This window comes from Halorubrum gandharaense (assembly GCF_054654575.1).
The window spans coordinates 559,094-611,622 of record NZ_BAAIET010000002.1; the positions used below are offsets into that span (position 1 = coordinate 559,094).

General features: G+C 65.0%; 68 protein-coding genes and 2 tRNA genes (2 of these 70 running past the window's edge). 38 read left to right on the forward strand and 32 right to left on the reverse strand.

Annotated elements, in window-relative coordinates; translation table 11 throughout:
* Positions 1-1,532 carry the 5' portion of an Hvo_1808 family surface protein gene (locus tag ACYQ07_RS11750; protein WP_459881823.1) on the reverse strand. The gene continues 109 nt to the left of window position 1, outside the view, so only the first 1,532 of its 1,641 coding nucleotides appear in the window; its start codon is at positions 1,530-1,532; its stop codon lies beyond the left edge, outside the window.
* Positions 1,533-1,681: 149 nt separating this feature from the next.
* Between ACYQ07_RS11750 and ACYQ07_RS11755 the strand changes: the two genes are divergently transcribed.
* Positions 1,682-2,254, forward strand: a complete 573-nt coding sequence (locus ACYQ07_RS11755; RefSeq protein ID WP_459881826.1) for a cysteine hydrolase family protein — start codon at positions 1,682-1,684, stop codon at positions 2,252-2,254.
* A 27-nt stretch (positions 2,255-2,281) separates the two neighbouring features.
* On the opposite strand, the gene ACYQ07_RS11760 is transcribed toward ACYQ07_RS11755, so the two are convergent.
* The 13 genes from ACYQ07_RS11760 to ACYQ07_RS11820 all read right to left on the reverse strand — a co-directional run bounded on the left by ACYQ07_RS11760 (position 2,282) and on the right by ACYQ07_RS11820 (position 14,271).
* The gene (locus tag ACYQ07_RS11760; RefSeq protein ID WP_459881829.1) at positions 2,282-2,554 is read right to left on the reverse strand and encodes a hypothetical protein; all 273 of its coding nucleotides are present in this window, start codon (positions 2,552-2,554) and stop codon (positions 2,282-2,284) included.
* A gap of 499 nt (positions 2,555-3,053) precedes the next feature.
* Complete coding sequence (locus ACYQ07_RS11765) at positions 3,054-4,496, reverse strand: serine hydrolase domain-containing protein (protein ID WP_459881832.1); 1,443 nt, start codon at positions 4,494-4,496, stop codon at positions 3,054-3,056.
* 141 nt (positions 4,497-4,637) lie between these two features.
* Positions 4,638-5,495, reverse strand: coding sequence for a phosphatase PAP2 family protein (locus ACYQ07_RS11770; RefSeq protein ID WP_459881834.1), 858 nt, complete (start codon positions 5,493-5,495; stop codon positions 4,638-4,640).
* Positions 5,492-7,291 carry an ABC transporter substrate-binding protein gene (locus tag ACYQ07_RS11775; RefSeq protein WP_459881836.1) on the reverse strand — a complete coding sequence of 600 codons (1,800 nt, stop codon included), beginning with the start codon at positions 7,289-7,291 and terminating at the stop codon, positions 5,492-5,494. Before ACYQ07_RS11775 ends, ACYQ07_RS11770 begins: the two co-directional genes overlap by 4 nt.
* Positions 7,292-7,409: 118 nt before the next feature.
* Positions 7,410-8,594 carry a hypothetical protein gene (locus ACYQ07_RS11780; protein WP_459881838.1) on the reverse strand — a complete coding sequence of 395 codons (1,185 nt, stop codon included), beginning with the start codon at positions 8,592-8,594 and terminating at the stop codon, positions 7,410-7,412.
* 81 nt (positions 8,595-8,675) lie between these two features.
* Positions 8,676-8,969: a DUF5808 domain-containing protein gene (locus ACYQ07_RS11785; protein ID WP_459881839.1), complete on the reverse strand. Its 294-nt coding sequence runs from the start codon at positions 8,967-8,969 to the stop codon at positions 8,676-8,678.
* Positions 8,970-9,062: 93 nt separating this feature from the next.
* Complete coding sequence (locus tag ACYQ07_RS11790; protein ID WP_459881841.1) at positions 9,063-10,712, reverse strand: bifunctional N(6)-L-threonylcarbamoyladenine synthase/serine/threonine protein kinase; 1,650 nt, start codon at positions 10,710-10,712, stop codon at positions 9,063-9,065.
* A gap of 18 nt (positions 10,713-10,730) precedes the next feature.
* Positions 10,731-11,045: a 30S ribosomal protein S24e gene (locus ACYQ07_RS11795; protein WP_459881843.1), complete on the reverse strand. Its 315-nt coding sequence runs from the start codon at positions 11,043-11,045 to the stop codon at positions 10,731-10,733.
* Positions 11,046-11,188: 143 nt separating this feature from the next.
* Entirely contained in the window at positions 11,189-11,770 is a 582-nt protein-coding gene (locus ACYQ07_RS11800; RefSeq protein ID WP_459881844.1) for a GTP-dependent dephospho-CoA kinase family protein, read from the reverse strand.
* A gap of 32 nt (positions 11,771-11,802) precedes the next feature.
* The gene (gene spt4, locus ACYQ07_RS11805; protein WP_459881846.1) at positions 11,803-12,000 is read right to left on the reverse strand and encodes a transcription elongation factor subunit Spt4; all 198 of its coding nucleotides are present in this window, start codon (positions 11,998-12,000) and stop codon (positions 11,803-11,805) included.
* Positions 12,000-12,581, reverse strand: a complete 582-nt coding sequence (locus ACYQ07_RS11810) for a DNA-directed RNA polymerase (RefSeq protein WP_459881848.1) — start codon at positions 12,579-12,581, stop codon at positions 12,000-12,002. Before ACYQ07_RS11810 ends, spt4 begins: the two co-directional genes overlap by 1 nt.
* A gap of 33 nt (positions 12,582-12,614) precedes the next feature.
* A complete protein-coding gene (locus tag ACYQ07_RS11815; RefSeq protein WP_459881850.1) occupies positions 12,615-13,046 on the reverse strand; it encodes a type II toxin-antitoxin system VapC family toxin in 432 nt (143 codons plus the stop codon).
* A 1-nt stretch (position 13,047) separates the two neighbouring features.
* Entirely contained in the window at positions 13,048-14,271 is a 1,224-nt protein-coding gene (locus ACYQ07_RS11820; RefSeq protein ID WP_459881852.1) for a translation initiation factor IF-2 subunit gamma, read from the reverse strand.
* Between the two features lie 193 nt (positions 14,272-14,464).
* Here ACYQ07_RS11820 and ACYQ07_RS11825 point away from each other — a divergent pair, with 193 nt between their 5' ends.
* The 5 genes from ACYQ07_RS11825 to ACYQ07_RS11845 all read left to right on the forward strand — a co-directional run bounded on the left by ACYQ07_RS11825 (position 14,465) and on the right by ACYQ07_RS11845 (position 17,529).
* Positions 14,465-15,001 (forward strand): DUF5810 domain-containing protein, encoded by a 537-nt coding sequence (locus ACYQ07_RS11825; protein ID WP_459881854.1) that lies wholly within the window; start codon positions 14,465-14,467, stop codon positions 14,999-15,001.
* Between the two features lie 36 nt (positions 15,002-15,037).
* On the forward strand, positions 15,038-15,475 hold the full coding sequence (locus ACYQ07_RS11830; RefSeq protein ID WP_459881856.1) for a DUF5809 family protein: 438 nt from the start codon (positions 15,038-15,040) through the stop codon (positions 15,473-15,475).
* Between the two features lie 105 nt (positions 15,476-15,580).
* Positions 15,581-16,288: a DUF4013 domain-containing protein gene (locus ACYQ07_RS11835; protein ID WP_459881858.1), complete on the forward strand. Its 708-nt coding sequence runs from the start codon at positions 15,581-15,583 to the stop codon at positions 16,286-16,288.
* 75 nt (positions 16,289-16,363) lie between these two features.
* Positions 16,364-16,981 carry a GTP-binding protein EngB gene (gene engB, locus ACYQ07_RS11840; protein ID WP_459881860.1) on the forward strand — a complete coding sequence of 206 codons (618 nt, stop codon included), beginning with the start codon at positions 16,364-16,366 and terminating at the stop codon, positions 16,979-16,981.
* A gap of 92 nt (positions 16,982-17,073) precedes the next feature.
* A complete protein-coding gene (locus ACYQ07_RS11845; protein WP_459881862.1) occupies positions 17,074-17,529 on the forward strand; it encodes a 30S ribosomal protein S19e in 456 nt (151 codons plus the stop codon).
* Between the two features lie 152 nt (positions 17,530-17,681).
* On the opposite strand, the gene ppc is transcribed toward ACYQ07_RS11845, so the two are convergent.
* On the reverse strand, positions 17,682-20,390 hold the full coding sequence (ppc, locus tag ACYQ07_RS11850) for a phosphoenolpyruvate carboxylase (protein WP_459881864.1): 2,709 nt from the start codon (positions 20,388-20,390) through the stop codon (positions 17,682-17,684).
* Between the two features lie 184 nt (positions 20,391-20,574).
* Here ppc and ACYQ07_RS11855 point away from each other — a divergent pair, with 184 nt between their 5' ends.
* Together ACYQ07_RS11855 and ACYQ07_RS11860 are read left to right on the forward strand one after the other, a co-directional pair.
* On the forward strand, positions 20,575-21,405 hold the full coding sequence (locus tag ACYQ07_RS11855) for a Rieske (2Fe-2S) protein (protein WP_459881866.1): 831 nt from the start codon (positions 20,575-20,577) through the stop codon (positions 21,403-21,405).
* 97 nt (positions 21,406-21,502) lie between these two features.
* Entirely contained in the window at positions 21,503-21,868 is a 366-nt protein-coding gene (locus ACYQ07_RS11860; protein WP_459881868.1) for a DUF8113 family protein, read from the forward strand.
* Between the two features lie 102 nt (positions 21,869-21,970).
* Here ACYQ07_RS11860 and ACYQ07_RS11865 read toward each other — a convergent pair whose 3' ends face one another.
* From ACYQ07_RS11865 to cofH, 6 genes are all read right to left on the reverse strand, one after another.
* On the reverse strand, positions 21,971-22,381 hold the full coding sequence (locus ACYQ07_RS11865; RefSeq protein ID WP_459881870.1) for a DUF8060 family membrane protein: 411 nt from the start codon (positions 22,379-22,381) through the stop codon (positions 21,971-21,973).
* Positions 22,378-23,418, reverse strand: coding sequence for a DUF7490 domain-containing protein (locus tag ACYQ07_RS11870; protein ID WP_459881872.1), 1,041 nt, complete (start codon positions 23,416-23,418; stop codon positions 22,378-22,380). The genes ACYQ07_RS11865 and ACYQ07_RS11870 overlap by 4 nt, the downstream gene beginning before the upstream one ends.
* Positions 23,419-23,639: 221 nt before the next feature.
* Positions 23,640-24,014, reverse strand: coding sequence for a DUF2250 domain-containing protein (locus ACYQ07_RS11875; protein WP_459881873.1), 375 nt, complete (start codon positions 24,012-24,014; stop codon positions 23,640-23,642).
* A 137-nt stretch (positions 24,015-24,151) separates the two neighbouring features.
* Positions 24,152-25,345 carry a cation:proton antiporter gene (locus tag ACYQ07_RS11880; protein ID WP_459881875.1) on the reverse strand — a complete coding sequence of 398 codons (1,194 nt, stop codon included), beginning with the start codon at positions 25,343-25,345 and terminating at the stop codon, positions 24,152-24,154.
* A 140-nt stretch (positions 25,346-25,485) separates the two neighbouring features.
* Positions 25,486-26,058 (reverse strand): hypothetical protein, encoded by a 573-nt coding sequence (locus tag ACYQ07_RS11885; RefSeq protein ID WP_459881877.1) that lies wholly within the window; start codon positions 26,056-26,058, stop codon positions 25,486-25,488.
* A 593-nt stretch (positions 26,059-26,651) separates the two neighbouring features.
* Positions 26,652-28,046 carry a 7,8-didemethyl-8-hydroxy-5-deazariboflavin synthase subunit CofH gene (cofH, locus tag ACYQ07_RS11890; RefSeq protein WP_459881879.1) on the reverse strand — a complete coding sequence of 465 codons (1,395 nt, stop codon included), beginning with the start codon at positions 28,044-28,046 and terminating at the stop codon, positions 26,652-26,654.
* A 125-nt stretch (positions 28,047-28,171) separates the two neighbouring features.
* Between cofH and ACYQ07_RS11895 the strand changes: the two genes are divergently transcribed.
* Complete coding sequence (locus tag ACYQ07_RS11895) at positions 28,172-28,513, forward strand: hypothetical protein (RefSeq protein ID WP_459881880.1); 342 nt, start codon at positions 28,172-28,174, stop codon at positions 28,511-28,513.
* A 26-nt stretch (positions 28,514-28,539) separates the two neighbouring features.
* On the opposite strand, the gene ACYQ07_RS11900 is transcribed toward ACYQ07_RS11895, so the two are convergent.
* The 4 genes from ACYQ07_RS11900 to ACYQ07_RS11915 all read right to left on the reverse strand — a co-directional run bounded on the left by ACYQ07_RS11900 (position 28,540) and on the right by ACYQ07_RS11915 (position 30,081).
* Positions 28,540-28,992 carry a MaoC/PaaZ C-terminal domain-containing protein gene (locus tag ACYQ07_RS11900; protein ID WP_459881882.1) on the reverse strand — a complete coding sequence of 151 codons (453 nt, stop codon included), beginning with the start codon at positions 28,990-28,992 and terminating at the stop codon, positions 28,540-28,542.
* The gene (locus ACYQ07_RS11905) at positions 28,989-29,417 is read right to left on the reverse strand and encodes a hypothetical protein (RefSeq protein WP_459881883.1); all 429 of its coding nucleotides are present in this window, start codon (positions 29,415-29,417) and stop codon (positions 28,989-28,991) included. Before ACYQ07_RS11905 ends, ACYQ07_RS11900 begins: the two co-directional genes overlap by 4 nt.
* Before the next feature lie 381 nt (positions 29,418-29,798).
* Positions 29,799-29,869, reverse strand: a tRNA-Gly gene (locus tag ACYQ07_RS11910).
* A gap of 141 nt (positions 29,870-30,010) precedes the next feature.
* Positions 30,011-30,081: transfer RNA gene (locus tag ACYQ07_RS11915), tRNA-Gly, on the reverse strand.
* Positions 30,082-30,441: 360 nt separating this feature from the next.
* Here ACYQ07_RS11915 and ACYQ07_RS11920 point away from each other — a divergent pair.
* The 27 genes from ACYQ07_RS11920 (at position 30,442) to ACYQ07_RS12050 (ending at position 46,256) form a co-directional block, all read left to right on the forward strand.
* The gene (locus ACYQ07_RS11920) at positions 30,442-31,308 is read left to right on the forward strand and encodes a putative RNA uridine N3 methyltransferase (protein WP_459881885.1); all 867 of its coding nucleotides are present in this window, start codon (positions 30,442-30,444) and stop codon (positions 31,306-31,308) included.
* A 4-nt stretch (positions 31,309-31,312) separates the two neighbouring features.
* Positions 31,313-32,329, forward strand: a complete 1,017-nt coding sequence (locus tag ACYQ07_RS11925) for a 50S ribosomal protein L3 (RefSeq protein ID WP_459881887.1) — start codon at positions 31,313-31,315, stop codon at positions 32,327-32,329.
* Between the two features lie 3 nt (positions 32,330-32,332).
* Entirely contained in the window at positions 32,333-33,079 is a 747-nt protein-coding gene (rpl4p, locus tag ACYQ07_RS11930) for a 50S ribosomal protein L4 (protein ID WP_459881889.1), read from the forward strand.
* Entirely contained in the window at positions 33,076-33,330 is a 255-nt protein-coding gene (locus tag ACYQ07_RS11935) for a 50S ribosomal protein L23 (protein WP_459881891.1), read from the forward strand. Before rpl4p ends, ACYQ07_RS11935 begins: the two co-directional genes overlap by 4 nt.
* A 1-nt stretch (position 33,331) precedes the next feature.
* Positions 33,332-34,054: a 50S ribosomal protein L2 gene (locus tag ACYQ07_RS11940; protein ID WP_459881893.1), complete on the forward strand. Its 723-nt coding sequence runs from the start codon at positions 33,332-33,334 to the stop codon at positions 34,052-34,054.
* The gene (locus ACYQ07_RS11945) at positions 34,051-34,476 is read left to right on the forward strand and encodes a 30S ribosomal protein S19 (RefSeq protein ID WP_459881894.1); all 426 of its coding nucleotides are present in this window, start codon (positions 34,051-34,053) and stop codon (positions 34,474-34,476) included. Before ACYQ07_RS11940 ends, ACYQ07_RS11945 begins: the two co-directional genes overlap by 4 nt.
* 3 nt (positions 34,477-34,479) lie before the next feature.
* Entirely contained in the window at positions 34,480-34,944 is a 465-nt protein-coding gene (locus ACYQ07_RS11950; RefSeq protein ID WP_459881896.1) for a 50S ribosomal protein L22, read from the forward strand.
* Positions 34,944-35,879, forward strand: a complete 936-nt coding sequence (locus ACYQ07_RS11955; RefSeq protein ID WP_459881898.1) for a 30S ribosomal protein S3 — start codon at positions 34,944-34,946, stop codon at positions 35,877-35,879. The genes ACYQ07_RS11950 and ACYQ07_RS11955 overlap by 1 nt, the downstream gene beginning before the upstream one ends.
* 3 nt (positions 35,880-35,882) lie before the next feature.
* Complete coding sequence (rpmC, locus tag ACYQ07_RS11960) at positions 35,883-36,095, forward strand: 50S ribosomal protein L29 (protein ID WP_209483256.1); 213 nt, start codon at positions 35,883-35,885, stop codon at positions 36,093-36,095.
* An 8-nt stretch (positions 36,096-36,103) separates the two neighbouring features.
* Positions 36,104-36,550, forward strand: a complete 447-nt coding sequence (locus ACYQ07_RS11965) for a ribonuclease P protein component 1 (protein ID WP_459881899.1) — start codon at positions 36,104-36,106, stop codon at positions 36,548-36,550.
* Positions 36,541-36,885, forward strand: coding sequence for a 30S ribosomal protein S17 (locus ACYQ07_RS11970; RefSeq protein ID WP_459881901.1), 345 nt, complete (start codon positions 36,541-36,543; stop codon positions 36,883-36,885). Before ACYQ07_RS11965 ends, ACYQ07_RS11970 begins: the two co-directional genes overlap by 10 nt.
* On the forward strand, positions 36,885-37,283 hold the full coding sequence (locus ACYQ07_RS11975) for a 50S ribosomal protein L14 (protein ID WP_459881902.1): 399 nt from the start codon (positions 36,885-36,887) through the stop codon (positions 37,281-37,283). Before ACYQ07_RS11970 ends, ACYQ07_RS11975 begins: the two co-directional genes overlap by 1 nt.
* 2 nt (positions 37,284-37,285) lie before the next feature.
* Entirely contained in the window at positions 37,286-37,642 is a 357-nt protein-coding gene (gene rplX, locus ACYQ07_RS11980; protein WP_459881904.1) for a 50S ribosomal protein L24, read from the forward strand.
* Positions 37,639-38,379, forward strand: a complete 741-nt coding sequence (locus ACYQ07_RS11985; protein WP_459881906.1) for a 30S ribosomal protein S4e — start codon at positions 37,639-37,641, stop codon at positions 38,377-38,379. The genes rplX and ACYQ07_RS11985 overlap by 4 nt, the downstream gene beginning before the upstream one ends.
* Entirely contained in the window at positions 38,372-38,890 is a 519-nt protein-coding gene (locus tag ACYQ07_RS11990; RefSeq protein WP_459883055.1) for a 50S ribosomal protein L5, read from the forward strand. Before ACYQ07_RS11985 ends, ACYQ07_RS11990 begins: the two co-directional genes overlap by 8 nt.
* Complete coding sequence (locus ACYQ07_RS11995) at positions 38,887-39,060, forward strand: 30S ribosomal protein S14 (protein WP_159483412.1); 174 nt, start codon at positions 38,887-38,889, stop codon at positions 39,058-39,060. The genes ACYQ07_RS11990 and ACYQ07_RS11995 overlap by 4 nt, the downstream gene beginning before the upstream one ends.
* 2 nt (positions 39,061-39,062) lie before the next feature.
* Positions 39,063-39,455: a 30S ribosomal protein S8 gene (locus ACYQ07_RS12000; RefSeq protein WP_459881908.1), complete on the forward strand. Its 393-nt coding sequence runs from the start codon at positions 39,063-39,065 to the stop codon at positions 39,453-39,455.
* A 2-nt stretch (positions 39,456-39,457) separates the two neighbouring features.
* A complete protein-coding gene (locus ACYQ07_RS12005; RefSeq protein ID WP_459881910.1) occupies positions 39,458-39,991 on the forward strand; it encodes a 50S ribosomal protein L6 in 534 nt (177 codons plus the stop codon).
* 3 nt (positions 39,992-39,994) lie between these two features.
* On the forward strand, positions 39,995-40,705 hold the full coding sequence (locus tag ACYQ07_RS12010) for a 50S ribosomal protein L32e (protein WP_459881912.1): 711 nt from the start codon (positions 39,995-39,997) through the stop codon (positions 40,703-40,705).
* On the forward strand, positions 40,698-41,159 hold the full coding sequence (locus tag ACYQ07_RS12015; protein ID WP_459881914.1) for a 50S ribosomal protein L19e: 462 nt from the start codon (positions 40,698-40,700) through the stop codon (positions 41,157-41,159). The genes ACYQ07_RS12010 and ACYQ07_RS12015 overlap by 8 nt, the downstream gene beginning before the upstream one ends.
* Entirely contained in the window at positions 41,159-41,716 is a 558-nt protein-coding gene (locus ACYQ07_RS12020) for a 50S ribosomal protein L18 (RefSeq protein WP_459881916.1), read from the forward strand. The genes ACYQ07_RS12015 and ACYQ07_RS12020 overlap by 1 nt, the downstream gene beginning before the upstream one ends.
* The gene (locus ACYQ07_RS12025; RefSeq protein WP_459881918.1) at positions 41,709-42,359 is read left to right on the forward strand and encodes a 30S ribosomal protein S5; all 651 of its coding nucleotides are present in this window, start codon (positions 41,709-41,711) and stop codon (positions 42,357-42,359) included. The genes ACYQ07_RS12020 and ACYQ07_RS12025 overlap by 8 nt, the downstream gene beginning before the upstream one ends.
* Positions 42,356-42,820 carry a 50S ribosomal protein L30 gene (locus ACYQ07_RS12030; protein ID WP_459881920.1) on the forward strand — a complete coding sequence of 155 codons (465 nt, stop codon included), beginning with the start codon at positions 42,356-42,358 and terminating at the stop codon, positions 42,818-42,820. Before ACYQ07_RS12025 ends, ACYQ07_RS12030 begins: the two co-directional genes overlap by 4 nt.
* A complete protein-coding gene (locus ACYQ07_RS12035; RefSeq protein WP_459881922.1) occupies positions 42,817-43,320 on the forward strand; it encodes an uL15m family ribosomal protein in 504 nt (167 codons plus the stop codon). The genes ACYQ07_RS12030 and ACYQ07_RS12035 overlap by 4 nt, the downstream gene beginning before the upstream one ends.
* Before the next feature lie 2 nt (positions 43,321-43,322).
* Positions 43,323-44,798, forward strand: coding sequence for a preprotein translocase subunit SecY (gene secY / locus ACYQ07_RS12040; protein WP_459881924.1), 1,476 nt, complete (start codon positions 43,323-43,325; stop codon positions 44,796-44,798).
* A gap of 411 nt (positions 44,799-45,209) precedes the next feature.
* Positions 45,210-45,713, forward strand: a complete 504-nt coding sequence (locus ACYQ07_RS12045) for a DUF8162 family protein (protein ID WP_459881926.1) — start codon at positions 45,210-45,212, stop codon at positions 45,711-45,713.
* 231 nt (positions 45,714-45,944) lie between these two features.
* Positions 45,945-46,256: a DUF8059 family membrane protein gene (locus ACYQ07_RS12050; RefSeq protein ID WP_459881928.1), complete on the forward strand. Its 312-nt coding sequence runs from the start codon at positions 45,945-45,947 to the stop codon at positions 46,254-46,256.
* Between the two features lie 18 nt (positions 46,257-46,274).
* Here ACYQ07_RS12050 and ACYQ07_RS12055 read toward each other — a convergent pair whose 3' ends face one another.
* The 3 genes from ACYQ07_RS12055 to ACYQ07_RS12065 all read right to left on the reverse strand — a co-directional run bounded on the left by ACYQ07_RS12055 (position 46,275) and on the right by ACYQ07_RS12065 (position 48,505).
* On the reverse strand, positions 46,275-47,099 hold the full coding sequence (locus ACYQ07_RS12055) for an IS5 family transposase (RefSeq protein WP_459877682.1): 825 nt from the start codon (positions 47,097-47,099) through the stop codon (positions 46,275-46,277).
* Positions 47,100-47,511: 412 nt separating this feature from the next.
* Positions 47,512-47,961, reverse strand: coding sequence for a pyridoxamine 5'-phosphate oxidase family protein (locus ACYQ07_RS12060; protein WP_459881930.1), 450 nt, complete (start codon positions 47,959-47,961; stop codon positions 47,512-47,514).
* A 226-nt stretch (positions 47,962-48,187) separates the two neighbouring features.
* The gene (locus ACYQ07_RS12065; protein ID WP_459881932.1) at positions 48,188-48,505 is read right to left on the reverse strand and encodes a hypothetical protein; all 318 of its coding nucleotides are present in this window, start codon (positions 48,503-48,505) and stop codon (positions 48,188-48,190) included.
* Between the two features lie 320 nt (positions 48,506-48,825).
* Between ACYQ07_RS12065 and ACYQ07_RS12070 the strand changes: the two genes are divergently transcribed.
* Both ACYQ07_RS12070 and ACYQ07_RS12075 read left to right on the forward strand, forming a co-directional pair.
* Positions 48,826-49,386, forward strand: coding sequence for a PD-(D/E)XK family putative nuclease (locus ACYQ07_RS12070; RefSeq protein ID WP_459881934.1), 561 nt, complete (start codon positions 48,826-48,828; stop codon positions 49,384-49,386).
* Between the two features lie 153 nt (positions 49,387-49,539).
* Entirely contained in the window at positions 49,540-50,052 is a 513-nt protein-coding gene (locus tag ACYQ07_RS12075) for a hypothetical protein (RefSeq protein ID WP_459881936.1), read from the forward strand.
* Between the two features lie 180 nt (positions 50,053-50,232).
* Here the strand turns inward: ACYQ07_RS12075 and ACYQ07_RS12080 are convergent, their stop codons facing one another.
* From ACYQ07_RS12080 to ACYQ07_RS12095, 4 genes are all read right to left on the reverse strand, one after another.
* Positions 50,233-51,210 (reverse strand): tyrosine-type recombinase/integrase, encoded by a 978-nt coding sequence (locus tag ACYQ07_RS12080; protein ID WP_459881937.1) that lies wholly within the window; start codon positions 51,208-51,210, stop codon positions 50,233-50,235.
* A 1-nt stretch (position 51,211) separates the two neighbouring features.
* The gene (locus tag ACYQ07_RS12085; protein ID WP_459881939.1) at positions 51,212-51,820 is read right to left on the reverse strand and encodes a hypothetical protein; all 609 of its coding nucleotides are present in this window, start codon (positions 51,818-51,820) and stop codon (positions 51,212-51,214) included.
* A gap of 18 nt (positions 51,821-51,838) precedes the next feature.
* Positions 51,839-52,024, reverse strand: coding sequence for a hypothetical protein (locus tag ACYQ07_RS12090; RefSeq protein WP_459881941.1), 186 nt, complete (start codon positions 52,022-52,024; stop codon positions 51,839-51,841).
* Between the two features lie 297 nt (positions 52,025-52,321).
* Positions 52,322-52,529: the 3' portion of a restriction endonuclease PLD domain-containing protein gene (locus tag ACYQ07_RS12095; protein ID WP_459881943.1), read on the reverse strand. It continues 1,937 nt past the right edge of the window; only the last 208 of its 2,145 coding nucleotides appear in the window; the start codon falls outside the window, past its right edge — the gene reads right to left on this strand; its stop codon occupies positions 52,322-52,324.

A 52,529-nucleotide genomic window follows, 5' to 3' on the forward strand; every position in this document is an offset into this window, starting at 1 on the left:
CCGGTCGGCTCGTCGGTCCCGGGCACCGGCGTTCCCGCCGCCGGCGTGTCGGGCGCCGGCTCCTCGGGTTCGGGCTCCTCAAGCTCGATGGTCGGGCGGATCTCCATGACGCTCTCGGGGTCGGGGGCGTGGGTGATCCGCACCGTGGTGTCGTCGTGTTCGACGCCGTACGCGCCACGGAAGTCGCCGTCGGCGACGTACCGGACCCCCTCGTCGGTGGTCTCCGGGTCGTGGTGGGCAAGCATTCGCTCGTAGGTCTCGAGGAACTCCGTGGCGTCCGCCTCGGTCTGCCACTCCGTCTCCCAGACGTAGCCGTCCCGCTCCTCGTCGTCGCCGTCGTTTCGGTACGGGTAGAGCTCGTCGCCCGCCCAGCCGTCGGTCGCCGAGTCGGCGTAGTTGTAGGCCGCTCGCGTCCGGAGCTCGTCGTCGGTCTGGAGGTGGACGTTGACGCTCTGCTCCCAGGTCGCCTCGAACGTCGGCACCTCGTACTCGAAGCTCTGGTACCAGAACATCACGAACATCGACGCCTCGCCGGCGGTTTCCGCGCCGTCGACGCCCTGTTCGTCGAACGTCTCCCAGCCGGCCTCTGCGACGTCCTCGAACTCGATCTCCGCCGTCTCGTAGTCGGGGTCACGGTGGATCGTCTCGGAGGTGGTCGCCGGCGGGTCGTTCATCGACGCGTTGACTGCCTCCCAGCCGCCCTCCTCGCGGAGGGACTCCGCGTAGAACGGGCCGTCGGAGTACGGCTGGAGCACCGTCTGGAGGATGCCGTAGTTGAAGTTTGCCGGAAGGCCGTCGTCATCATCGGCCGGCGGCTCGCCGATACAGGCCCACTCCTCGGCACACCGTTCGTCGTACAGCTCCTCGATCAGCACGACCTCACCCTCGACGATCCCCTCGACCGCCAGGTCGGCGTCCTGCGTGTCGCCGGCGTATCGCGGGTCCGCGAGGTCGTGGTACTGGTCCTGCATCGCGTGGGCGAGCTCGTGGACCAGCGTCGAGCCGCTAATCTGCAGCGCCTCGTCCTCGTCGACGACGAGCACCACCCGGTCCTCCGCGGGCGAGTAGAAGCCGGCGACCGCCCCGCCGAACACCGCGTCGAGCGCCTCGGCCGAGGAGTCGTCCTCGCCGACGACGAACAGCGCCTTCCAGACGCCGTCGTTCCAGCGGTTGAACTCGCGTTCGTCGTCGGTCTCCTCCTCGTCGCCCTCGTAGTCGGCCTGGAACTCCTCGCGCGTGACGGTGTCGACCGGCACCGCCTCCGTGAACGGCCGGTCGCGGAGGTACTCGACGCGGGCCATTTTGAGGTGCGTGAGCTCCTCGAGTTCGGCCTCGGTCAGCCCGTCGGACTGGTCGATCCCGGGGTCCTCGCCGTAGTGGATGCCCGCCCAGCAGCCCACGATCTCCGTGTCGTTGGCGTCCGCACACTCGTCGGGCGACTCCGCAACCGGATGGTCGGTCGCGCCGGCGCCGCCGGCTGCGAGGCCGACGGCGAGCAGCGTCACGGCGAGGACGATGAGAACCCGTCGCATACACCCCGTTGCGGGTAGGACCCTAAGTAGCTTGTCGGTCCTGCGCGTCGACGCGGCCGGACGGGTGCAGATACTCCCTGCGTCGACCACAGCCACCCGTCCCTCCCGTGACGCCGGTTTTCTTAACGTCGCCGTCCGAACCGTGCGACATGGAGTTCGATCCCGACCGCACCGCGGTGGTCGTCGTCGACATGCAGAACGGCTTCTGTCACCCCGATGGCAGCCTCTTTGCGGAGCCGAGCGAGGCCGCCGTCGACCCGGTGGCCGACCTCGTCGACCGCGCCCGCGAAGCCGGCGCGCACGTCGTCTACACCCGCGACGTGCACCCGCCCGGACAGTTCGAGGGGAACCACTACTACGACGAGTTCGAGCGCTGGGGCGAGCACGTCGTCGAGGGGTCGTGGGAGGCCGAGCTCGTCGACGAGTTCGACCCCCGACCGGACGAGCACGTCGTCGAGAAGCACACCTACGACGGGTTCTACCAGACCGACCTCGAGGGTCACCTCGACGCGCACGGCATCGACGACCTGCTGATCTGTGGCACCCTCGCGAACGTCTGCGTGCTCCACACCGCCGGCAGCGCGGGCCTGCGCGACTACCGTCCGGTGGTCGTCGAGGACGCGCTCGGCTACATCACCGAGGAGCACAAGGCGTACGCCGTCGACCACGCCGACTGGCTGTTCGGCGAGACGGCGACGCTTGAGGACGTGGCGTTCGCGTAGCGGCAGCCCCGACTTTATAAGTGAATGTCAGAGCGGTGGCGCGCCCGGCGAGCGCCCAGCGGGTGCTCGCCGGCGCGCGAGGGAGTCGTCGCCGGAGGCGACGACGAGGCTGGGGAGGTGTGAGGTGCGGGTGCGGTGCTGTGCCGGGTGGGACTCAAAGGGGCAGCCGGCGAGGACGAAGCCCGGCGCAGCAAGCACCGCAGCGAACGGAGTGAGCGAGGAGCGCAGCAAGCCGCGCGAGTCGTCGCCGGCTGGGGCTTTGGCGGTCGTGTTCTCCGTGGTCGCCGGCGCACTTACCACACAAACCGCTTATAAGGTGTCGGCTGGACCTTTGAAGGTATTTGCCGTCGTGTTCACTCCATCAACTGCTTATAAGGAGCCGGCTGGGGCTTTGGCGGTCGTGTTCTCCGCGGCTGTCGCCGCTTTCACTCATTCTGCCACTTATAAGGAGTCTGCTGTGACTTTGCAGGTGTTCGCCGGCGTCCTCACCACACCAACCGCTTACAAGGAGTCTGCTGGGGCTTTGCCAGCGTCGTCACCGGCTGCTTATACCCGTCTACGGAGCGGATGATGCTACTTGGTGAACGCGACGCCGACCGCCGACATCCACAGCCGGGAGACCCGCCACGGCCCCGCACCTCGTCCTCCCCAACCGGCGACCGGCACCCTCCGCGTTGCTCCGGGTGCCGGTCGGACCCTCGCGCGCGTCGCTCGCGCCCTTAAAAGGGCGCTCGCGAGGGCGCGCGCGGGAGGATGAGACGGCCGACTGACGGACGCCTCAATCTCTCACGCTCCCCACTTATGCGGCGTACTCGCGTTGCAGCCGCCAGCGCTGCACGAACAGGTCCTGCACGGTGCCGTCCTCGCCGCGCTCGAAGCGCACGGGGACGGCCGCGCCCGCCGCGCTCACCGTCTCGAAGGTGAGGTCGTCCGGGGAAAGCGAGGTGGGCTGGAGGTGCATCGTCTGGTCGCCCAGATCCGTCGCCAGCGTCAGCGTCAGCGTGCCGCCGGCCCGCTCGACGGTGCCGCGCGCGACCGAGTGGACGGCGTCGTACTCCCCGACGACCGCGTCGAGCTTCGCGTCGAGCGCGTAGCGCGGCACCGTCTCCGCCGGCTCGTTGCCGGTCGCCAGCGCGAGCACCGCGGGCCCGACGTGCATCGGGTGCGGGTCGGCCGACGTGTTACAGGCGAGTGCGACGCCGATCTCGGCGTCCTCCAGCCAGCCGAGAAAGGCAGTCGCCACGGAGACGCTCCCGCCGTGGCCGACCAGCGTATCGGCGTCCGCATGTCCCTCGCCGACCGCGAACGGCTGGCGCATCCAGCCGTAGCCGTATCCCTGTTCGGCGCCGTCGAGGAACCGCTGGCGCGTGGCGTGTGCGGTGTGTGCCTCCGTGAGCGTCTCCTCGCTCACCAGCCGCGTGCCGTCGAGTTCGCCGCCGTTGAGGTGGAACCGGACGTAGCGCGCCAGCTCGTTCACCGAGGCAACGAGCCCGCCCGGGCCGTCCACGCGGTCGCCGAAGGGGAATCCGCCCTCGGTGAGCGTCCCCTCCCCCTCCCCGTCGTCGGGGTCGCGGTAGTACGGCGTGGCAGCCTCCCGGTCAGCCTCGAACTCCGCTTCCGCGTACGTCGTCCGCGGCATGCCCAGCGGCTCGAACAGGGTCTCGATGACGAACTCCCGGAACGGCTCGTCCGCGACCGCCGCCACCACGTCCGAGAGCACGGTGTAGCCGGTGTTGTAGTAGAAGAACGGCTCCTCCTCGCCGGGCCACTCCTCGGCCGCCACGCGGTCGTCGGCCGTCGTCGCGAGCAGCCGGTCGAAGTCGTCACGCGAGGTCGTCGGCTGTGTCGCCGGCGCCGCGCCGATCCGCCGGGCGATCTGGGCGACGGCAGCCCCATCGGACGGCATTCCCGAGGAGTGCGTCAGGAGGTCGTCGACCGTGATTCCGGTCCCCGCGAACGCGTCGACGTGGTCCGAAACGGGGTCGGCGTAGTCGAGCTCGCCGGCCTCGACGAGCCACGCGACCGCGAGCGCGGTGACCGACTTCGAGCAGGAGCCGATCCCGAACAGCGTGTCGGCGGTCGCGGGCGCGTCGGCCTCGATGTCGCGGGCGCCGAAGCCGGTGGCGTACAGCACCTCATCGCGGTCCACGAGAGCCAGTCCGGCGCCGGGAACGTCGGCGTCGGCCACCCAGTCGCTCACGAACGCGTCGATGCGGCGTCGCGTCTCCGGAGACAGCGTCATGCCGGCAAGTCGGTGCCGGGCATCAAGAACGTACCCCCCGCGGAGGGGGTTACCGGAACACTGGCGGTCGGAGGGGGGAGCCGGTGTGCTGCCGGCGCCCACAGCGCCGCCACCGACGCCCCCGCCGCGGCGCCCGCCGGCTCAGTCGTCGAGCACCGTCGCGGTGTCCTCCTCGATCTCGCCGACCGAGGGACTGACGAACCGGTACGAGAGGAACACGCAGGCGAGCGCGAGGCCGACGCCGCCAAACACGTCGACGAGCCAGTGGATGCCGAGGTACATCGTCGAGATCCACACCGACACTGCGAGCCAGGAGGCGATGACCGCCCACGCGAGGTAGCGTTCACGAGTGAGCAGGGCGAACGCCATCACGGTCGCCGACAGCGAGGTGTGAAGCGAGGGGAAGACGTTGGTGTTCTCGTTCACCTCGCTCGTCAGCGCCTGGAAATCCGGGTTGAACGTGTACAGAAGCGAGGTGACCAGATCCGGCATCACGTTCCGCGGCCCGTGTGCGAGGATCAGCGTATAGAAGGCCAGTCCGATCGCGTAGTTGAGCGCGTAGGCGGTGATGAGCCGTTTCAGCGTCGTCGTCTCCTCTAACACCCCGTACAAGATGAACGGGAACGTCAGCATGAACACGTACCCGTAGATGTAGATCCACGAGAAGTACACCGTGAGCGGCTCCGACTGAAACGTTGCCTGCAGCCATGCCACGAACTCGCCCTCGATCGCGAAGATGAGCCCAGTGAGGTGGAGGCCGAACAGCTCCGAAACCGTCTGTAGCGCCCCGCGACCGAGGGCACTGGCGACCAGTACCGCGATCAGCGCCAACAGTGGGACTTTCAGTTCACGGAGGCGAGGAAGCGCGGTGGTGCGAAGCTCCGCGAGCTTGCGCGGTCCGACCATCACGAGCGCGGCGCCGAGACACATCACGCCCACCCAAAACAGGAGTCGGACGGAGACTGACACCAGGGGGCTGACGGAGTCGAGCGGGTTCATTGCCCGCGCGCGAGCAGTTCGCCCGCCTCGTTGTACCGGTAGCCGGCATCCCTGAGCTCCTCACGCACTCGATCCGCATCGAGCTCGCCGTTTTCGCTGTAGAACGGGTGCTTCGGGTCCGTGCCGGTCTCGTCGTCCCACTGGAGACTCGACGGGACCCACTGTGGAGAGGGTGCGAGCGGCGTGGCGGCGGGCGCTGCGTATCCCTGGAACGTTTCCTCGGCGATCGCTTGCTTATCCAACAGTCCGCTCAGGATCCCACGGAACCGTGGGTTCGAGAGCGGGGTTTGCCGCACGTTGTATCCCACGTGGTAGAACGCGGCGGAACGGGCACTCACCAGTTTGGCGCTTGCCTCCCGGCCGATACGCGGCACTGCGTCGGGACCGAGGTTCGAGGCGGTGGCGTCGGCGAGCCCGTCGCCGACGGCCTGCACTGCCGCAATGTCCGACGGGACGACCTCGATCACCATCCGTTCGTATGCGGGACCGCCGGCGTACGCCGGCGGAATTCCCCCCGGCGTGCTCTCGGGGTCCTGCCGGAGGAAGTGCTCCTCATTCGCGTGGAACGTCACCTCGGATTCGGCGGTCGACTCCTCGAAGACGAGGGGGCCGCTCCCGACGGGCTCCTCGTTGTTCCACACCACCGCTTCCGTCGCCTCCTCGTCGATCTCGATGCCGACGATGGTAGCGGGCGCGGTGAGATCGCTCCAGATGTGTGCGGGCAACACCGGCACCTCGAGCAACCGCTGGGCCACCGTCTCGCTCGAAGAGACGAGCGAGAGCTCGACCGTCCGGTCGTCGATCACCCGCGAGGATTCGACGAGCGAGCTGCGACCGCGGTATTTCGGCGCCGGGACCGGCGTCTCCGCCTCACCAAGCGACGTGTCCGCGAGGAACTCGTAAGTGAACGCCATATCCTCCGCGGTGACCGGCTCTCCGTCGTGCCAGTTCGCCTCGCGAAGCGTCACGCGGAGGGTATCGGTGTCTCCGTCCCACGTCCAGTCGGCTGCGAGCCAGGGTATCCGGTTGCCACTATCGGACCGAACGAGCGGGTCGTACAGGAGGTCGGTGAACGTCCCGTGACGCCGGTATTCGGCCGCGATCGGGTTGAGATTTTCCGTGATTCGGTCGTCCGTCGTCGCCAGCCCCAGCGTCACTGGCTCGTCGTCGTCCACTTCTCCCGCGTGTTCGAGCTGTAGCAGTCCGGACGCACTGGTGGGGCGCCCCGTTTCCCACCCCTCGAAGTTCCCCTCACGCACAGCCGTCAGCGCGTCGGGGAACGCGACGACGTTGAAGGGTTGGACTTCGGCGACGGTTTCGAGTAGCTCCGAGACCACGCCCGGGCGTCCGGATTCGGGGACTGACCGCTGTTCGTCCAGCATCTCGTCGATGGCGAGTTCGGTGAGTCCAAACGGGTTCTGCCATCCAGTCTCCTCGGCAAACCGCGAGTGGAGAAGCGAGTAGAGTGCGTCCGGGTCGAACGGCTCGGCTTCCGAGAACTGGCCGACGTACACGTCGTAATCGTGGTTGAGGAGCACGTTACGATGCAGGTCGGCCTCCGACACCGTGTTGACACGTGTGGCGATGCCGACGGCCTCCAGGTGTTCCGAGAGGTGACGGGCGATGCGGATGCCGTGGGGGTCGGCGTCCGCCGGCGTCGTCATCAGCTCAAGCGTCAACTGCGAGGCGCTGTCGCGGCCCGCGATGTTCCGAACGCGACCGACACAGCCGGCGCTGCTCGCCGCCACGCCGAGTCCCGCGAGGAGTGACCGTCGGCTCGTGGTCACGTTCGTCATTCTATTACAGTTCCGCGCTCACGCTATAACAATTCTGCGGTCGGGCGGTTATATGCCCTCGTTGGCTGGGAAACGCCGGTTCGCAGGACGGCAGTCACCGCTCCCTGCTGACCCCGGCTTAGAGCACGTCGAACAGCGGGAGCGCGAGTCCGCCAACCCACGCCAGTAGCCCGACTGCGAGCATCGTGCGGTCACCGTCAGCGCGCCCGGCGGCGATCAGGCCGATCGCCGCGAGCATCGCCGTCCGATGGACGATGAGGTCCGGCGGCACGGCGACGCCCATGCTCGCGAAGTCGAGCACGAACCCGGCTCCGAGTCCGGCGACGGCGCCGAGGAACGCCGCGGCCGGCTCACACCGGTCGGCCACGGCGAGTGCGAGCGCGGGGATCCCGAGCGCCAACACGAGGTACAGCGGTGCGGCGATCGCCTTGGGCGCGATGCCGGGATACGCGATCTCCAGTCCGATGCCGGCGGCCCGCACCGCGAGGACGATCGCCGCGAGTCCGGCCCCCATCACCGCGGCGTCGCCGTGGCGGCTCGCCTCCTCATGGAACCGCCCGGCGGCGTCGACGACCGACTCCCGGGTTTGTCGGCGGAGCAGCGCCCCAGCCAGCGGCACGACGATAAGCAGGTCGACGACGGAGAGCCAGCCGTCGCTCCAGCCGCCCTCGATGCCGTGGTGCTCGCGAGTGACCGTCGCCTCGAGGTCGTTTTCGATGAACTCGTCTTCCAGCCGCACCGCCGGGTCGTCGATGTCGGTGACGGTGTGACGGAGGCGGAACCAGTCGTAGTACTCCTCGTGGACCTGAACTGCCGTGTACGCCCGGTCGGGCGACTCGTACGCGCGGATGTGGTCGCGCGTCCCGAGATACTCGCCGTCGTGGAGCTCGAACGTCTCGTCGGTCCACTCGCCGCCGTCCGCGCCGGCGAAATACGAGTAGCGGACGGAGCCGTGGGCGTCCTCCCACTCAGTGGTCACCGCGTCCCGGACGAGGTCGGGCTCCGCGTCGCTCTCCTCCTCGTCGGTCTCCTCCCAATCGGCGGCCGGGTCGGTCGTGAGCGCGTTCAGTACGGTATCGCCGTCGTTGTGGAACACGACGTTGATCGCGAGGGTTCGCCCGTCGACCGACTCGCTGCGGCTGGTGTACGGCCACAGCTCGTGGTCGCCGTCGATCTCCACGAGTGCGTCTGCGGGCACTTCGCCGGCTTCCGGCTCGTCGCCCGTCCCGCCGAAAAACCCCGACAGCGCGAGCCCGACGGCGATGACGACGACTACCACCCCGATCGCCACGTTGCGTCGCATACGCCGCTACACGGAGGGTGTCAGTAAGTGTGTTCGGGCTCCGTCAGGTGCGGTCGGGAGCGTCCGAAAAACAGCGACGGCTCAGTCGTCGTCGACGATCACTTCGACAGGGCCCTCGTCGCCGTCGGCCTCCTCGGCGGCCGACGTGCGCGTGGCCTCGCTCTGTTTGCTCTGGTAGTAGAGCCCGCCGGCGACGGCGAGGACGACCCACGAACGCCAGTTCGCGAGGTTGAGCGTGTAGCCGATGCCAAACGGCTTCTCGACCAGCATTCCCTCGTCGGGCTGCCAGTACGACGAGAGCAGGCGGCCGATGCTCGGTCGCTCGAAGTTGTACGGGATTCCGAACAGCTCACCGGAGGACGGTTTGTCTGCCATACCGTCACGTCGGTCGCCCGCCTCATAAACCCTGTCGGCCACGAGGCGTGCAACGCCCGTGTGGTCCCGAGGGTGAGAGGTGGGTCGTCCGGCTCACTGGTACCGGCCGCGACCCTCGACCTCCCGCAGGCGCTCGACGACGCGCTCGTCGCCGACCTCGCGGTAGCCCTCCTCGAAGGCGTCGAGCAGCGGCCCGGGGTTCGTCGCCGTCGCGCTCACGGAGCCCTCGAACACGTGGAGGTCCATCGCGTGGTCCTCGACGTGACCGGTGTGGAAGCCGAGTCCGAAGTCGATGAGGTACGTGCGGTCGTCCGGGCCCCCCACACGGACGTTCCGCGTCGTCGGGTCGCCGTGAACGAAGCCGGCCGCGTGGAGGTGAGCGAGGTGCCGACCCACGTCCCGCGTGCGGGTCGCGGAGAGCCCGGCCGCGAGATCCGCCTCGCCGACGTGCTGGAGCGTCAGCGTCGCCGCCGGCACGTCCACGTCGATCACCAGCGGGGCAGGTACGCCAGCCCGCCGTGCCTCACTCGTCAGCCGTGCCTCCGACCTCGTTCGGGTGTAGCGGAGCGTCTCGTCGAGCTCCGGATGCCGGTACGTCTTCGGCACCCGACGTTTCACCACGCGCTCGCCGTCGGCGTCGACGGTGACGATGGCCTCCGCGCCGCGAAGCGCGGCGTCCGACCCCGCACCAACCCGCGCGACGGAGGGTTCGTGTTCGCGCCAGGTGACGGGCACCTGGTCCGGGCGGAAGTTCGGGTCGACCGCGGACTCGGCGACCGGAATCGTGTCGCCGGCCTCGGCCATGCGCGCGCCAAGCACCGCGATCATGCCGGCGTTGTCCCGGAGGAACCGGGGCTCGGGCGCGTGGAAGTCCGCGCCGCGCTCGGCACACATCGTCTCCAGCATTCCGCGCAGCCGGTCGTTCTGTCCGACGCCCCCGCCGAGAACGAGTTCGTCGGCGCCCGTCAGCGAGAGCGCGCGCTCGGCGACCTCCGTCAACATCGCGAAGACGTGCTCCTGGAGCGAAACACAGATGCGCTCGACGGGGACGCCGTCGTCGTACGCGTCGTTGGCGGCCGAGCTGATCCCTGAAAAGGAGAAGTCCATCCCCTTCACGACGTACGGGAGGTCGAGGAGCGCGTCCTCGTACTCCTCTCCTCTTTCCGCACCCGATTTCTGTGGGTCGTACCGCTTCGCGGCGGCCTCCACCTTCGGGCCCCCCGGATGATTCCACCCGACGTGGCGGGTGAACTTGTCGATGGCGTTGCCCACGCCGGCGTCGAGCGTTTCGCCGAGCACCCGATACCGTCCGTCGTGGTAGCCCAGCAGGTGGGCGTTCGCACCCGACGCGTTCAGACACACCGGGTTCTCGAAGTCGGCCTGGTGCCGGCCGATCTCCAGGTGGGCGACCATGTGATTGACGCCGACAAGGGGCACGTCGAGCGTCGCCGCCAGCGAGCGCGCGGCGGTGCCCACGGTCCGCAGACACGGGCCGAGTCCCGGCCCTCGCGAGAAGGCGACGGCGTCGATGCTGTCCGGGCCGTACTGCGTCTCGGCGTACGTGAGCGCGGCGTCGACGACCTCGGGGATCGCCTCCGTCATGTGCTCGGCGGCCTCCCGCGGGTGAATGCCGCCGCTGTCCGGCTCGTAGGCGTCGGACTCGATGACGGTGGTGTCGGTCTCGGTGTCGTGGACTGCGGCGCTTGCACACCAGGCAGTCCCCTCGATACCGAGAACGCGCATTAAAAAAGGCGTCGTTACTTACGCTTCTTCAGCGTCCGCCTCGGCGTCCTCATCGGCGCCGATCTTGTTGCGGGCGAGCATGTGCTCCTGTTCGACGTCGATCGCGTCGGCCGCGGAGTCGTACACCTTCGCGTAGCCGACCGTCTTGCGCATGCCGAACTTGGTGTTGAGCTCGTGGACGACGACCTCGTCGGAGGACTTGTCCAGCTTGGCCGCAAGCGAGTCGCGGACGGAGAGCCGGGAGGGCGTGGCCTCCTCGTGGGTCGTCTCGAATCGAACGTCCGTACGGTGCAACATGGGGTTCTCGTCTTCGGAGATGATGTCGACGTCCATAGTCAGTTACCCTTACCTCCCCTCGAAAGCTGTAAAAGGATTTCGAAGCCCCCCTTACCCCGGGCGGCCGCCGCCGACTCGCTCAGTGGTCGCCGCCGGCTCACTCGCTGGTCGGATTCCGGCCGCTCGGCGTCGGAGTCCTGCTAGCTCGCGTCCCGGTCGACGCCGAGCGTGGCGTACGCCGTCTCGATGTCCCCGTCGAGCGCCTCGAACAGCTCGCGGGCTTCCGCGCGCGATTCCGGGGTGACCGCGACGCGGACCATCCCCTCGCCCGGCTGGCCGTACACCACGCTGGCGCCGTCGGGCGCGGCGACGATCGCTGGCAGCGCGACGAGGTCCTCCTCGCCCAGCGTCTCGATCACGGTCGTCTCCGACGCCGACGCCTCAAGTGCCTCCCGAAGCGCCTCCAGCGTCTCTCGCGAGAGCGTCGCGGGCGGGTTCTCGACGACGCTCCGGCGGTCGCCGGCGTCCGCAAGCGACTCGCGGATCTCCGGGTCGACTTCCTCACGTTCCGTCTTCCCGTCTATCACCGCTACGTCCGGCTGTCGCCCGGCCTCACGGAGGTGGTACGTCACCACGTCGCCGACCGCGATGAGCGGCGCGTCGGGTGCGTCGTGGGCGATCCGCGTGTCGGCGGCGTCCGCAAGGAGCGCGTTGGGGTCCGTCGTGACCGGGCCCAGCGGTTCCTTGAACGCGTCACGAAGCGAGTCGGGAAGAGAGAGCATCGGTGATGAGCGTTCGCGGTGTCGCGGTGGGTCTACCGGACCTTCAGCGCGTACGAGCCCGGCTTGGAGACGTTCATCTCCTCGGCGATCTCGCTCTCCTCGGGGTGGTTGATGATGACGTAGCCGGCCCAGTCCTCCGTCAACGAGGAGGAGCCGCAGTGTTCACACGTCTGGGAGTCCGGATCGTTCACCAGGTGGCACTCCCGGCAGGCGAGCCGATCCTCCGCCATCAGTCATCCTCCGCGACGCCACCCTGCTCGGCGCGTCGCCGTCGGCCGGCCTCCAGCCAGTCGTGTTTGCCGAGGCCGGGCTGTTTGGCCGTGAGACCGATCTTCGAGTCGCGCGGGTTGCGCTCGTCGATGCTCTTGGTGACGACCCGGACGCGGACGGCGTCGTCGACGCCGAGCGTCTTGTCGGAGTCCGAGGAGGCGAGCTGCTGGTTCGCCCCGTCGAACGTCAGATACTCGTCGGTGATCTGCGAGACGTGGAGCAGGCCGTCGACCGGCCCGACGCCGACGAAGGCGCCGAACTCCACCGTCTCCACGACGGTGCCGTCGACGACCTCCTGCATGTCGGGGTCGAAGGTGAGTGCGTCGAACTCCGCCTCGTAGTAGACGCCGGGGCGGTTCGGCAACACGGCGCCGTCGCCGATGTCGTGAACCTCGATGACGCTCACGACACTGCCGACGTCCTCGTCCATTCGTCCTTCCAGCTTGTCCTGCAGCAGGGCTTTCACCCGCTTGTCGGTGACGTCCGCCAGGTGCTTGGGCGGTACCTCGACCGTGTCCTTGAGTCGAACTCGTTTGTACATGTGCGTGTGTGGGGGGTGCGCGGTAAACCTGCGCTACGGTTCCGTTATCGCCAGTGCGTTCTGACCCCTTAAACCGATTGCTGGTACGTCCGCGTCCAGCACCCGGTTTCGCAGGGGGCCGTCGTTCGTGACCACGTAGTCGACCCGGCCGTCCGCGGCCAGCTCGACCAGCGCGTCGTCGGCGTACGATGCGTCCGTCTCGACCGTTTTCGCCCGCTCCGCGAGGTCCGCTCCGACGCTTGCCGCCGTCGCTTCCTCGCCATTGCCGGTCGCGAGACCGTCGAGCTCCGCGACGACCGCGGCCGGCACGACCAGTTCGTGTGCGTCGAGGAGCCGGTCGAGCTCCTCGAAGAGGCGAACGCTGGCCTCGACCGGCGCCATCAGTGCGCTCGCGTCGAGGGCGACGACGGGGCCGGCGGGCCGATCCTCGTTCGTGTCGTCGTCGCGTTCGCCCGTGTCCGTCACGTTATATGAGCGTCCCGACGCCGATGAGCCGCCATCGGGCGCCGACTCGTCGGTTGATCGCGATCTGGGCGCCCTCCGCGGCGCACACGGGTCGCTTGAGGCTCACTTCACACTCGTCGTCGCGCGCGCTCGTGACGGCGCCGACGGTGGTTGCGGTCCCGACCGTGAGCATCAGCGGCTCGCCGGTGGAGATGTCGTCGACCTCGCCCTCGCCCACGACGCGGTCGAGGAGGTCGACGCTCATCTCGAACTCCTCGCGCGTCGGGGGGAGCGTGCCCGGCTCGCCAACGACCTGGCCGGCGAGCGCGTCGCCCTTCGTCAGGCTGGGGTCGAGTCCCGTGCCGACGCCGAGCAGTCCGCCTGGCTGGGCGACCTCGACCTGCTGGGAGCCCGCCTGCAGCGACCGGACGCTGGTTTCGAGGGGGCGCCACTCCGTCTGGCCCTCCTCGTCGACCTGCCGACCGGGACGGATCTCGATGTCGTCCCCGACCGCGAGCTCGCCCTGGACGAGCGAGCCGCCGACGACGCCGCCGTTGATCTGGTCGGGGCCGGCGCCGGGGCGGTTGATGTCGAACGAGCGCGCGGTGTACATCTGCGCGTTCTCGTCGGGATTGCGCTCCGGCGTCGGGATCTCCGTCTCGATGGCGTCGATGAGGAGGTCGAGGTTGACCTCCTGCTGTGCCGAGACGGGGACGATGGGCGCGTCCTCCGCGACGGTGCCCTCGACGAACTCCTGGATCTGCTGGTAGTTGTCGACGGCGCGGTCGCGGTCGACGAGGTCGACCTTGTTCTGCGCGATGACGATGTTCTCGATGCCGATGAGGTTGAGCGCCATCAGGTGCTCTTCCGTCTGCGCCTGGGGCACGTCCTCGGTGGCGCTCACGACGAGCACGGCGCCGTCCATGATGGACGCCCCCGACAGCATCGTCGCCATCAGCGTCTCGTGGCCCGGCGCGTCGACGAACGAGACCGTTCGCAGGCGCTCGCTCTCGGAGCCGTCCGGGCATTCCGTCTTCGTGGTGTAGCACTCGGGCTCGTCGACGCCGGGACAGCGTCGGAACGTCGCGTCGGCGTAGCCCAGGCGGATGGAGATGCCGCGTTTCATCTCCTCGCTGTGCTGGTCGGTCCACGAGCCGGACAACGCTTGGACGAGCGTCGTCTTCCCGTGGTCGACGTGACCGACGAGACCGATGTTCACCTCCGGTTGTGTGTTGGTTTCTGTCACTTTTGAACCTCCTAATGGAGCAGTCTTGTGCGAATTTCGCCCCGTGCGAGTGATAAAGTTGCTGTTATAGCGGCGTCCGGAACCGCCCCGCGGCGTCCATCGACGGTGTCGCGCGCCGGCGGACGCCGGCGGAGAACGACCGACGGACCGCGCTACCGACGCCGATTTACGCCGGGCGACCGCATCTCCCGCCATGGGATACGCGTGTCCAGTGTGTGCGACGCCCCAGCGTGACGGCGAGCACCTCGCGCACCACCTCGCGTTCACGGCGATGATCCACGGCGACGACCACGAGGCGTGGCTCGACGAACACGCGCCCGGCTGGCAGAAGCAGGACCCTGACGGGCTGGCAAGCGAGATTACGCCTCACGCCGAGGAGACGGCGTATCCGGAAGTGTTCGAGGACACGACTGAAAAGGGGCGACCCGACGTGGACGTGGACGCGCACGCCGGCGGTCAGGGCCACCAGCACGGTGGCGTGCACGGCCACGGTGGCGGGGGCGGACACGGCGGCGGCCACAGCCACGACCACGGTGGCAGCGGTCGGGCGCGCGCCGACCCCGCGGACCTCGACCCGGAGGCTGCGGAGGCGCTCCGGGAGGCACGCGAGCTAACGCGCGAAATGTACGAAAACGGAGGGGATTCTAACGGAGCGGACCCCAACGACACGGGCGATCAGAGGCCCGACGACGAAGAGCCCGGCGACGACACCACCGACGCGGACACATAGCGCAACGCCCTTTTCAGTCGAGCGGATACGACCGGTATGCACACAAACGGAGCGTTCGCGCCGACGACGCGCGCGGAGGCGCTCGAACGCTACGAGGACGCCGGCCCGGCCGCACAGGTCGTCGTGCGTGAGACGACGAAGGCGATGGAGTTCGACGCCGAGGAGTATGACGAGCGCGTCCGTCCGGAGGTCATCGAGACCGCCCGGGACGCCATTTTCGCCGAGCTGCTCGCCGTTCATGTCGGCAGCCGCGAGGAGTTCGACGACTGGCTCGCCGACAGCGAGTTCACCGAGAAGTCGGTGACACGGCTCGGCTCCGAGAACGTCGACAACGTCGCGTGGCACCCGGTCCCCTTCGCGGACGCGGTGATCGCGACGACGTTCCACGAGGAACCGGAGGCCGCCGTCGGCACGCTCCGACGGAACGCGTTCGGGCGCGTCTACCGCGAGGCGTTCACCGACCGGGGACGGTAGCGCGGGCGCAGTAGCCGCGCGAACGGTATCCGCGCGGACGGTATCCGGCTCACGATGCCTTTCGTTCCGGGTGTTTTAAATGACGTGTCCGGAATGACACGTACCATGCTCGAAGACGGACTTTCCTACCCCGTACGGGGCGATTGGATCGGTCGCGTGATCATCGGCGGCGTGCTCGGCTTCTTCTCGTGGCTCATCCTTCCGGCGTTCCTGCTGATGGGGTATCTGGTGCGCGTGCTCGGTACCACCGCTGCGGGTGCCGAAGAGCCGCCGGAGTTCACGGAATGGGGCGACCTGCTGGTGAAAGGCGTGGTCGCCACGGTGATCTCGCTCGTGTACGCCATCGTCCCCATCGTTGTGTACGGGATGTTCGTGTTCGTCGTCGTCGGAACGGGCGGTCTCATCGGCGGCGACGCCGGCGGGATCCTCGCCGGATTTGGGATCCTCGCCGCGTTCGCGTTCATCCCGGTCCTCTTTTTGGTGTACTACGCCGTACCGGCCGCGCTCACCGCCTACGCCGTTGAGGAGAACGCCGGCGCAGCGTTCTCGGTCGACCTGTTGAAGCCGACGCTGCTGAGCGTCGACTACCTCGTGGCGATGCTGATGCCCATCGTGGTGGCGGTCGTGCTCTGGATCCTGACCGGCATCCTCGCAGTCACCGTCATTGGCCTCCTGCTGGTCCCGTTCCTGCAGTTCTACGGGCAGGTCGCGGTGTTCCGGATGTTCGGCTCGGCGTTTGCGAGCGTCAGCGAGGAACTTGACGCCCAGGGGGCGCCTGAGACGCCGAGCGCGGCGGACGACCCCGATTTCTGAGGTCGTCTCACTGCTGGGCGTCCGTGGCCGTCCCACGACGCGCCGTTTAAACCCCTGTGACCGCTTCGTTCGACCATGTTTGAAGACCGGCCGGACCGCGACGCGGAAGTCGTCCTCGTCGGACGCTCCAACGTCGGCAAGTCCACTCTCATGCGTGAGCTCACGGGTCACGACTTCTCGACGGGGGGCAAACCCGGCGTCACCCGCCAGCCCAACCACTACGACTACACCAGCGAGGACTTCATGTTCACCGACCTCCCCGGATTCGGCTTCATGTCCGGCGTCGAAGAGGACCGACGCGAGCAGATCAAGACGAACATCGTCCAGTACGTCGAAGAGAACGCCGACCACATCCTCGCCGGCGTGCTCGTGATGGACGGGAAAAGCGCCGTCGACATCATCGACCGTCACGAGAAACGCGGCAACGTCCCACACGACGTGGAGATGTTCGCGTTCCTCCAGGATGTCGGCGTCGAGCCCGTCGTCGCGGTCAACAAGACCGACAAGATCGACGACCTCGACGAGCGGCTCGACGACATCTGTGACCGGCTCGGCCTCTACCCGCCGTGGCAGCAGTGGTCCGACACGATCGCGCCCATCTGCGCGAAACGCGGCGACATCGAGGCGCTGGAGGACTGCCTGGGCGAGGTGTTCCACGCCAACAATCGCGACGACCTGCTGAAGTTCGTCTGAGGGCGCTCGCCGGCCGCTGCGTGTGAAACCGCGTCCCACGCCGTCTCCCGAATACGATGGGTTTAAACGACGTTAGGCTGAATTCTCACCCAATGGTAACCATCTACGACGTGCCGGCCGACGCCCTCATCGAGGAGGTCGCCGCGCGACTCGAATCGGAGATCGACGAGCCCGACTGGGTCCAGTTCACGAAGAGCGGCTCGGGCCGCGAGCAGTCGCCCAACCAGGAGGACTTCTGGTTCGTCCGCTCGGCCAGCCTCCTCCGGAAGGTCGCCCAGAACGAGCCCATCGGCGTCGAACGCCTCGCCACGGAGTACGGCTCCAAAAAGCGCGGCTCGAACCGCTACATCGTTCGCCCCGGCCAGCACGAGAGCGGCTCGCGCAAGCTGATCCGCGCGTCCCTCCAGGCACTCGAGGACGCGGGCTACGTCGAGACGGCCGCCGGCGAGGGTCGCCGCGTCAGCGACGAGGGTGAGGCGTTCCTCTCGGAGGCTGCCGCCGACGTGATGGAGGACCTCGACCGGCCGGAACTCGAACGCTACGCGTAGACCGGTTTTTTTCGCTGCCGACGTTTTCGACCGTGACGCTCCTGAGTAGCTAGCGTTAGCGCCGGGGTTCGCGCCGGCAGGTGGGGGAACGCGCGGAAGTGCACCGGCGTGCTCGACCGGTGCCGAGCGCCTGACGCCGCGAATCGGCGCCGCTACCCCGTGTTCTTCATCCCGGCCGCAATACCGTTGACGGTGAGCCGCAGGGTGCGCTCCGCATCCTCGGAGCGGTCATCATCCTCGAGCAGCTCCGTCTGCAGCAGGTTGAGCGGATCGACGTAGGGGTTCCGCCGGTCGAGACTCTCCTGGAGCCACTCGCGGCGCAGCAGCCGGTCGCGGTCGGTGATCGCGAGCACGATGTCGCTGGCGCGCTCGTACTCGTCGACCAGCCGCGGGAAGAACCGCTCCTCGAGTTCGTCGTCGGCGAGCGCGGCGTACTCGGCGGCGATCTCCGGGTCGGTGCGCGCGAGCGCCATCGCCGCGTTGTCGAGCGTCGTGCGGAAGAACGGCCACTCCCGGTACATCTCCTGCAGCGTGGCGAACCCCTCGGCCTCGCCGGCCTCGTCGAGGTAGGCGTCGAGCCCCGTCGCGATCGAGTACCAGCCGGGGAGGATCAGGCGGGTCTGCGTCCACGAGAACACCCACGGGATCGCCCGGAGGTCCTCGACGCTTCGCTCGCCCGAGCGGGAGGCGGGCCGGGAGCCGAGGTTGAGGTCCTCGACGACGGTGATCGGCGTCGCCTGCTCGAAGTAGGAGACGAACCCGTCCGTCTCCAGTAAGTCCGTGTACTCCTCGCGAGCGGCGGCCGACGCCGTCTTCATCGCCTCGACCCACGCGTCGGGGACCTCCTCGGTGGGCTCCTCGCTCGCCTCGTGGCGGGCGCGGAGCTGGGCGTCGAGCATCTGCTCCAACTCCCGCTCGGCGATACGTGGATTGGCGTACTTCTCGGCGATCGCCTCGCCCTGCTCCGTGAACTTCACCTGACCGGTGACGGTCTCGTTGGGGAGCGCGAGCAGCGCCTCGTTCATCGGACCGCCACCGCGGGAGACGGAGCCCCCGCGCCCGTGGAACAGTCGGACGGTCACGTCCTGTTCGCGGCAGAACCGCGCGATCTGCCGCTGGTTCTCGTAGAGGAACCAGTTGGCCGCGAGGAAGCCGTTCTCCTTGTTGGAGTCGGAGTAGCCGAGCATCACCTCCTGGACGCCGTTACGGGCGTCGAGCGCCTCGGCGTACGCCGGATTGTCGAACAGGGTCCCGAGGATGCGGTCGGCGCCGTTGAGCGCGGATTCGGTTTCGAGGAGCGGGACCACGTCCAGCCCGCAGTGGTCCGGGAGCGCGGCGACGCCCACCTGGTCGGCCAAAAAGAGCACCTCCAACACGTGGCTCGGCTCCTCGGTCATCGAGATACAGTAGGTGTCGATGGCCTGCTGGCCGTACTCGGCCTGCCAGTCGGCGAGCTCGCGGAATCGGCGGAGCACGCGGTCGGCGGTGTCGGAGACTGCTCCCGGGTCGTCGACATCGACGATGGGGTCGTCCTGAAGGATCGCCTCGGTGAGGAAGTCGACGCGCTCGTCCTCGTCCATTCCCTGATAATCGACGCCCTCGACGCCAACCGCCTCCGCGACCGCCTCGGTGTGGTTCTCGCGATGGTCACGGAGATCGAGCGAGGCGAGGGTGAAGCCGAACGTGTCGACCTGCCGACGAAGCGGCTCGACGAACGCGTCGACCGCCTCCTCGTTGCCGCCGGATTCGAGCGAGTCGGCGATGACGTCGAGGTCCGCGAGCAGGCCATCGGCATCGGCGTAGCCGCCGGGACGCACGTCGTCCACGCGGTCGAGGCGCTCGCGCATCAGCCGGAGCTTCTGTCGGTACGGCTCGTCCGGGTAGCGCTCGGCGGCCTCAGCCGCAACACCGGGAAATCCCTCGGCGTCGGCCGCGAGCGACTCGGCGAACGCGTCGGTGACGGGGTAGCGCTCGCCGTCCTGGCTCAACACGGCGGAGAGCCGCTTGCACTCCTCGCGGTACTTCCCGAGCGCGACGGAACGCTGGTGGTCGAGCGTTTCGGCGGTTACCTCCGGGGTGACGAAGGGATTCCCGTCGCGGTCGGAGCCCGCCCACGACCGGAACTCGAACAGCTTGGGACAGTCCACGTCGGCGTCGTACGCCTCGTCGATCGTCCGCTCGAACTCCTCGTAGGCGTCGCCGACCACGTCGAACAGCGTGTTCTCCAGGTACCACTGGACGTTGCGCGCCTCGTCGTCGGGCTCGGGCTGTCGCTGACGCACCTGTCGCGTCGCCCAGAGGCTCGTCACCTCGGCGGTCACGTCGCGCCAGACGGCCGCGCGCTCCCGCTCGGTGAGCCGTCGCTCGTCAAGCGTTTCGAGGTGGTCCGCGATGGAGCGGAGCTTCGCTTTCACGGTCGCGCGGCGCGCCTCCGTGGGGTGGGCGGTGAACGTGGGCTCGATGAGCACGTCCGCCAGCAGGGACTCCAGTTCGTCGGCGTCGACGCCGTCGGCGTCGAACTCCGCGAGCGTCGCCTCGAAGGAGTCGTGGAGGGCGCCGCCGGCGGCGTCCGCGTCGCGAACCGAGCGTACCCGTTCGCGCTCCTCGGCCAGGTTGATCAGCTCGAAGTAGGTGGTGAACGCGCGGGCGACGACCTCCGGGTCACCCCCGTCGAGCGCCTCGATCGTCTCCCGAATCGCCGCCCGGTCCGACGCGTCGCCTCGCCGGTAGGCGATCGCGTCGTTCCGAAGCCGCTCTACCGTCTCGAAGGCCTCCGTCGAGGTCTGTGCCGACAGCACGTCTCCCACGAGCGCGCCGAGCTCCCTGACGTCCTGGCGAACGCTCCTGTCATGCAACTCCATACCACGATAAGGTGGCGTCTCCCGGATAAAGCCGCTGGCTTTGGCGAAGAATTGCCTCACTTGTGAGTGAACTGTTGGACCGGAAGAGGACGGACGGGGGCGACTCCCGGCCGGCAGGCGGGGGCGTTCCCGCTCGGCCGGAGGGTTCGTCACCCTTTTTACCGGTCCGGCCCGAACAACGTGTATGAGCGAGTCCGACAAGTATCCCGCCGAAACCGGTCGTCGGCGGTTCGTGAAGGGCGTCGTCGGGGGTGCCGCGCTCGTCGGCGTGGGCGCGGCCGGATCGGCGACGGTGAACTCCCTGACCACGTCCGGGGGCGTGGGTGGCGGACAGACCGTCGCGATGACGATCGAGCACACCGGCGGGCCCGCCCCGCGTGGCCTTCCCCAGATTCCCGTCCGCGTGAACGACGACGGCTACATCGAGGGGATCTGGCCCGAGACCCAGACCGTCGAGCAGGAGGGTATCGAGATCGAGGTCGCCCGTGAGGAGCTCGGCGGCCGTACCTACTCCGGCGAGTGGTTCCAGTACTGCGGCGTCGAGTCCCAGGAGAACATCGACCCGAACTTCGAGTCGGACAACGTCTTCCGCTCGGCGGGCGGGTACGACTGGCAGGGTGAGGCGTACGATATGGGTGACCGGATCCACATCGACGACTTCGACGACTATGACACCTGGGGCAACAACGTCGGCAGCGACGGCGTGGGCAAGCCCGCCGCGGTGACGTGGCGCTCCGAGGACGCCGATGCGGACCTCAACGCGATCCTCATCCGCTCGACGCAGATCGAGGAGGCGGCCGAGGACGACGAGTGGCTCCAGGCCTCCACCGACCAGGGGTTCATGGCCTACCTCAACGTCTGTACGCACTTCTGTTGTATCCCCGGCTACAAGGAGCTTGAGGAGTCCGCCCGCTACGACGCCGCCGACGGCGCCTACTGCGTCTGTCACCAGTCGACGTACGACCCGTTCTCGCTGGAGGAGGCGCTGTTCATCGCACGCCCCCGTCCCGACTAACGACTCGCGCTGCAGCCGGGACCACCCGGTACCTCGTCCCGGAAGGCACCCTTCGCCCGAACGCCGCGCTTTTGCCGGCCTCTCCCGAAGCACGCCCATGAGCGACGGCAATGGCAACCGAGACGGCGACGGCAACGCGTCCGACGAGGAGAACAATCCGGCCGACGAGGAGTTCGCCGCGGAGCTCGCGGCGGCTCGCGACCTGATCGACGAGGACGAGGGCGTGGACGCGGTCCACGTCGGCGTGGTCCGCGACGGCGAGGTGGACACCACCTTCGCCCAGCGGAGCGAGGACGACGGCGAGACCGAGGGGTTACGAGCGCTGGCGATGCTCGCGGCCCACGTCAGACTCGTCGCCGAGCAGGCGGGCGTCGATCCCACGACGGTCGCCGGCGACGCCGCGACGCTGGCCGGGCAGGTCGATCGGATTCCGGCGAGTACGGAGGACCTGCCGGACGAATAGTTGTCGACGCGTTCAGGCCGACCGCTCTGTACGGGTCTCTCGCCGACCCCAACCGTCCGGTGTCGCTCGTGGCGTCGGCGGCTGCCGCCGAAAAACGCCGGGTCACTCGTCGCCCGCCGAGCTCCCCGCCGTCCGGAGCCGCCCGAGCTGGTGGACGATGCCGGCGAGCGCGGCGAGCAGCACGGCGAGGTTGAACGCGGCGAGCGCGAACGGCTGATAGGCGTCGTCGACCCACAGCTCGATGGCGGTCCCGGTGTAGCTGTAGAAGCTCCACCCGGCGAGCAGCGCCAGCAGGACGAGCAGTCCCAGCGCGACGCGGTCCAGGACGGCGCGGGCGTCCTCGGCCGAGAGGACCGCAAAACGGGAATCTGCGGGCGATGCGTCCGGGTCGTCGGTGGGTGGGTCGTGCGTGGTGGAGTCGTCGGTCATGGCGGTGTCGTCGCGTTCGTGGATGCTGTCTCGGTCGTCGGCGCGTTCGGGCTCGTCGTTCGCATCCGCGGGTCGGTCGCTCATCGTGCCCTCCGTGCGAGCAGCGCGGTCGTGAGGAGTGCGGCGAGCGCGACGACGGGACCGAACCCGGGGGTGTCGTCGCCGGTGGTGTCGGCCGCCTCCTCCTCCGCCGGCGGCCGTGGCGGCTCGTCGGCGGACTCCTCCGCGAAGTCGCCCACCTCGAACTCCACATCCTCGACGGTCTCATTCGCGGAGACGGTTTCGGTCGGGTTGAGGTTGGCGACGCTTCCGGTTTCGTCGATCAGCACGTCGTCGCTCCAGAGCGCGGCGTCGACGTAGTAGTTGTACTCCGCGGGGACCTCGACGGTAGCGGTCACCGTGTCCGTCCGCCCCGGGCGGATCGGGTCCACGGACTCGGCGGCCTCGTCCGCGACCACGTTCGCGTCGGCCTGTCGGAGCAGCACACGGAGGTCGAGCGGCTCGGAGCGCTCGTCGCCGCGGTTGGTGACCGACGCGGAGACCTGCAGGGTCGTCGTCTCCTCGCCGGATTCCTGGACGCTCACGGCGACGGTCGGCCAGACGCTCCCGTCCGTGAAGCCGACCGGCGAGTCGGCGTACGACGGCGTGAGCGCCGAGACGCCGGAGACGCGTGTCGTCGTTTCCGTTCGGCGTTCGTCGCTCGCGAAGACGACGGTCTCGATCTCGTAGCCGCCGGCGCGCTCCACGTCGAGGCTCCCGTTCACTCCGGTCTCACCCGCGGCCCCGCGGGGGTCGTCGTCGCCAACGTCCACGTCGCCGACGTCGACGGTCGTCTCGTCGACCAGCAGGCCGGACTCGGCGTCCACCGCACGGTAGCGGACGCTGACGTTCTCGACGGTGCCGCCGCGGTGTTCGAGGTCGGTGAGCAGCTGCAGTTCGGCCGTCTCGCCGCGTACCTCACCGGGCGTGACGATCACCTCGGCCAGCGAGAGGTGGCCGGGGTGGTCCGGCTCGTCGTCGGCGCGCGGGTCGTCGAGCGCGCCGGGCGTCGCGGCGACCGCCACCGCCCCGACCGTGAGGACGACGACCGCGACCGCCAGGAGGGTCTTTCGAGTGTCCATACGCGCAACTCAGGAGAGTTCGGTAAGTGTTTTCGGGTGGACGTACCGGCGGTGATCCGGCTGATTTCGATTAGGTTCGGTGGATTGGGTCGGTTACCGAACAGCGACCGTGGACGCTGCTGCGGAGGTGGCGGTCGGAGAAAGCGGAGCGAACGCGTGGAAAAGACGCACGAGACGCGTCAACCGTCGGGGCGAGAAGCGGGATGCGTGGTGGGGCGGACTTAGCGACCGAGCGCGTCGCGGCCGGCGGCCGTGATCCGGTAGACGACTTCGCCGCTCACGCGTTCGACGAGCCCGTCCTCAACCATCGTCTCGACGCTTCGTTCGACGACCGGCACGTGGAGGCCGGTGTTGCCGGCGATGAGTGCCGGGTAGTCGGCGCCGGCGTCCGACAGATACTCCAGGACGCGCTCGTCGGACCGGGTGAGGTTCATCGCCACTGGCGACGACTCGGTTGTGTCGGACGTTTCGGTCGTTTTGGACGTTTCGGACGCGTCGGCCGTTTCGGACGCCTCCGTCGAACGTGCGACGCCCGTCCCTGTCGGGCGCGCCGTCCCCTCGGAAACACTGTGCTCCCGCTCGCCAGGTGTTGACATGGTGTGATAACTGTTATTGTTGTACATGAACCTTTGGTGCGTTCCCAGCCGCCGAGAGGATCGACGGCGGACGGGTGACCACCGTCGACTCCCGGTTCCGCTCCGGGGATTCCGCTCCGGGAATTTCGAGCCGGCGATCACACCGGCTTGAAGCCGAGGACGCGCGCAAGGTCGTCGGCGTGGTTCATCATGATGGTCCCGAGCGTCGCCGTCACGAGGACGTATCCCACCGTGAACGCCGGCAGCGTCTCCGAGAGCACGGTCGTCGTGCCCGCGACCGCGAGGAACGCGGCGATCACCAGCGAGAACTCCCCGCGAGGGGCGAGCGCACAGCCGACGCGCACGGCGCGTGCGGGCTCAAGCCCGTAGGCGCGCCCGGCGAGGTACCCCGAGACGAGCTGGCCGGGAATCGTCACGGCGACGGCGACCGCCACCGGAACTGCGGTGGCGACGAGCAACCCGGGGTCCGTGGCGACGCCGACCGCAAAGAAGAACGCCGCCGCGGTGAGGTCCCGGACGGGAATGACGAGCGTCTCGATCCGGGGGCGGTGGGTCGTCCGGCCGAACGCCGTCCCGACGAAGAAGGCGGCGACCGCCTCGCTCACGCCGGCGAGCATCCCCAGCCCGGAGACGATCGCGGCGACGCCCAACACACCCAGCAGGAACAGCTCCGCCGACTCCGTGGTGAACACCCGGTCGAGGAGGCTCGCGCCGAAGTAGGCGGCGGCGACGACCGCGCCGATGAACGCGCCCGACAGCGCCAGCGACCACACCAGCGTCTCCGGCTGCGCGACGCCGAGCAGCACCGCCGACAGCACCGCGAACGCGGCCGCCGTCAGCACGTCCTCGACGACGACCACGCCGAGGATCGCGTCCGACTCCGGATTCGCGATCCACTTGAGGTCCAGCAGCGACTTCGCGATGATCACCGTCGAGGAATTGAAGACGATCAGCGCCAGAAACAGCGACTCCAACAGCGACCAGCCGAGCGCCAGCCCCAGCGCGATGCCGATCGGGAAGCTGATCGCCACGTCCGCAGCGCCCGCCTTCAAAAAGCGCTCACGGTGGGTGAACAGCTCTTCGAGGCTGAGTTCGAGGCCGACGAAAAACAGCAGGAGCACGACGCCGAGCTCCGCCAGCAGTCGGAACGTCTCGGGGTTTTCGAGCAGCGAGAGGGAGACGCCGGCGACCTCAGGAGCGAACGGCCCGATCGCCAGCCCGAGCAGGATGTACGCCGGGATGACGGAGAACCCGAGCCGCCGGGAGAGCGAGCCGGCGCCGGCGAGCAACACGAGCACGGCGCCGGCCACGACGAGCAGCGACTCGGCCATACGAGGAACACGTTTCCGTGGGGGCGATTGAACCTGACGGAAGCGGTCGTGTAGGGGAGTTTGGGTGAGGTGCGTCGATTGACGCTTATAAGCAGATGTGGCGCTCAGCGGGCACTTATAAACATCGTCGTAGCGCCGTTTCACCCGTCATTCTGGGGGGTGAGGACGGCCCCGGACTCCCAAGGATTAGGCTGCAGTTCATCCCGGTTAGATGCTTCTCCCGTATCTTCGGCTCGAACCACCATCGAGTCATCCACATAGTAGGTGACGACGATGTTCGGAGAATCGCCGATTATCTCTTCTCCGTGTTCCCTTTGAGTTTCGCTATATTTGTACTGACAGCGCCCTACTCCCGCACTTTCGGTCGTTTCAAGAGTGACTGTCCAATCCCAATGCGAACTATGGGAAACAAGATCGCCGCCAAATCTGTTGAGCAAGTCGTTTCGACGATAGGCCCGCTCGTGGGTCTCGACGAATTTCTCGATGGAGTCAGGGTCATAGGACGTTGGCTTGTTGGGATACTGTTTCGGTGAAACCGTCTCGTTCGTCGCACTGGATGGCTCCTCCGCAGTAGGTCTTGGTGCGATTTCTAAGTCATCGCGCGAGGGCGGAGCCGACTCTCCACGGATCTCCTCTCCGGATGAAAAGGTACTGAGGCACCCTGCGAGAATTGGTGTCGTGGTCACAAGGGAAACATATTGGCGCCGGTTCATCATGTATGATCTACTTCATAGTCGGTAAATACTTTGTCCGTACTAACCGCAAGAAGAATAGATGCGTCACTCACTACTGATTTCAACAGGACCAAGAGCATTATAAACGGACCGCACACCTCCACATCCTCAGGCGACTTCTTATAAGTGGTTGTCAGCGTGAACACGACGGTGAACACCTCCAAAGTCCCAGCCTGATCCTGATAAGCGAGTTGGGCAGTTTAAGAGTGAACACGACGGCAAACACCTGCAAAGCCCCAGCCGGCTCCTTATAAGTGGTTGTCAGCGTGAGCACGACGGCGAACGTCTCCAAAGCCCCAGTCGGCTCCGGTCGAGGGGCTCGCTGCGCGCTCAAAAGGCCTCTCGGCACCGCCCGGCCTTTTGAGTGCTTGCGTCGCCCGTCGTCCCGGAGCCGACTGCCCCTTTGAGTCCCGCCCGACCGCACCGCAACCGCACCTCACGCCTCCCCAGCCTCGTCGGCGGCTCCCTTCGGTCGCCACCGACTCCCTCGCGCGCGTTCCTCGCGCGCGCCACAGCCTCACAAAGACGCTGCTACTCAGCGTGGCGTTTCGGTTTATAAGCTCCCGCCGCCCTCAGTCGTCGGCGCTCGCGGAGGAGCCGTCGCCGGCGGACGGTGGTCGGTCGTCGAGCAGCGGGGTGCCGTCGGCCCGCGGGCCCAGCATCGGGCCGTGGGGGCCGTCGTCGGGGTCGATGCGCCGGCGTTCGGTGTAGTCCGTCGAGCGCTCGACGGGGGTGCGGCCGATGGCGGTCACCATCTCGACGTAGTCGTCGAAGGTGCGGTACTCGCCGTACTGGCCGCCGGCGCGTTTGGTGATCTCCTCGGAGAGGATCGTCCCCATGAAGTCGTCGGCGCCGCAGTTGAGGAGTTTGAGGCCGTGTTCGTCGCCGGACTTCACCCACGAGGCCTGGATGTGGTCGATGTTGTCCAAAAAGAGGCGGGCGACGGCGACCAACAGTTCGTCCTCGTCGCGGGAGGGCCCCGAGTCGACGACACCCTGCCGGTAGAGCGGGGTGTTCTCGTGGATGAACGAGAGGGGGACAAACTCCGTGATACCGCCGGTTCGGTCCTGGAGGTCGCGGATCACGCCCAGATGTTCGGCGCGGTGGGCGACCGTCTCGACGTGGCCGTACATCATCGTCGCGGTCGTGGAGAGGCCGGCGGCCATCGCGCCCTCCATCGCCGCGACCCAGTCGTCGGTGCGGATCTTCCCCGGGCAGATCACGTCGCGCACCTCGTCGACGAGGATCTCCGCGGCCGTGCCGGGCGCCGAGTCGAGGCCGGCGTCCGCGAGCTCGCGGTAGACGTGCTCGTAGCTCCAGTCGGTGCCGCGGCGAGCGTGATACGCCTCCTCGGGCGTCATCGAATGGAGGTGGACGCCGCCGACGGACATCGCCGCCATCTGGTCGACGTAGGTGCCCGGATCCGTGGCGTACACCGACGGGGGCTTGTAGTTCACGTCGCGTTCCGGGTCGTCATATCCGCGGAGGATCTCGTGGTGCTCGTCGTTGAGCGCGAACGCGGGATGGAGCCCGGAGACCGAACACACCTCATACACGCCCATGTCGAGTGCGTCCTCCACCACCTGGCGGGACTCCGCCGGCGTCTTGGTGAAGCCGGCGTGCTCGACATCGTTGTCCGCCTCGAAGGCGTGAGCGGTGTTCTTGAAGTTACAGAACAGACAGCCCGTGTTGCAGGCCGTCGTCACGTTGTTGTTGAGGTTGGCGACGAACGTCACTTCCTCGCCGACGCGCTCTGCCCGCCGGCGGTCGGCGAGTTCGAGCACCTGCTCTTTGCGCGCGGGGTCGATCCCCGGAGATCCGGTTCCCGTCGCGAGCAGTTCGGTGGCGTCGTCGACGGTGAGGCGGACGCCGTCGCGCGCCTTCGCCAGCGCGTTCTCGAACGACTGGTCGGTGTCGGGGTCGTCGAAGCCGAAGTCGTCCGGGTCGAGATCACGCGCCGTCGTCATCCCGTGCATCTCTCCTTTCCACGGTGATAAACGGGGTGGTCACCGGAGGCGTTCGCCACGGCCGGCGCCCTCATCACCGTGCGGAGAGCCGCGACCGTTAACCGCCCACGGCCACGATTCCGGGCATGTACCTCTCACACACCGTCCGGCGGATCCGCGAGGAGCCCCAGCCGGACGAGACGGTCGGCCTCGTGGTGGAGCTCAACGAGGATGCCGCCGACGGCGCGCTCGACACCCTTCACGAGACCGTCGAGCACGCCGGCGGGCAGGTCGGACGCGACCTCGGATTCGGTGCCCATCACGTCGCCGTTCCCGAGCCCGCGGTCGACGAGCTGGCCGTGCTCGACGACGTGGTCCGGATCGAGACGGACGCGACCATCGCACTCGACGTGACGGCTCCGGAGGAGGAATCGACGGAGAACGAGACGACTGCCGAGGACCTGCGGGACCACCTCGACGGAGAGTAAGCGCTACTTGGAGGGCTACTGGGGGGCTATTCGCCGTCGCGCCGCCGCACCATCCCGAGGGCGGTCCACGAGATCACCCGATCGCCCGTGTCGGCGTCCACACACTCGGTGTAGAGGTCGGCGTAGCCGCGGTCGGCGTGCGAGTTCGACTCACGACGCTCGACGACGCCCGTCGTCCCGGTGATCGTGTCGCCCGGCCGAACCGGCGTATGCCACCGGAGCTCGTCGACGCCCATCCCGCCCAGAAACGCGAGGTCGGCGAACAGCGCGTCGGTGGCGAGCCGGTTGGCCACACAGTAGGTGTGGAGCCCGGAGGCGACCAGTCCGCCGAACGGCGAATCGTCGCCGATCTCGGGGTTGACGTGAAACGGCTGCGGATCGTAGCGCTCCGCGAATTCGACGATCTCCGACTCGGTGACCGTCGTCTCACCGAGCTCGTAGCGGGTCGTCGTCTCCAGGTCCTCGAAGTGCAGCGTCACGGCTTGCTGTCGGCGTTGGCGGGAGACGAATCCGTCGATCCCGTCCGAACTGCGTCCGCGTGGGCCGTCGCCCAATCGACCGCCGGCTCCGGGTCGTTGAACCCCTCGACCGTCAACCCGGCAACTTCGACCGTCCGCCGCAGGAACTCGCGTTTCGAGCGCTGCGCGACGATTGCCCACCGGGTGACGTCGTTGGCGACGCCCACCTGCGCCACCTCACGGAGCATCCGGCGACCGGCATCCGAACACGGGCGCGTGGTCCGCACGACGAGCACGCCGGCGCCAACGTCGTGCTCGCGGATCAGCGAGGCGAGCGCCGCGATGGCGTCGTCGGCCTCCGACGGCGTCAGGCGCGTCCCGCCCGGAAACTCGGCGACGACGCTCCCCGCCTCGACGCGAGCCGTCCATCCCGTGCGCTCCTCCATACAAACGATCTCACACACAGCGTGTTAAACGCTCGTGCTGAAATATTGGATATGATAATTGGAGGCGGGGAAAGAACGCCGGTAGAGAAGCTACTGGCGTGATCGGGCTCGATTCTCCACCAATGCTCGGCGTGTTCGATAATCGAGGGTACAGGAACACGCACTTGGTCGAGGGACAACTGGAGTCCGACGCACTCGCTGTGCGCGGCTGATCGCGTTCAAATCACGGGATGGTTCTGCGGCTCACGGTGTTGTTCGCCGCAGAAATGCACCGGCCGAGATTTGAACTAGGGAAAGACGTTCCTGCTCGCTTCGCTGCGCGGGCTGCGACTTTCTGAGTTCAGATCTCTCTCGGTGATTTTGCTCACTTCGTTCGCAAAATGCACCGGCCGAGATTTGAACTCGGGTTGCAACCATGGCAAGGTTGCGTGATACCACTACACTACCGGTGCGCTCCTTCGCGTTTGAACGTGCGCGAGTGCGACACTTAAACCTGTCACATTCGGCCGACGGCGGGCACCTTGCGGGCGCCGGCGTGCTCCGCTGGAGAGTGGAAAGCGACGGCTATCGAGTTGAGAGTTCGCCGCAGAAAGTGCACCGGCCGAGATTTGAACTCGGGTTGCAACCATGGCAAGGTTGCGTGATACCACTACACTACCGGTGCGCTCCTTCGCGTTTACTACTATCCCCGGTCGGAGACATAAGGGTTGCGAACCACCGTCGGTTCGGGGGGTCGTGTCACGCGTGACGAGCGCGTCCTCGGCGTGTCTCGTGGGCAACCGTTAACCTGCTACTTCGCTCGCTCACGCGAGCGCGCGTACTCGGCTTCGCAGGCCATCGGCGGGAGGTTCGAGATTGTTGCCGCGATCGCCGGCGGTCGCCGTCCGCCGGATCCCGTGGGGTGTTGCCACGGTGGAACACCGCGAAACCGCCGTCAACGACCGTGTGAACAGTCCACAGCCCCGAATCCGGACCGCTACGCTTTTAGGTGCGGACCCGGAAGTCGAGTTACAGTCTAGCCACGATGAACGCCGAGGACGGACTCACGATCTGTGTGCCGTCCTCGCTCGTTCGCGAAGCCGAGGACAAACGCGAGGCAACTCGCAAACTCGGTTACGTCGCCCGTGCGGCGGCGGTGTTCGCGGCGAGCCGGCTCGTCGTCTTCCCCGACGCGGAAGGCGAGCGCCGATGGGGCGGAGGGTTCGTCCGTACCGTGCTGGGCTACGCCGCGACGCCTCCGGATCTCCGCAAGGAGCTCTGGGGGCAGCGCGACGAGCTCCAGTACGCCGGCATCCTCCCGCCGCTCCGCGTCCCGTGGCAGACCGGCTCGCCCCCCGATGGGGACGAGTCGAAAACACAGGGACTCGTGACCGAGGTCGGACCTGAAGGCCGCGTTCGGGTCAATTCCCCGCTGCGGGAACACCCGATCTCCCTGCTCGTCCCCTCCGATATGGAGGTCGAGCAGGGGGAGCGCGTTACCATCAGGGTCTCTTCGAGAGAACCGGTCCGCGCCCGCATCGCCGGAAAACCGGAGGTCGGTTTTCAGGTCGTGGGAGCGGACCTGTCGGAAGCGCTCGCACGCGAGGAGTACGCCATCGCGACGTCGCGACACGGGGAGGAACTCTCCGTCTCGCGGCTCGGCGAACTCGTCGATCGGACGAGCGAGGTCGACGGCACCGCCGTCGCCTTCGGCTCGCCCGAACGAGGACTTCCGGACATGCTCGGGCTTACGCCCGACGACGTGCGGACGGCCGTCGCCGACGGCCGCCCAGTCGAACCCGATCCGGGGTTCGACCTCTGGCTGAACACGATCCCGGCACAAGGGAGCGGGGTAGTCCGAACGGAGGAGGCTCTGTTCGCGACCCTCGGCTCCCTCACACTCACGGAGTAAACACATGCCACAACCAAGCCGACCACGAAAAGGCTCGCTGGGCTTCGGCCCGCGCACCCGCGCCGAGAGCGAGGTGCCGCGCATTCGGTCGTGGCCAGAAGACGAGGGTGCTCCTGCACTGCAGGGGTTCGCCGGCTACAAAGCCGGAATGACCCACGTCATGATGGTCAACGACGAGGCCAACTCGCCGCGTGAGGGGATGGAAGAGTCCGTCCCCGTCACGGTGGTGGAGACGCCGCCGATGTACGCGGTCGCTCTGCGTGCCTACGAAGAAACGCCGTACGGAAAGCAGCCGGTCGCCGAGGTCTGGGGGTCGGAGTTCCACGAGGAGCTCGACCGCACCCTCGACCTCCCGGCAGAGGACACCTTCGAGGAGGACGCCGAGGAGCTCTTTGAGCTTCTCGAGGAGGACGTCATCGACGACCTCCGTGTCATCACGCACACCGCTCCCTCGGAGCTGTCGACAGTGCCGAAAAAGAAGCCCGACGTCATGGAGACGCGCGTGGGCGGCGGCTCCCTCGAGGAGCGCGCCGACTTCGCGCTCGAACTGGTCGAGGAGGGCGGCGCCCACGAGTTCGGCGACGTCTTCCGCGCCGGCCAGTACACGGACGTCTCCGGCGTCACGAAGGGCAAAGGAACGCAGGGTCCCGTCAAGCGATGGGGCGTTCAAAAGCGGAAGGGCAAACACGCCCGTCAGGGTTGGCGGCGCCGTATCGGCAACCTTGGCCCGTGGAACCCCTCCCGCGTTCGTTCCACCGTCCCCCAGCAGGGGCAGACCGGCTACCACCAGCGCACCGAGCTCAACAAGCGCCTTATCGACTTCGGCGAGGGCGACGACGCCTCCGTCGACGGCGGCTTCGTCAACTACGGCGAGGTCGACGGTAACTACGCGCTCATCAAGGGCTCGCTGCCGGGGCCGAACAAGCGCCTGCTGCGCTTCCGACCGGCCATCCGACCGAACGACCAGCCGCGCCTCGACCCCGAGGTTCGGTACGTATCCACCGATTCCAACCAGGGATAACAGATGAAGGCAACAGTCTACGACCTGGACGGCGGGGACGCGGGCAGCGTCGAGCTGCCGGCCGTCTTCGACACCGCGTTCCGACCGGACCTCATCCGGCGCGCGGTCACCGCCGCACAGGCAAACCGGAAACAGGCTTACGGCGCTGACGAGTTCGCCGGGCTGCGCACGCCGGCCGAGTCACCGGGCTCGGGCCGCGGTATCGCGCACATCCCCCGGCAGGAGAACGTCGCACGCCGCGTCCCGAGCGCAGTGTCGGGCCGCCGCGCGCACCCGCCCAAAGCCGAGAAGGACCAGACCAAGAAACTGAACGACAAGGAGCGCCAGCACGCCATCCGGTCGGCCATCGCGGCCACCACGGACGCCGAAGTCGTCGCCGAGCGCGGTCACGCGTTCGACGACGACCTCGACCTGCCGCTCGTCGTCTCCGACGAGTTCGAGGACCTCAACAAGACGCAGGAGGCCCTCGCGTTCCTCGAGGCGGTCGGTGTCGACGGTGACATCACCCGCGCCGAGGAGGGTCGCTCCGTTCGTTCCGGTCAGGGGAAGGCCCGTGGCCGCAAGTACAGCCAGCCGAAGTCCGTGCTCGTCGTCACCAGCGAGGAGCCGTCCCGTGCCGCCCGCAACCTCGCGGGCGTCGACGTCGCGACCGCCGACGAGGTCAACGCGGAGGACCTCGCGCCGGGCGCGCACCCGGGCCGTCTCACGCTGTGGACCGAGAGCGCTATCGAGGAGGTGGCCGACCGATGAGCAGCCTCATCGAGCACCCGCTCGTCACCGAGCAGGCGATGAACGAGATGGACTTCAAGAACAAGCTGCTGTTCATCGTTCACATCGACGCGACGAAACCGGAGATCCGCGACGAGGTCGAAGACCGGTACGACGTCGATGTCACCAGCGTGAACACGCAGGTCACTTCCAAAGGGAAGAAGAAGGCGACCGTCACCCTCTCCGAGGACGACGACGCCACCGAGATCGCTTCCCGCATCGGGGTGTTCTAAGATGGGACGACGAATTCAAGGACAGCGGCGAGGACGCGGCGGCCCCACGTTCCGGGCCCCCTCCCACCGCTACAAGGCGGAACTGTCGCACAGAACGCTGGAAGACAACGACACGATCACCGGCGAGATCGTCGGGATCGAGCACGACCCAGCCCGCTCGGCGCCGCTCGCGGACGTCGAGTTCGAGGACGGCGACCGCCGTCTCGTCCTCGCGCCTGAGGGCGTGAGCGTCGGCGAGACCATTCAGGTCGGTGTCTCCGCGGAGATCAAGCCCGGAAACACGCTCCCGCTGGCGGAGATCCCCGAGGGAGTGCCGGTGTGTAACGTCGAGAGCAACCGCGGCGACGGCGGCAAGTTCGCCCGCGCCTCGGGCGTCTCGGCGACCCTACTCACCCACGACCGCGACGTCGCGGTCGTACAGCTTCCCAGCGGGGAAGTGAAGCGGCTTGACCCGCAGTGCCGCGCCACGATCGGCGTGGTCGCCGGCGGGGGACGGACGGAGAAGCCGTTCGTCAAGGCCGGCAAGAAGCACCACAAGATGAAGGCGCGCGGGACGAAGTACCCGCGCGTTCGCGGCGTCGCGATGAACGCCGTCGACCACCCCTTCGGTGGCGGTGGTCGCCAACACCCCGGTCAGCCGAAGTCCGTCTCGCGGGACGCCCCGCCGGGACGGAAGGTCGGTGACATCGCATCCAAGCGCACCGGACGAGGTGGCAACAAATGAGTTCCGAATACCGCATCGGCCGCGAGGGCGAGGAGTTCGCCTACCGCGGTCACTCGCTCGACGAGCTGCAGGAGATGGACGTTGAGGAAGTCGCGGAACTGCTCCCCGCACGCCAGCGGCGAACCATCAAGCGCGGCCTGGGCACCGAACAGCGGAAGCTGCTCGAGACGGCCCGGAGCCGAGACAAGGAGACGACCGCCGACGACCCGATCCGGACGCATCTGCGCGACATGCCGATCCTTCCGGAGTTCGTCGGCACCACGTTCTCCGTGTACAACGGTCACAGCTTCGAGCGCGTGCAGGTCGAACCCGAGATGATCGGTCACTATCTCGGCGAGTTCCACCTGACTCGAAGCACCGTTTCACACGGTCAGGCCGGCATCGGCGCGACCCGGTCCTCGAAGTTCGTGCCCCTCAAGTAATCCATGGGAATCAACTACAGCGTCGAGGCCGACCCGGAGACCACCGCCAAGGGGATGCTCCGCGAGCGGCCCATCAGCGTGAAGGACAGCAAGGAGATCTCCCGGGAGATCAAAGGCGAAACCGTCGCCGACGCCGAGGAGTTCCTCCAGGCCGTCATCGACGAGGAGACCTCGGTGCCGATGCGCCAGCACAACGCCGGCGCCGGCCACCGCTCGGACATCGACGGCTGGGACGCCGGCCGCTACCCCGAGAAGGCCTCGAAGGACTTCCTCAAGCTCCTGGAGAACGTCAAGAACAACGCGACCGAGCAGGGGTTCGACGGTGATGAGATGGTCATCAAACACGTCGCTCCCCACAAGGTCGGCGAGCGACCCGGTCGGAACCCGCGCGCTGCGGGTGCGACCCAGTGGAACACCACGCTCACCGACATCGAGCTCATCATCGAGGACCCGGAGGCTGACGAATAATGGCTGACGAACACCAATTCATCGAGGACGGCCTGCGCCGTTCACAGATCAACGAGTTCTTCGCGGACGAGCTCGGCCGAGCCGGCTACGGCGGCATGGACGTCGCCAAGACGCCGATGGGCACGCAGATCGTCCTGAAGGCAGAAAAGCCCGGCATGGTGATCGGCAAGGGTGGGAAGAACATCCGCAAGATCACCACCGAACTGGAGGAGCGCTTCGACATGGACGACCCGCAGATCGACGTTCAGGAGGTCGACGAGCCCGACCTGAACGCCCAGATCGTTGCGGACCGTCTCGCGAACGCCCTCGAACGCGGCTGGTACTTCCGCAAGGCGGGCCACACCACGATCGACCGGATCATGGAGTCCGGCGCCCTCGGCGCCGAGATCGTCCTCTCCGGGAAGGTCACGGGTGCCCGCTCGCGCGTGGAGAAGTTCAACCGCGGCTACATCAAGCATAACGGCGAGCCGGCCCAGGAGGTCGTCGACCACGGTCAGGGCGTCGCCGTCATGAAGCTCGGCACCATCGGCGTGAACGTGAAGATCATTCCGCCGGGAGCCAAGCTGCCGGACGACTTCGACATCAACGAGGATGCCGAGGTTCCGGAGGTCGAACAGACCGTCGAGGAGGAGGGCGTCGAGTCCCTGCTCGAGGAGGAGCCCGAGGAGGTTCCCGAGGTCGGCGGCGACGAGGACGTCGAGGTTCCCGAGGAGGACCCGACCGACGTCATCGACGAGGAGATCGTCGAGGAAGTCGTCGAGGAGACCCAGGAGACCGCCACGGAGGCGACCGACACGGCTCCCGAAGAGCCCGTCGACACCGCCACGCCCGCGGAGGGCGAGGAGGAGATCGACGAGCTCGACGAGGAGATCGAATCGGAGGCCGCCGACCTCGTGGCCGAGATGGAAGAGAGCGAGGAGGAGACGGAGGAATAACACATGGCAATCCTCTACACCGAAGAGATTCGTGACATGACGGCCGCCGAGCGCGAGGTCGAGCTCGAAGAGCTCGAGACCGAGCTGCTCAACACGAAGGCTCAGCAGGCCGCCGGCGGCATGCCCGAGAGCCCCGGCCGCATGAACGAACTCAAGAAGACGATCGCCCGGATCAAGACGATCCAGGCGGAAGAAGGCGACTTCGACGACGAATAACGACAACGATGATCACCCCCGAAACGCTCGTACGACACGAACTCGTCGGCCTCCCGGTGCGGGTGGCCGACGCCGACAACGATGCCCATATAGGCATCGAGGGTCGCGTGTTATACGAGACGTTCCACACCCTCGTGGTCCGCACGGGGTCGGGGGACAAGCGCGTGCCCAAAGCGGGCACGACGTTCGAGTTCGCGGTCGTCGAGACCGCAACCGCACGCACAGATGAAGCCGCCGACGACGGCCAGTCGTCGGGGTCCACGTCCCAACTCGGGTCGGATACTGCAGGGGTCCGCCCCTGTCAGTCTGGCCCGTCCGGTGCCGCCGACGACGGCGGGCGACCGGCGAGCCAGCAGGGCGAGTGCAAAGACGTGGTCTCCGTAACGGTGGATGGCATGCGGTTGCGGCATCGACCCGCCGAACGCACCGAACAAGGTGTTACACAATGGCGATAGGAATCGACGTACCCACGCCTCCGGAGCCAGACAGCCCGGAGGATTACGACTACGAGAAGTGTCCGTTTTACGGGCAGCTTCCCGTCCGCGGCCAGGTCCGAGAGGGCACGGTCGTGTCGACGGATATGGAAAAGACCGTCATCGTCGAGCGGGAATACGACGTGTTCGTACCGAAATACGACCGGTACATGAAGCGTCGGTCGCGCATCCCGGCACACGTGCCGGGCGTGCTCGACACGCTCGAAGAAGGTGACGAAGTAAAGATCGCGGAAACGCGTCCGCTCTCGAAGACGAAATCACACGTCGTCGTCGAGAACGTCTCGGGTGATCTGTGATGGAGGCGCTCAAAGCCGACGTCACGCAGGGGCTCTCGAAGGGCTCGCTGATCACGTGTGCCGACAACACCGGCGCCCGTGAGCTCAAGGTGATCTCCGTGGCCGGCTACTCCGGCACGAAGAATCGCCACCCGAAGGCCGGTATCGGCGACAAGGTGACCGTCTCGGTCACCAAGGGGACGCCGGAGATGCGGCGGCAGGTGCTGGAGGCGGTCGTCGTCCGCCAGCGCAAGCCGATCCGCCGTCCCGACGGCACGCGTGTCCGCTTCGAGGACAACGCCGCCGTCATCATCGACGACCTTGACGAGCCGCGAGGGACCGAGATCAAGGGTCCGATCGCGCGTGAGGTCGCCGAACGATACGGGAGCATCGCGTCCACCGCGACGATGATCGTCTAATCATGACGAAACAGCCACGCAAACAACGAAATCAGTCGGAGTCCGCGTCGCTACACCAGCGACAGAACCAGGTCCGCGCCACCTTCACGGAGGAGCTCCGTGAGGAGTACGGCCAGCGGAACGTCCGCGTTAACGCGGGCGACACCGTTGAGGTCCTCCGCGGCGACCACGTCGGAACGACCGGCGAGGTCGTCGCCGTCGACCTCTCCGCCGAGCGCATCACGGTCGAGGACGTTACCGTCGAGAAGTCGGACGGGGAGGAGGTTCCCCGTCCCATCCCGGCGAGCAACGTCCGCGTGACCGAGCTCGACCTGGAAGACGAGCGCCGGGAGGCGCGGCTCCAGGAGGATAACGAATGACGCGACATCAGAAGCGACTGGCAGTACCGAACTCCTGGCCGGTCGAGCGGAAGACCGCCACGTTCACCGTCAAGGCCGGCGCCGGCCCGCACGGTGAGGCCGGCGTACCGCTCGTCGTCCTGCTGCGGGACGTGCTCGGCTACGTCAACTCGACGAAGGAGGCGCGCTACGCGCTGAACCACGACTCGATCCTCGTGAACGGCGACGCCGTCTCGGACGAGCAGCGTCCGATCGGGATGTTCGACATCCTGGCGTTCCCCGAGCGGGAGGAGTCCTTCCGGATCTTCCCCGACGAGGGCGGTCGGCTCGCGCTGACCGAGATCGACGCCGACGCCGCGGGGAGTCGTCTCGGCAAGATCGCGAACAAGACGGTCGTTCCCGGCGGCGAAATGCAGCTGACGCTGCACGACGGGACGAACGTCCGCGTCGCGGACGACGCCGGCTACGACACGAAGGACTCGATCGTCGTCGACAACGAGTCGAAGGAGATCGTCGCCCACTTCGAGTACGAGGAGGGCGCACTCGTCACCGCCGTCGCCGGCCAGCACGCCGGCCGCATCGGCGAGATAGAGGAGATCGACGTGACGCTCGGCTCCGGTTCGAACACGGTCGAGGTCACGACCGACGACGACGCCTTCGAGACGGTCGAGGAGTACGTCGTCGTCATCGACGAGAACTTCACCGGCTCGGACGAGACGGACGCAGACGCCGTCGAGGCGGGTGATGACGATGAGTGAGGCCGCGACCCACGAGATGCGCCGGGCGCAACTCGAGAAGGTCGTCGTCCACATGGGCGTCGGGGAGGGCGGTGAGCCGCTCGCCGACGCCGAGGAGATCATCGAGGAGATCACGGAACAGCAGTCGGTCCGTACGACCGCGAAAAACACCATCGCCGAGTTCGGCATCCGCAAGGGTGACCCGATCGGGACGAAGGTGACGCTTCGCGGCGAGGACGCACACGAGTTCCTCGAGACCGCGCTGGATCTCGTCGAGATCTCGGAATCGCAGTTCGACGATACGGGTAATCTGAGCTTCGGCGTCGACGACCACACCGACTTCCCGAGCCAGGAGTACGACCCGAACATCGGCATCTACGGGCTGGACGTGACGACGACGATCGTCCGCCCCGGTTACCGTGTCTCCAAGCGGGACAAGGTGAACCGGTCGATCCCGTCGAACCACCGGATGACCGCCGAGGACGCACTCGCGTTCCTCGAAGCGAACTTCGACGTTGAGGTAACGGAATGAGCGAAGCAAACGAAGAGACGGGCGAGCACGCCGCGAAGCGCACCGGCCAGCAGAACGAGTGCCGGCGCTGTGAGCGCAAGCAGGGGCTTGTCGGAAAGTACGACATCAACCTCTGTCGCCAGTGCTTCCGCGAGGTTGCCCGAGATATGGGATTCGAAAAGTACAGCTAATCATGGCAGGAAACGACCCCTTCGCCAACGCACTCGCCGGCATGGACAATGCCGAGGGCGTTGGCCACCTGTCGTTCACGGTAGAGCCCGCCTCTAACATCATCGGCTCCGTCCTCGAGGTCTTCTATGACCGCGGGTACGTCGACGGCTTCGAGTACGTCGACGACGGGAAAGCCGGGAAGTTCGAGGTTGAACTGAAAGGCGCGATCAACGAATGTGGCGCCGTCAAGCCCCGCTACTCCGCGGGCGCCGATGAGTTCGAGAAGTGGGAGAAGCGGTTCCTCCCCGCCCGTGACTACGGGACGCTCATCGTCACGACCAGCCACGGCGTCATGAGCCACTACGAGGCCCGCGAACAGGGCATCGGTGGCCAGGTGATCGCATACGTCTACTAACAATGAACAGAGTCGAAATCGACATTCCGGACGACGTCTCCGCAACGATCGACCACCTCGACCTCACCGTCGAGGGTCCCAACGGGAGCGTCACGCGACGCCTCTGGTACCCCGACATCGACGTGTCCGTCGAGGACGACGCGGTCGTCATCGCCTCCGAGGAATCGGACGCGAAGACGAACGCGACGGTCGGTACCTTCGAGAGCCACGTCGCCAACATGATCCACGGCGTCACCGAGGGCTGGGAGTACACGATGGAAATCTACTACGCCCACTTCCCGATGCAGGTGACCGTGGAGGGCGACGAGGTCGTCATCGAGAACTTCATCGGGGAGAAGGCACCGCGCCGCACCCCGATCCGCGGAGACACTGACGTACAGGTTGACGGCGAGACGGTTACGCTGACGGGCTCCGACAAGGAGGCCGTCGGCCAGACCGCCGCCGACATCGAACAGCTGACGAAGGTGACCGACAAGGACACGCGCGTCTTCCAGGACGGCGTGTACATCGTCGAGAAGCCTACCGGAGGTGCCTAACACATGGCAGAAGAACTCGAGGACATCAGCGGCGTCGGCCCGTCGAAGGCGGACGCCCTTCGTGCGGCCGGCTACGAGACGGTCGAGGACGTGAAGGCGGCCTCCCAGTCCGAGCTCTCGGAGACTGAGGGCATCGGCAACGCGCTCGCCGCGCGTATCAAGGCCGACGTCGGTGGCCTGGAAGTTGCGGAGGAGGCCGAGGCGGAGATCGAAGAGGAGACCGAACCCGAGGAGGAGGCCGAGGCGGCCGAGACCGAGGAGGACGTCGAGACGGAGCTTCGACCCCGCGGTCACGCAGACAAGACGCCGGCACTGGACGACGACACCGCTCGCGCGCTCGCACAGAAGCACCGCGAGGGGAAACCCCAGTTTAACCGGCAGGACTACCACAAGAAGAAGCGAGTCCCCACCTCGTGGCGCAAGCCGCGCGGCGGGCTCTCCAAGCAGCGCCGGCACATGAAGGGCAAAGGCGACATGGTCGAGGCGGGCTTCCGCTCGCCGACCGCCGCCCGAGACCTTCACCCGAGCGGCTTCGAGGAGGTCCGTGTGTTCAACACGGACGACCTCGAGGGCGTCGACGGCGACACGGAGGCCGTCCGCATCGCCGGCTCGGTCGGCGCGCGCAAGCGCGAGCTGATCGAGGACGAGGCGGAGGAGCGCGAGATCCGCGTGCTGAACCCCACCTACATCGAAGTGGAGGTCGACAATGAGTGAGCTGAGCGCCCAGAAGCGGCTGGCCGCGGACGAGCTCGACGTGGGCGAGAACCGCGTCTGGCTCGACCCCGAGGCGGCCGACGAGATCGCGGACGCGATCACCCGAGAGGACATCCGCGAGCTCATCGAGCAGGGTACGATCGAGGCGAAGGACGCAAAGACGAACTCCCGTGGCCGTGCCCGCGAGCGCGCCGAGAAGCGCTCGTACGGCCACCGGAGCGGTGCCGGGACCCGGAAGGGGAGCTCCGGCGCGCGACAGAACACCAAAGACGACTGGAAGGCGCGGATCCGCGCACAGCGCGCCCGCCTGAAGGAACTGCGTGACGACGAGGACGTTCTCGACGCCACGGAGTACCGCGAACTCTACAACAAAGCCAGCGGTGGCGAGTTCGAGGACGTCGCGCGTCTGGAAGCGTTCATCCGGACGCAGTACGGCTATGAGGTGACCGAATAATGGCAACAGGACCACGATACAAGGTGCCGATGCGGCGCCGCCGCGAGGTCCGGACGGACTACCACCAGAGGTTGCGCCTGCTGAAATCGGGCAAGCCTCGCCTGGTCGCCCGGGTGAGCAATGCTCACGTCAGGGCGCAGCTGGTCACTCCCGGACCCGACGGCGACGAGACCCACGCGGCCGCCTCCAGCGAGGAGCTCGGCGAGTACGGCTGGGATGCCCCGACGGGCAACCTTCCCAGCGCGTACCTCACGGGCTATCTCGCGGGCGCTCGCGCAGTCGACGCCGGCCTCGACGAGGCCGTCCTCGACATTGGGCTCAACACGGCGACGCCCGGCAACAAGACGTTTGCAGTACAGGAAGGAGCGATCGACGCGGGACTCGAAATCCCCCACAGCGACAGCGTGTTAGCGGACTGGTCGCGTACCCGAGGCGAGCACATCGCCGAGTACGCCGAGCAGCTCGACGAGCCGCTGTACTCCGGGGAGTTCGACGCCGCGGACCTACCCGAGCACTTCGACGACGTGCTCGCATCCATCCAGGAGGACCATGAGTAGACATAACGACGGCTGGGAGCCACGTACGCGACTCGGCCGCAAGGTACAGGACGGAGAGATCTCGTCGATGGAACAGGCGCTCGACTCCGGGCTCCCGCTGAAGGAGGCCGAGATCGTCGACCAGCTCCTTCCGGGGCTCGAAGACGAGGTGCTGGACATCAACATGGTCCAGCGCATGACCGACTCCGGCCGGCGTGTGAAGTTCCGGTGTGTCGTGGCGGTGGGGAACCGCGACGGCTACCTCGGCTACGCGCAGGCCCGGGACGACCAGGTGGGCGGCGCCATTCAGAAGGCGATCGACGTGGCGAAGCTCAACATCATCCGCGTCGACCGTGGCTCGGGCTCGTGGGAGGACCAGCCCGGCGGCACCAACTCGCTGACGCGGAAGGCGACCGGCAAGGCCGGCTCCGTCACCGTCGAGGTCAAGCCGGCCCCGCAGGGGCTGGGTCTCGCGGCCGCGGAGACGGTTCGCCACATTCTGGAGCTCGCCGGCGTCGAGGACGCCTGGACGAACTCCGACGGCAACACGCGGACGACCGTCAACCTCGCGAAGGCGACGTTCAACGCGCTGGAGAACGCGGCACAGTCGCGGACGCCGGCGCACGCCCGTGAGGTCCACTACGACGAGGGTGGTCGCCAATGAAGGCGATCGTCCAGATCCGCGGTGACGTCAACATGAACACCGGCGTCGTCGACACGCTCGACATGCTGAACGTTGGGCGTGTCAACCACGTTACGTTCGTCCCCGAGACGGAATCGTACCGCGGCATGATCACGAAGGTCAACGACTACGTCGCGTTCGGCGAGCCGAGCGTCGACGTGGTCGCGGCGACCATCGCTCGCCGCGGCGATCCCCTCGAGGGCAGCGCCGACATCGACGACGAGTGGATCGACGACAACACCGACTACGCCGACCTCGAGGCGCTTGCCGAGGCGCTCGTCGACGAGGAGACGACGCTGCGCGAGCAGGGTCTCTCGCCGACGCTGCGACTCCACGCACCCCGTGGCGGTCACGACGGTGTCAAGCACCCGGTCGTCGAGGGTGGCCAGCTCGGCCGCCACACGACCGAGGAGATCGACGCACTGCTGGAGGCAATGCGATGAGCAAGAAACGACGACAGCGCGGCTCCCGTACGCACGGCGGCGGCACCCACAAGAACCGGCGCGGCGCCGGTCACCGTGGTGGTCGCGGCGCTGCGGGCCGCTCGAAACACGAGTTCCACAACTACGGACCGCTCGGCAAACACGGCTTCAAGCGACCCGCGGACGCCCAGACGAACGTCCTCGAGGTCACAGTCCAGAAGCTCGACGAGGACGCGGCGCTGTACGCCGCGGAGGACCTCGCCGAGGAGGACGGCGACGCGTACGTCTTCGACGCGCGCGACGTCGTCGAGGACGGCTGGGAAGCCGACGTCGTGAAGGTGCTCGGCAGCGGGCAGGTTCGCGGCGAGCTCCGCGTCACGGCTGACGCGTTCACGGCCGGCGCCGTCGAGCTCATCGAGGAGGCGGGCGGCGAGGCCGTCCTCTCCGAGCGCGCCGAGGAAGCCGAGGAAGCCGAGTCCGAATCAGAAGACACTTCCCACGACGAGGACGACGAGGCGTAATCATGAGCTGGAAGGACGCCGCCGAACCGGTGCTCACGCGGATGCCCGTCGTGGAGCGACCGGCGGGACACGTTCCGTTCAAACGGAAGCTCGCGTGGACGGCCGGAATCTTGGTCGTCTACTTCTTCCTCACTAACATCAACCCCTTCGGGTTGGCCGCCGGTGGGGGGTCGGACTTCTTCGGGCAGTTCCGCTCGGTGCTCGCCGGCGAGCACGGGTCGCTGCTGCAGGTCGGTATCGGTCCGATCGTCACGGCGTCCATCGTGCTCCAGCTGCTCGGCGGGGCGAACCTGCTCGGTCTCGACACGAACGACCCGCGTGACCAGATCCTCTATCAGGGGCTCCAGAAGCTGCTGGTCATCATCGTCACCGCGCTGACGGCGGCGCCGATGGTGTTTACCGGCGAGTTCCTGCCGGCGGATCCGGCCGTGGGTCAGGCGCTCGGCATCGGCACGTTCGGCGTCGAGCTGCTGATCTTCACGCAGGTGTTCATCGGCGGCGTGCTCATCCTGTTCATGGACGAGATCGTGAGCAAGTGGGGCGTCGGCTCCGGCGTGGGGCTGTTCATCATCGCGGCGGTGAGCCAGCAGATCGTCGGTGGCTTCTTCAGCTTCTCGCTGCTGGGCGAGACCGGCTTCTTCGCGAGCTGGTTCGGCATCATCATGGGCGACGTGCCCCTGGAGTCGCCGCTGACGCCCGCCGGGCTCGAACAGCTGCTGTTCGCGCCAGGGCAGATACTTGCGCTGTTCACGACGATCTTCATCTTCGGGATCGTCGTGTACGCGGAGTCCGTCCGCGTCGAGATCCCGCTGTCACACGCCCGCGTGAAGGGCGCCCGCGGGCGCTTCCCGGTGAAGCTCATCTACGCGTCCGTCCTCCCGATGATCCTCGTTCGCGCACTGCAGGCGAACATCCAGTTCTTCGGGCAGATCCTCTCCTCGCAGTGGGCGGGGATGCCGTCGTGGCTGGGCGTGTACAGCGAGCAGGGCGACCCGATCGGCGGGTTTTTCTACTTCATGAACCCCATCCACCACCCGACCGAGTGGATGTGGTTCCTCGGAGAGATCCCCGCCGGCGTCGAACCCTGGATGATCGCGATCCGCATCGCCGTCGACCTAACGTTCATGGTCGTCGGCGGCGCCATCTTCGCGATCTTCTGGGTCGAGACTACCGGCATGGGCCCCGAGGCGACGGCAAAGCAGATCCAGAACTCCGGGATGCAGATTCCCGGCTTCCGCCGGAACCCGCAGGTCGTCGAGAAGGTTATGGAGCGGTACATCCCGCAGGTGACCGTCATCGGCGGCGCGCTCGTCGGGCTCCTCGCCGTCATGGCGAACATGCTCGGCACCATCGGTGACGTCACCGGAACCGGGCTGCTGCTGGCAGTCTCCATCACGTACAAGCTGTACGAGGAGATCGCCGAAGAGCAGCTCATGGAGATGCACCCGATGATGCGCCAGATGTTTGGCAACGAGTAGCACTATCGTCATGACACCGCGATCTACATCGCGGTAACTTCATGACGGCCTCATTACGGCCGCTACTCCCGCCGAACGCCTTTTATTAGGGGACTTCACCGACTAGTCGTGCGGTTGAGAGGTTTGAACCCCGACCGTACCCAGCCGACTTCGGATGCTTCTTTCTCGGTTCGACCCGATCTCTGTGTTCACTCCGACCGGGAACGTTCGTTGCTAGCTCGTTGTTCGTCAGCTCTGATCCGCTACGAGATCGGTTGGCTGGAAGTTTTTGGCATCAGCCGAATCAAACGAAGCTCCCAAAAATGTGTCTCGTTAGACGAGACGTGTATCGTTTGACGAGGATTCAAACGAAATGACGGTGGGATTTTGAGTAACCGTCACATTATAGTTCTTATTGGAGGATGGTACGGCATGGAACAGATCACGAACTGGTTGAGTGCCATTTTTCTCGCTCTTTTCCCCGGGGTTGTAGCTGTAGTATTGTGGAGTCCGATCTTGATTTCGCACCGGCTTCGAGAACTCTTTCGACGTCTTCCTCCGACCGGCTCTGCTGTTGTAGGTTATGTCATCGTGGCTATTGGCCTTTCACTCCCGTTTATCATCGGCGTCGGGATTGGAGTTGCTGGCTCGACTCAGAGTGTAGATACTGCCAACACACTGCTTAATGTGGCCTTTGGACTGGCAATACTGTATTTGATTGGACTCCCAGTCGGTGCTGTCGTTGGACTTCCGCGAGTCGGAATCGACTGGGATCAGACAGGATATGGACTTAGTACGTGGTTAGTTGTTGTCATGGCGACTCTCTGGTACGTCGCTGTGTTTCTTCTCCCGATTGTCTTCTTTGGATTTTTGTTAGCGCTTCCCACTGGATCGAATCAGTCCACTGCTATTACTGGAACTTTCTGGGGTATCTAAGGCACGCTCAATCTCAGCTTCTGTGCTGCATACGCGCCCTGCATTTTGCAGCGACTCAACGAACTCCCGAGCGGTTGTTAGAAGACCACTGCAAGATACAGAATATTCATCTACCGAAAATTACTCTCAATTCGACTGTAATATCGCCCAGCACTTTCGATCTTCGGTCTTGAGATGATTATCAAGTACGTGATGGCAAAATATATGTATTATAATCTAAACAACGAGAATATGGTACGTCCAGCAGCTATACTGAAGTTGTCCGGGTTACTGGGTATCTTGGCTGGTATGGTAATCGGATTGTATCAAGTATTACTTCGGGATCCAATGATTTTTGGAGAAGCCATGGCTGCACCTCCGTGGATGATAGCAGCCCACGTTCACTTCTTTGGGCTGAGCCTTATCATTCTGTTTTACGCACTTCTCATCGACGATATCTTCGAAGGATATCAGTGGGTAACCACAGCGCTCGCAATAATCGGTCAGTGGGGCTTGCCACTTGTATTGGTACTCGCCCATGGCCTCAATATTATGCTGTGTTGAATAGATGCTGATTCATTGTTACAGCGGTTCACACAGCGGTTCTATGTTAATGATGGCGAACATCAGGACGATCTCACGGAACTGCCGATACCAGCCAAGCGCTCGCACGGCATCGCCGAGCGAGCGCTTCGTTGTCGAGTAGGACGTTTCGGCCATCCATCGCTGAGAGTAGCCGTTTGCTCGGTTGAGCGCGTTGTTCGCGGCTGCTTTCGCTGATGAGCCGCGATAGTGAACAAGGTACTCAACGTCATGTGCGGCGATTTCGTACTCGGTATGCCAGTCTTGGAAGCCGTTGTCGGCGGCGACGGACTGCAGGTCGTCCGCGTTTCGGCGGACGACCTGCGGTCCAGTCTTCGTATCGTGCTTCCACCGCGCTGTGATGTGAACGTCAAGAACCGCAAGCGATTCCACATCAGTCAATGTCGTCACTTTCAGCGTCTGTATCGTTCGTCCTGCCCGCTGGCGGAAGTACGAGGACGCACGGCGGCGGTCGAAGAACGTGCTGTCGAGAGCGGCGTGTCCAGACTGCGGGTGCTGCTGCGCGGAAACGCGCAGCAGCGCCCGCCACACCCACATTTTCAGCCGATCAAACGACTTGTAGATCGTTGTGTGATCGGGGAGATCGTCCCGATCTAAGCCGAGAGCGTCACGGACTTCGTCCATGTACTTCAGCCGATTCGGCGTTTCACGGTAGCTGTGGGCCTCTTCGACCCGAAAACAGTGAAGAACAACGTGGATCCAGCGGGCGAACCCGCCGCTGGCGGGCTCGCCCGCGTGCTTCCCTAACGCTTGTTTAGCTAGGTCACGACACTGCTCAATGAAGTCGAGGATATCGATCTCCATGCCAGGTTCGATTTCCTTGGCTTCACCCTTCTAAACTGGTGATATCGGTAGATAAGATCGCTATTCAACACAGCACAATATTATGCCACTCAACGCGCTGCAACTCCCGCTCGCCGTGATTAATATCGCGGTGATTTTGGCATTTATCATCAACTTCGGACGCCGAGAACTCTAAATTACACTTGTCAGACAGACTGGTGGAAATTTTTCAAAAGGCCGTCTCAAAGCGGTCATTACGACAGGGCAATTGGTGAGTACGGCTGCAAGATACACGCCCTGTATCTTGCACTGCTCGCTCAATCTATCCTGCAACTGGCAGAAAGCATGTGAAAGATATAGAGGATCAATGCAGCACAGTGAGCGCGTTCGTTTTGCACTCGATTTACTGAATTAGCTGTGCTACTCGGGCTGCTTATTGGTCAGCTGAAGAGGGAGCGTACGCTTGAAACTCACGGCCAGTTATGTTGTCCGGAAGTAGCCGATAGTACGCCATTGTGATCTCGTCCGGGTCTGCTCCCGGATAGACATTGAGTGTTGGAATTGAGGCGTTTTCTGCGATAGCAGTCGTAGCACGGGGCTGTTCATTCTCAGTTATCGGTTCGACTGTGCCGCTGACAAGGACACTTCGTGCCGGGTTTTCCGAATACACTGTGAATGTGGCTGTTTCCGTCGTTTCCAAAAACGCCATTTTCTTGCTATCTGAGGTGTACACAAATTGGAAGTACAACCGCTCATTCTCACTATCATAGCCGAACGATTCTGGAATCGAATAGGCCTCTTTCCCATCAGTAAAAGCTAAGACACCAACACCTTCCTCACAGAGTAAAGCATCAATTTCTGCATCCGTTAGCTTGGAGCTCATAGCTAGTAGTTGAACAGAGTTCGGGAATGTGGGAATATATTTCGGACTAGATACTTGCTCTAACACTCCCCAACATGATGAGAGTAGACGTATATAGATCGATACAAACAGTCGATCTTCTTTGAACCCTCTGTGCAAGATACGCACGTTGCATAGACTGCTGCCGAGTTGGCATGTGTCCCTGATGAGTTTCAACAAAGTCTATTCAGCATATTCGCTGAATCTGTCATCCGATGGTGGTTTCAATGAACACGTTCGTTCCACTTTCACCTCGGTTGACATCCCTTATGGGGATGCCGACGGTCGTTTCGAATCGCATGACGACGCGTATCCTCCACGTCAGCGACACCCATCTCGGAAATTGACAGTATGGGAGTGACACGCGTCGGGATGATTTCGCGGACGCGTTCAAATAGGCGATCCAGTACGCTATCGACGAGGGCCCGTCTTTTAGAATATAGTCCTCGTACGATCCATCCCGAGGCACGATACCAAACCAGCTGTTCCCGGCCCAATCTACGCCGGCGACCGTGTATTCGCTCATACTCACTTATCGTAATGAAGGACGAAGTAGCTGATGTTAGTGTAGATTTGGCGAATTTTATCCACTCTAATACGATCACTCGGTTGAGAGGAACTGGAATCTCGCCAGTACAACAGCTGACTCCGCTCTGATATCGCGACTCAGAAATAACATTTAATAGCTGAGGGAAGACGCTCGAGTTCAACGCCCGTCTGTGGGCGTTGAGAGGAGTGTATTGCCAATGATCGATTTCCCGCGGTCAGCATTACAGGCATGACTATCACCGTAGCGACGATTCGGAAGCACAGATCAACGAAATGCTGCTGCCAGCGGAATCGCAGATGATCTGGATGCTCGATTCTCTCTATAGCGGAGAGGAGATACAGTTGGACGATATCAATCCACGTGGCATCTGGATGAAGGCGGAGCAACGATTGTGTGACGCTTTCGACCTTGAGTTGGAGCGGACGACGTGGTGGGATGCACGTCGGAGCGACGGTCATCCCGTGCAGCTGAAATCCTGTGCAACCCACTACTCGAACGGGGAGATTGGCCGGTTCCAGATTTGGGAACGGCAAATCTCTATGCTCCGGCATGGAGGATTCTTCGCATTCTTGGTCTACTTCCCCGAGCACCGGCAGTACATCGTTGCGATGCACATGATCCCAACACTCGATATCCCCGAGTCTCGTGATCGATGGTTGCTACATCATGAGACGATGGGGACACAGTGGTGCAGTTTCATCGAGTGGCCGGACATCATTCCCCTTGAGGCAATACCCTTCGGCTGTCGTCAGAAGTTCACCGAGTACTACTCGGAAGAAGAGGTCGAGGAGACGCTCCATCTGCAACCGTCGATGGACATGGAGTCGTCCGAGGAGATGGATAACACCGAACCGTAACCGATCTCGGTGGCAGCCGGCAACAATCTCTTCTACTGATTTATCAGAGTCGCTAGGCAGCCTTTATGAGGATACCGTAGATCTACGGGCCCTGACTATGTCCAGACCGACACTCGAGACAGCATCCGTGCGTGGTCAGCAATGGTGTGTAGCATGATCGGAAACAACGAAATGTACCACGCACCGGACGAGTCCATCGAATCGTGGTGCTTCCTCCGTTTGGAGACCACCGAAAAGGAGACGGAGCAGTCAATAGAGGGGTGGGAAGTCGGATTCGGAAACAGTGCCCAACTCATTCGCACGGAATCGAGTACGATCTCGCCCGTTCGGAGTGAGGCGGCACTTTTGAAAGAGCTAACAGACGACGTATTGGGTGAACACCGACACGCGGAACACGACCTACATCTCATCACACCTTCCTCGTCAACGATTTCTCTTCTACGCACTCGGTTGTTGAAGAACGAGATCGATGCAACCCTTCGAGGCGCATACCACATCTCGATCGAGGAGATTCTGGATGAGTTTTTTGAGACCGATTCGGCTGGCGGGTGTTCACTCCATCGTGGTGTCGATTCCGGTGAACACTCCGTAGAAGATCTCTGGAATCTCCTGAATCAACTTGCACCGCTCGTTCCCCGACACACTCTCGTTGGCGAACGGCTCTAATCCCGCTACATTTTTGCTCATTACGGCGCGGCTCTGGTGTGTGTTGTGCGGTGTGCGAGTACACACAAAGTACGCACCAATCAGTCTCTAAAAGTATATAGAATGTTCTGAGTGAATACTTTGTGTGTATCTTATTTATATCGGAGACACAAGGATGAAAAGTAGTTCGCAGATATGGAGTTAGAAGCCAGTGAACTGGTTCGAGTACGACTGGATCGCCTGCTCCATGTCGTTCGTGTGAATGTAGGTATCGACGGTGTCGATGTTCTTGTGTCCGAGGAAGTGTGCGAGTTCCTCACGTGTCATTCCGTCGTCGAAGGCATGCGTAGAGACCGAATGGCGGAGCACGTGTGGTTTGACGCGATAGATGTCGTTCTCGTGGGCAGTTTCACCTATAATCCGCTGAATCCCCGCTTTCTCGGCGGCTTGATGAACGGTTTCCCAGACTTCCTGATACCGTACCTGCTTCGATTCCTTCCCGACCATCACATGGTCGCTGGCTGGTGCTTTAGGATACTGTGGCCGCTCCTCATCGAGCCAGATCTTCAACGTGAACTCGATGTCCTCGTGGATCGGGAGAGTACGGTCGTTGTCACCTTTGAGTGTGTTGACCCAGATGCGTCCTTCGTTAAGGTCAACGTGGTTGAGACGCAGGTTGACCAACTCCTTCGCCCGAAGTCCGAGGTAGTACAGGAGACCGATGATGATAGCCTTGCGGAGACCCTCTGCAGCGTCGATCATCTGTTTGATCTCCTCCCTGTCGATACTCGTTCGATCCTCTCCGGAGTCGAGGTCGCTGTAGAGGGCCGGAATATGGCTAACATCCGGTAGGTTGGAATTATAATTGTAGTTGAGGTGCTGATGAAGTGAGTTAATGGTGCTCAGGTACACCTCCATCGTCGACTTGGCACATCCCTTTTCAGCCAGATGATCAGCGAAATCGAGAACGTCCTGATGTTCCGCCTCATCTACCGATTTTTCATCGAGGTGAGGGAGGTATTGTCTGAAAACTGTTTTGTCGTTCTCGACGGAACTTTGCCCTTTCCGGATCGAACGATGGTGAAGGAAATTACGAGCTAACGGATCATCGAATTCCTCGAAGTCATCCGTTTTGAGGATGTCATCTTCGTCATCCGATGGTGGAGAACTATTACTCATGCTAGCGCACCTCCCATTTGAGTAGCTGCTGATCCTCGGCACCTTCGTGCTCGGTGATGGTGTGGCTGTTCCGAAGCTGATCGATCCCGAGTTGTACTTCGTGGCGGGTGAAATCCGTTTCTTCGATTAGTTCAGGGATCGACATCGGCCCACGCTCCCTCAGAAGCTTGTGCAACTTCTGAGCGATCCGTTTTTGCTCCGATGGCGACAGCCCTGATGATTCCCCGTTTTCAACTGTTTCGATCAGCTTGTCGACCGACTCACGAACCTCGTCGAAACGTGTTTTCACCGCCTCAATCTCTTCCTTGTTGTCTTTGATGTGTTGAAGGAGCGGTTGCATCTCCCGGCTAACTCCCTCGTTCTGATCGCGCTGAGAGAGTAGCCTGACGCTTTGACGGATCAAGGCACTTACGGTCGTTCCGCGATCTTCCGCAAGTTCCTCCATCTCGCTGTGCTGTTTGGGATGAACGGTGAAGTTCACCCGCTTCATTCCGTCGGAAGAATTACCATTTTGCTCCGTCTGGCCTTCGCATTCACTTTCGTCGCTCCGTTCTTCCTCGGATGTTCCTGCCGTTGAGTTGGTGTTCGATGTTTTCGATAGTTGTTTCATCTGCTGGCTGACAGGCTGCTACTCGATCGTTTGAAACGACACTCCCACGTCGATGACTCTGTCTTCGCCTTCTCGATCCGCACACAACGCCGGCCCTCTGTCATCGGTATCCCTTGAATTTCTCCTCATAAGCGACGCTAGTGGTTCATTCTCCTCGTCTTTCCCATTGCTCCCCGCCTTTCCGTTAGCCTCCGAACTACTCACGCTAGCGACTCCGTGAGCCATTTGCCGGGGGTGAGTGGGGAGTCCGTTCGTCATCGACAATATGCTGTGGGGGTCGTTAGCACTTAATTTGGGCGAAAGGATTATATTCCATACAGTTTAAGAACGTTTGCGGATCCGAGTTCTGGGGCCTCAATACAATCTATGCGTAAGTATTAGTATAGTGGGTTGGTCAGAGAACTCAGATATATTATGGTTATTGGCTGAGTGGATTCCGGTGATCCGTGGCTACGTCGGTTAATTGGCAAAGACGAGTCCACCAACAGAGAACAGCCGCGATCAGCCGAGGAGACGTGTTAGGAAACCTTCGCTGGTGTTCCGTTCGTTCAGAGATGTGATCCCATCGATATCGATCCATTCTTCGAAACCATCGGGATTCTTAATGACGACGTTCCGACCGCTCTTCTCCGGCCGCATCTTCGTTGGAAGGGTCTTGCGGTAGCTGTAGAGTTCGTGTGGCTCGAGGTCGAAATCGGCTATGAGGTGG

Bases quoted from the DNA above. Each gene is read 5' to 3' on its own strand.
- ACYQ07_RS11755 (WP_459881826.1), top strand. From the start codon at position 1,682: ATGGAGTTCGATCCCGACCGCACCGCGGTGGTCGTCGTCGACATGCAG.
- ACYQ07_RS11765 (WP_459881832.1), bottom strand. From the start codon at position 4,496: ATGACGCTGTCTCCGGAGACGCGACGCCGCATCGACGCGTTCGTGAGC.
- ACYQ07_RS11770 (WP_459881834.1), bottom strand. From the start codon at position 5,495: ATGAACCCGCTCGACTCCGTCAGCCCCCTGGTGTCAGTCTCCGTCCGA.
- ACYQ07_RS11775 (WP_459881836.1), bottom strand. From the start codon at position 7,291: ATGACGAACGTGACCACGAGCCGACGGTCACTCCTCGCGGGACTCGGC.
- ACYQ07_RS11780 (WP_459881838.1), bottom strand. From the start codon at position 8,594: ATGCGACGCAACGTGGCGATCGGGGTGGTAGTCGTCGTCATCGCCGTC.
- ACYQ07_RS11785 (WP_459881839.1), bottom strand. From the start codon at position 8,969: ATGGCAGACAAACCGTCCTCCGGTGAGCTGTTCGGAATCCCGTACAAC.
- ACYQ07_RS11790 (WP_459881841.1), bottom strand. From the start codon at position 10,712: ATGCGCGTTCTCGGTATCGAGGGGACTGCCTGGTGTGCAAGCGCCGCA.
- ACYQ07_RS11795 (WP_459881843.1), bottom strand. From the start codon at position 11,045: ATGGACGTCGACATCATCTCCGAAGACGAGAACCCCATGTTGCACCGT.
- ACYQ07_RS11800 (WP_459881844.1), bottom strand. From the start codon at position 11,770: ATGCTCTCTCTTCCCGACTCGCTTCGTGACGCGTTCAAGGAACCGCTG.
- spt4 (WP_459881846.1), bottom strand. From the start codon at position 12,000: ATGGCGGAGGATCGGCTCGCCTGCCGGGAGTGCCACCTGGTGAACGAT.
- ACYQ07_RS11810 (WP_459881848.1), bottom strand. From the start codon at position 12,581: ATGTACAAACGAGTTCGACTCAAGGACACGGTCGAGGTACCGCCCAAG.
- ACYQ07_RS11825 (WP_459881854.1), top strand. From the start codon at position 14,465: ATGGGATACGCGTGTCCAGTGTGTGCGACGCCCCAGCGTGACGGCGAG.
- ACYQ07_RS11830 (WP_459881856.1), top strand. From the start codon at position 15,038: ATGCACACAAACGGAGCGTTCGCGCCGACGACGCGCGCGGAGGCGCTC.
- ACYQ07_RS11835 (WP_459881858.1), top strand. From the start codon at position 15,581: ATGCTCGAAGACGGACTTTCCTACCCCGTACGGGGCGATTGGATCGGT.
- engB (WP_459881860.1), top strand. From the start codon at position 16,364: ATGTTTGAAGACCGGCCGGACCGCGACGCGGAAGTCGTCCTCGTCGGA.
- ACYQ07_RS11845 (WP_459881862.1), top strand. From the start codon at position 17,074: ATGGTAACCATCTACGACGTGCCGGCCGACGCCCTCATCGAGGAGGTC.
- ppc (WP_459881864.1), bottom strand. From the start codon at position 20,390: ATGGAGTTGCATGACAGGAGCGTTCGCCAGGACGTCAGGGAGCTCGGC.
- ACYQ07_RS11855 (WP_459881866.1), top strand. From the start codon at position 20,575: ATGAGCGAGTCCGACAAGTATCCCGCCGAAACCGGTCGTCGGCGGTTC.
- ACYQ07_RS11860 (WP_459881868.1), top strand. From the start codon at position 21,503: ATGAGCGACGGCAATGGCAACCGAGACGGCGACGGCAACGCGTCCGAC.
- ACYQ07_RS11865 (WP_459881870.1), bottom strand. From the start codon at position 22,381: ATGAGCGACCGACCCGCGGATGCGAACGACGAGCCCGAACGCGCCGAC.
- ACYQ07_RS11870 (WP_459881872.1), bottom strand. From the start codon at position 23,418: ATGGACACTCGAAAGACCCTCCTGGCGGTCGCGGTCGTCGTCCTCACG.
- ACYQ07_RS11875 (WP_459881873.1), bottom strand. From the start codon at position 24,014: ATGTCAACACCTGGCGAGCGGGAGCACAGTGTTTCCGAGGGGACGGCG.
- ACYQ07_RS11880 (WP_459881875.1), bottom strand. From the start codon at position 25,345: ATGGCCGAGTCGCTGCTCGTCGTGGCCGGCGCCGTGCTCGTGTTGCTC.
- ACYQ07_RS11885 (WP_459881877.1), bottom strand. From the start codon at position 26,058: ATGAACCGGCGCCAATATGTTTCCCTTGTGACCACGACACCAATTCTC.
- cofH (WP_459881879.1), bottom strand. From the start codon at position 28,046: ATGACGACGGCGCGTGATCTCGACCCGGACGACTTCGGCTTCGACGAC.
- ACYQ07_RS11895 (WP_459881880.1), top strand. From the start codon at position 28,172: ATGTACCTCTCACACACCGTCCGGCGGATCCGCGAGGAGCCCCAGCCG.
- ACYQ07_RS11905 (WP_459881883.1), bottom strand. From the start codon at position 29,417: ATGGAGGAGCGCACGGGATGGACGGCTCGCGTCGAGGCGGGGAGCGTC.
- ACYQ07_RS11920 (WP_459881885.1), top strand. From the start codon at position 30,442: ATGAACGCCGAGGACGGACTCACGATCTGTGTGCCGTCCTCGCTCGTT.
- ACYQ07_RS11925 (WP_459881887.1), top strand. From the start codon at position 31,313: ATGCCACAACCAAGCCGACCACGAAAAGGCTCGCTGGGCTTCGGCCCG.
- rpl4p (WP_459881889.1), top strand. From the start codon at position 32,333: ATGAAGGCAACAGTCTACGACCTGGACGGCGGGGACGCGGGCAGCGTC.
- ACYQ07_RS11935 (WP_459881891.1), top strand. From the start codon at position 33,076: ATGAGCAGCCTCATCGAGCACCCGCTCGTCACCGAGCAGGCGATGAAC.
- ACYQ07_RS11940 (WP_459881893.1), top strand. From the start codon at position 33,332: ATGGGACGACGAATTCAAGGACAGCGGCGAGGACGCGGCGGCCCCACG.
- ACYQ07_RS11945 (WP_459881894.1), top strand. From the start codon at position 34,051: ATGAGTTCCGAATACCGCATCGGCCGCGAGGGCGAGGAGTTCGCCTAC.
- ACYQ07_RS11950 (WP_459881896.1), top strand. From the start codon at position 34,480: ATGGGAATCAACTACAGCGTCGAGGCCGACCCGGAGACCACCGCCAAG.
- ACYQ07_RS11955 (WP_459881898.1), top strand. From the start codon at position 34,944: ATGGCTGACGAACACCAATTCATCGAGGACGGCCTGCGCCGTTCACAG.
- rpmC (WP_209483256.1), top strand. From the start codon at position 35,883: ATGGCAATCCTCTACACCGAAGAGATTCGTGACATGACGGCCGCCGAG.
- ACYQ07_RS11965 (WP_459881899.1), top strand. From the start codon at position 36,104: ATGATCACCCCCGAAACGCTCGTACGACACGAACTCGTCGGCCTCCCG.
- ACYQ07_RS11970 (WP_459881901.1), top strand. From the start codon at position 36,541: ATGGCGATAGGAATCGACGTACCCACGCCTCCGGAGCCAGACAGCCCG.
- ACYQ07_RS11975 (WP_459881902.1), top strand. From the start codon at position 36,885: ATGGAGGCGCTCAAAGCCGACGTCACGCAGGGGCTCTCGAAGGGCTCG.
- rplX (WP_459881904.1), top strand. From the start codon at position 37,286: ATGACGAAACAGCCACGCAAACAACGAAATCAGTCGGAGTCCGCGTCG.
- ACYQ07_RS11985 (WP_459881906.1), top strand. From the start codon at position 37,639: ATGACGCGACATCAGAAGCGACTGGCAGTACCGAACTCCTGGCCGGTC.
- ACYQ07_RS11990 (WP_459883055.1), top strand. From the start codon at position 38,372: ATGAGTGAGGCCGCGACCCACGAGATGCGCCGGGCGCAACTCGAGAAG.
- ACYQ07_RS11995 (WP_159483412.1), top strand. From the start codon at position 38,887: ATGAGCGAAGCAAACGAAGAGACGGGCGAGCACGCCGCGAAGCGCACC.
- ACYQ07_RS12000 (WP_459881908.1), top strand. From the start codon at position 39,063: ATGGCAGGAAACGACCCCTTCGCCAACGCACTCGCCGGCATGGACAAT.
- ACYQ07_RS12005 (WP_459881910.1), top strand. From the start codon at position 39,458: ATGAACAGAGTCGAAATCGACATTCCGGACGACGTCTCCGCAACGATC.
- ACYQ07_RS12010 (WP_459881912.1), top strand. From the start codon at position 39,995: ATGGCAGAAGAACTCGAGGACATCAGCGGCGTCGGCCCGTCGAAGGCG.
- ACYQ07_RS12015 (WP_459881914.1), top strand. From the start codon at position 40,698: ATGAGTGAGCTGAGCGCCCAGAAGCGGCTGGCCGCGGACGAGCTCGAC.
- ACYQ07_RS12020 (WP_459881916.1), top strand. From the start codon at position 41,159: ATGGCAACAGGACCACGATACAAGGTGCCGATGCGGCGCCGCCGCGAG.
- ACYQ07_RS12025 (WP_459881918.1), top strand. From the start codon at position 41,709: ATGAGTAGACATAACGACGGCTGGGAGCCACGTACGCGACTCGGCCGC.
- ACYQ07_RS12030 (WP_459881920.1), top strand. From the start codon at position 42,356: ATGAAGGCGATCGTCCAGATCCGCGGTGACGTCAACATGAACACCGGC.
- ACYQ07_RS12035 (WP_459881922.1), top strand. From the start codon at position 42,817: ATGAGCAAGAAACGACGACAGCGCGGCTCCCGTACGCACGGCGGCGGC.
- secY (WP_459881924.1), top strand. From the start codon at position 43,323: ATGAGCTGGAAGGACGCCGCCGAACCGGTGCTCACGCGGATGCCCGTC.
- ACYQ07_RS12045 (WP_459881926.1), top strand. From the start codon at position 45,210: ATGGAACAGATCACGAACTGGTTGAGTGCCATTTTTCTCGCTCTTTTC.
- ACYQ07_RS12050 (WP_459881928.1), top strand. From the start codon at position 45,945: ATGGTACGTCCAGCAGCTATACTGAAGTTGTCCGGGTTACTGGGTATC.
- ACYQ07_RS12055 (WP_459877682.1), bottom strand. From the start codon at position 47,099: ATGGAGATCGATATCCTCGACTTCATTGAGCAGTGTCGTGACCTAGCT.
- ACYQ07_RS12060 (WP_459881930.1), bottom strand. From the start codon at position 47,961: ATGAGCTCCAAGCTAACGGATGCAGAAATTGATGCTTTACTCTGTGAG.
- ACYQ07_RS12065 (WP_459881932.1), bottom strand. From the start codon at position 48,505: ATGAGCGAATACACGGTCGCCGGCGTAGATTGGGCCGGGAACAGCTGG.
- ACYQ07_RS12070 (WP_459881934.1), top strand. From the start codon at position 48,826: ATGATCTGGATGCTCGATTCTCTCTATAGCGGAGAGGAGATACAGTTG.
- ACYQ07_RS12075 (WP_459881936.1), top strand. From the start codon at position 49,540: ATGATCGGAAACAACGAAATGTACCACGCACCGGACGAGTCCATCGAA.
- ACYQ07_RS12080 (WP_459881937.1), bottom strand. From the start codon at position 51,210: ATGAGTAATAGTTCTCCACCATCGGATGACGAAGATGACATCCTCAAA.
- ACYQ07_RS12085 (WP_459881939.1), bottom strand. From the start codon at position 51,820: ATGAAACAACTATCGAAAACATCGAACACCAACTCAACGGCAGGAACA.